We start from the raw sequence: 41,734 nt of genomic DNA, 5'->3' as shown, positions 1-41,734 counted from the left end.
CACTATTAAAGCGTTTTGATTTTTCCCTGCTTTTTTCCTGAGGAAACTCCAAACTGTTTAGGAATAGAATAATTCTCAGTTGGCAATTCACAACGAATGAATCCGCCGCAGACGTATAATGACAATGAATGACTACAAATGACCATTAACCAATTTTAAATTCTGCATTCTGATTTCTCTTGTTAACTTATCAACTTGTCATCTTGTCTACTTGTCACCTTGTCTACTAAAACTCTGTAATACTAAACTTCAAAGGGTATAATGGTATAGGGTATAAGGAAATATTTCATTAATAATTGAACATTAAATATTGAACATTTAATGTTCATCTTTCCTTGTAAGTAAAAAACTATTATATTTGTCTTCCATTAAAAAAATTAAGCTAATTATAATTTATGGCTAATGTACTTTTAACACAGCAATGTGTTCGTTCCTGTCCTTATTGTTTCGCAAAAAAACATATGGCCGATTCCGAACCCGATGATATTCTTACGTGGGACAATATGATTTATATTGCCGACCTTATGGAAAGTTCTAATGAAATGGGGCTTTCGTTGCTTGGCGGAGAACCCACGCTGCATCCGCAGTTTGTCGATTTTGTGATGTATCTGCTCGAACGCAGGTTCCATGTAAATGTATTTACCAGCGGCATACTTTCTGAGAAAATGTTCAACGAAGCCGAGCGTGCACTCAGCGCTGTTTCGCCCGACAGGTTCTCATTTGTATGTAACGTGAATAATCCCGATAAGTCGCCTTTTTCCGAACTGGAAAATGTACGCAGGTTTCTGAAAGCATTCGGGCATTTGACCACTCCCGGTTTCAACATTTACAAACCCGATTTCAACTTAGATTTTATTTTACAGTATATTAATGAATATGGACTGCACAGGCACATCCGTCTGGGTATTGCATCGCCTATACCGGGACAGCATAATGTTTATGTTCCTATCAATAAAATGAAAGATATGGCCAAGCAGATAGTATCGTATTTGCCTATTCTGGAACGCCTGAAAATTAAAGCCGGTTTCGACTGTGGTTTCCCGATGTGTATTTTTAACGAAGAGGAAATAGGAAAGCTTTACAAGCATAACAGCGGCAGGCTTAGCTTTGGCTGCGGGCCGGCTATCGATATTGGTCCCGATATGACCGTGTGGGGATGTTTCCCATTATCGAACATTCATAAAAAATCACTTTACGAATTTAATTCGGTTCATGAAATACGCGACTATTACCGCAACCTGCACCAGAAGGTGAGAACCGAAGTTGCCGGAATTTTTGATGAATGCGACGATTGTGTTTATCGCGAGGAAATGCTTTGCATGGGGGGTTGTTTAGCTCATTCATACAATCATTTTTTGAAAGAAGCTAATGTACGATTTAAAGAAATTTATCAATGAGAGAACATATTTTAGTTTGTCCGTTTGACGAGAGTTTACTCAGTCGTTTGCATGATGAAAGTTTAGTTGTTATTGCTCCAAATTTTGAGCAGATACCGCATGTATATCATACAGCTATGCAAAGAAGCAACAGGGTGATTTGTGTAGTGGTTTATTCAAAAGGCTCACTGGCAGCAGTTCCGTTTCACGAAAGCTGGAAAGGAATTCCTATTGCTATTTATGCCGGCGAAATGGGGCCATTCAAGGAATTTATGATGCGTCTGCCGCTGATACGCGACTTGAACATCCGTATTTTCCTGAATTCTGATAAGAAAGAAAATTTTACAGCGCTGCATATTATTTCGTCGCTGCATATCAACTGCGGACTTGAATTTGGTGAAAGTGATTTCGACTGGGAAGCTTTGAACGACCTGATGACTTATGCCTTGTATGGAAAAGTTCATCACGGGGTCATGGAGCCCTTCCAGTTTATTGCAAGCCGCTATAACCCGGAAAGACTGACTGATTTTGGTACAGTTTATTTCAACAATCCTAATATTTATCTTCATATTGATAAAGATGAGAATATAGCTATATCGCGTAAAGATCTGCAAAAAGGAAATTTTATTGCCAAAGGACTTAATGAATTAAATGATATTAAGAAGAATAAAAAGTTTGAAGAAGCTTTACATGAATGGCAGAACTTTTTCCTGCAAAATAACACTTGTGCTTTTTGCCCGTCGTGGCGTGTATGCATGGGGAAATTTACTGATACCATTGAACGAAACCCGGGTTGTCAGAAATTCTTTGCCGACCTGATGGAAGCCACCGACCATTTCCTGGCTTCGGAACATAAGAAAAGAGAGAGGGAAGTATGGCAACTATAATTTTCAAGCCTACTGAAAAGTGCAACTCCAATTGTATTTATTGTGATGTGGTAGTACGCAAGAAGCCCAAAACCATGTCGTATGAGTTGTTGGAATTGATATTTAAGAATATTGACGAATACCTGAAATCAATTCCGCAGGAAAGAATACAGTTAATATGGCATGGTGGCGAACCGTTATTACTGGGTGAGGAATATTTTCAGAAAGCCATTGAATTACAGGAAAAACATTGCAGGGATACCAAACACCGCATCGACCATGCTATTCAATCGAACCTTACTTTGATGAATGAAAAATTCCTTGGGTTGTTTCGTCAGTTAGGAATAAACCAGGTAGGCACCAGTTTCGACCCTATTGCAGGAGTTCGCGGTCCCGGAGCGGAAAGAGATTCTGTATCATACAACAGTCGATTTTTTAAAGGATTAAACTTATTAGAGAAGCATAATTTCGGTTGGGGTTTTATTTATGTGGTTACAAAAAAATCATTAGCCCGACCGCTTGATATTTTTTATTATCTCACCAATATGAAATTAAGCGGTGGATTTATGCTGAACCCTGTTTTAATTTATGGTGAAGACAGGGAGAACATAGGTATTACCACCGAAGAATATGCCGATTTTCTGGGCGCTATTTTCCCGGAATGGTGGAAACACCGCAATCGTTTTCCGCAGGTAAATCCTTTCAAAATGTTTGTTGAAAATATTATTGAAAAGAAAAAAACGGTAGGGTGCGAAGATACCGGCAGATGTGCTTACGGGCATGTTTATATCGGTCCCAGCGGTGAAGCTTCGCAGTGCGGACGTGCCGGCGACTGGGAAATTATTTCGTACGGAAATATCAATGAACGCTCATTGATAGACATAATGAAAGACAAACAGCGCGAACAATTTATTGAACGCAACGATATTTTAATGAATGGAGAATGTAAAGGGTGCCCGTGGTGGGAATTCTGTCATGGCGGTTGCCCTCTCGATTCTTATATTAAATACAAAGATTTTAAACATCGCACTAACAGATGTGAAGGGAAAAAGTTATTTTTGGAAAAATATTTTTTCCCCATAACAGGAATACGATTTTAATTTATGGCAAAAACTGAGAAAAAAACAATCGAAAAAAAGATAAAACCTGAAGTTGAAGAAACAAAGGTTATTGAACCGGGGAACGATGAACTTTGGATAAATCCGCTGGGTGGTTATGGCGATATTCTTATGCTTTCGGGAGTGCTGAAACTGGCACACGATTCAGATCCTCAAAAAAAATACAATCTTGTAAGGCGCACGAAATATACAAATATTTTACGCGGTCATCCGGCAATAAAAGAAGTTGGTTATCCACCGAAAGATGCAAAATTTATTGAATTGAATTATTGGGATGCGGAAGGATATACTTCAGGCAAATTCAGGGCTTTTCAGTTACTTGCCGAAAAATTCGGATTAAAAACACCTGTTGAGGAAAAATTATTTATCCCCGGTGAACTGGAAGACGACCCATTGTTAAATAATATCATTCCCTGGAAAAAGAAAAATATTATTATTTCACCTTCAACCGATTCACCCCGCAAAATGATGCATCCTATGGCGTGGCACAATATTGTGGAAAGGCTCAATGCGGAAGGAGTTTTGGTAATCCAGGTAGGAAAGATGCAGGATATGCATATTAAAGGAGCTTATTCTCTTTTAAATTTAACTTCACCACGGCAGTTGATTTCTTTGTTAAAAAGATGTAACTTTGTAGTAACATCGGATAATTTTATCATGCATGCCGCACACCTGGTAGAGAAACCGGCGGTTGTTTTGTGGGGTCCGACAAAATCAAGTGTGTACGGGTATGCAGAGCATATACATGTTGAAGCTCCATTAGATCATTGTCATCTGCGCAATGAATGTTTGGGACCCGGATTATCGAATAACTATCCAACCCCTTGTCCATTGAAGCAAGAACATTGTATGGATAAAATTCCTTTGGATAAAATAATAAATGCTATATTTACACTTTTATAATTTAATTTATAAATAAAGTATTAATTAAAAATTAAAAAATGAGCAACTCCTCCAATGACTCGGAAATCATGAACAGCCAGAACCCTGAGCAAAATCAGGATAAAGATTCTAAGCTGTCAAGAAGAGATGCGTTAAAACGTGCTGCCAAGCAAACTCTTGGGCTAGCCGGGCTTTTTGCAGCTCTTCCGGCATTTTCATCAATAACCCGCAGTGGTAACGAACAACCTGAACGTACCACAGAAGGTAACTATTACGATTATTATAACTATTATAGTTATTATTATTCCAACTATTCAGATTACTATAGTTATTACTATTACTACAACTATTACAGCTACTATTATTACTACAATTATTACAGTTATTATTACTATTATAACTACTATAGCTACTATTACTATTACAACTACTACAGCTACTATTATTACTACAATTATTACAGCTATTACTATTATTACAATTATTATAGCTATGCTAGTTACTATAATTATTATAGTTATTATTACTATTATAACTACTATAGCTACTATTATTACTACAATTATTACAGCTATTACTATTATTATAACTACTACAGCTACTATTATTACTACAATTATTACAGCTATTACTATTATTATAACTACTACAGCTACTATTATTACTACAATTATTACAGCTATTACTATTATTACAATCAGAATCAAAATCAGAATCAAATCCAATAATAGTAAGCTATATATAAATAAAAAGAATGATTTAAATAAAACACTTTTTGTAATGCCTGAACCGGTTAAAGGAGGAGTTAGCCGGTTCAGCATTATAATAAAAGGAGAAAAAAAATTATATTATGGGTAGAATAGGACCATTAGAAATAATACTAATCTTAGTAATTGTTCTTCTATTATTCGGAGGGAAAAAAATTCCTGAATTAATGAGAGGCCTTGGACGAGGAGTAAAGGAATTCAAAGATGCTTCTAAAGCAGATGACAAGCCTGATGATAAAGGAAATAACAAACCGGAAGAAACCAAAGAATAATATCAGTTAATGTTTCAATTTTATTAATAAAATATTTCTATTGTTTATATCAGGAATATTTTAAAATGATGAAATCATCATCTTCATTATCTGAATATTAAATTCAAAAAAATATTGCATTTCATATAGGTATGTGATAAAATATCTCTCATACGATTCAAATATATATTTACTTTTCTTTTTGTTTAGTGTGGAATTATAAATGTTATTAACAACAACCTGTTGTTGAAAACTTGTTAACAGAAATAAATTTTTTAAAAAAATTTATTATCTTGCAAAACTAAAACTGAAATAAAACAACCATTTCAGACGTTAATTAGTTTATAAAGCACAAACACCTAAATAACTATCATATGAAGCACGCAAAAATATTGTTATTATTGGTTTTCATTACTTATATTTTCATAAGCGGAAAGCTTACAGGCCAAAATATCAGTAATGCAAAGGATACTGGTTTTGTTCCGGTAGTGATAAAAAAAGATAACCCTATTGTTGCCGCATTAGATAGTTTAGCATTATTAAATTGTTTTGAAAAAGCTGTCAGTACAGAAAAAAAACCAAGTAATAAATACAATTATGCAGCCGGATATGTTCCTTCATTTTCTGATTCTGTATATGCACAAAGAATAGCAAAATTAAATTCTGAATCTCCTTTTGGGTTGACTTATAATATTGATGTTAAAAATTTTATTGATCTGTATGCAGTTAAAAAGCGCGCTTTAACCCAACGGATTCTTGGTTTATCAAAATATTATTTTCCTTTATTTGAAGAATACCTGGACAAATATCATATTCCTCTTGAACTAAAATATCTGGCAGTTGTTGAATCGGCTCTTAACCCTATTGCAAAATCTCCGGCAGCAGCCAATGGTTTATGGCAATTTATTTATGGTACAGGAAAAATGTATAATTTAACAGTTACTTCATATATAGATGATCGTTTCGATCCTTTAAAATCAACCATTGCTGCCTGCAGGCACTTTAAAGATCTCTATGCTATTTATAAAGATTGGTCACTGGTTTTGGCTGCATATAATTCAGGTCCGGGTAATGTGAATAAAGCGATCAGAAAAGCAAACGGGGAAATGGATTTCTGGAAAATAAAAAAATACCTTCCCCGTGAAACACAGGGTTATGTTCCTGCTTTTATTGCTGTTGTATATGTAATGAATTATGCAGAAGAACATAATTTATATGCGATAGAACCTACTTTTAAAAGCTATGAAATTGATACGGTTACAGTAAAAAATAAACTTACATTCGATCAAATATCGGAAGCACTGAATATTCCTATTGAAGACGTAACTTACCTGAATCCGATGTATAAACAAAGTATAATTCCGGCATTTGGAAACGATTATTATATATTAAGATTACCAAAATCCTATATTGGTGATTATATAGCAAATGAAGATTCATTATACCTGTATAAAACCAAAGCCATGATTGCCGAAGAAAAACTTCTTGCAGAAAAATTAAAACAACAAAAGATAAAGGATTCCATTCAAAATGCTAAATATTATGCATATAAAAACATAAGTAAAACTACCACAACAACTTTAAATACAATTGATACATCATTAAAAAGCAATTCAAATGTTTCTGATAAAACATATACTGTTAAAGCAGGTGATGGTTTGGGGCTTATTGCTGAAAAATACAAAACTACTATTAATCAAATTCAACAGTGGAATAAATTAAATTCATATAATATTTATCCGGGACAAGTTTTGTATGTTCAGGATCCTACAGTCAAAGACACCAGTAAAACTTCTGTTACACCTACTGTTGCTGCTAATAATACTAAAACAGAAACCAAAACACAGGTTTCTCCCACTACAAAAATCGTATACCATACTGTTCAAAAAGGTGATACGCTTTGGGGAATAGCTAACCAATATAAAGGCGTTTCGGTTGAGGAAATTAAAAAATGGAATAACCTTACCGCTAAAAGCCAGTTATACGTTGGACAAAAATTGAAGATAGCTATTGCCAGTTAATTATAGTCAATGGTTGAAGGTTTGGGCAGCTTGTTAAGTCAATGGTTATAGTCCTATAGTATAAACTCTATTATACCGATACGGAAATGATTTATTCATAACTTATTTTATTTTAAAGGTATTCATGAGCTCACAAGTTCGGTTGCAAAATTTCCTATCGGCATAACAGAATCTAAGCACATTTTGCTTTACAAATCTGCTAAGATTCTGTATAACAAAAAACATTTACCCAAACCAGTTGCCACCAACCTAAAACTATCATACTTTATTTCTGTTTAGTTTCTCATCGAAGCTACAACAACTTCAGCAATATCTTTAACTCCGGTTTCAGGATTTTTTGCAAAAGTTTTCTTACACAAAGGGCAGGATGTAACAATAAGTTCGGGTTTATATTTAAGTAATGCAGCAGTTGCATCCATAGTAATTGCTTCGCGTTGTACATGATTTACATGAAGTCCACCAATACTGTTACCGCAACACATACTGCTTTCTTTTTCATTCTTAATTCGTTGAAGTGATAACGTTTTTTGGAGCAACTGACGGGGTTCTTCGTACACACCACATCCACGGCCAAGTTCACATGGGTCGTGATAAACGGCTTTTATTTCGGATTTATTGAGGCTGATTTTTCTTTCATTAACTAATCGTAATAAAAATTGACTATGATGAATTATCTCAATATTCAGCTTATAGTCTTCTTTGAACGATTTCAGGCAGATAGGGCAGGAGGTAACTAAAGTTTTAGCGCCTGATTCTTTAATAAGATTATGATTTTTTTCAATCAGTTTATGAGCTTTCATAATCTCTCCCGAAACCATTAATGGACGGCCACAGCAGATTCCTCCATCTTTGTCAATAAAAGTATAATCAGTTCCTGCTTTTTTAAAAATTTCTTCCATGGCAATTTTAATAGTAGGAGTAAGATGAGTCATACACCCTGCAAAATAAGCCACCGTAGCTTTTTCTTTTTGTTGAGGATTAATAAAATTAAAATTCTGTAATCCGGGTGCGAAATCAAGTCGCTGAGAAACACGAATGTTGTTTAATCCTATTCCAACCGGGCAGAATTCCTGGCATCGTCCGCAAAGCAAGCAATCAAATGCTTTTTCTTCTTTGACATTTTTATTCCGTACAGATTGAAGGAAATATACAGCCTGGGTATCTTTTATTCGGGAAGAAGTTAACAATGGACATTTATCAATACACAGTCCGCAACGCGAACAAGAATAAACTTCTACTTTTGAATAAGCATTAAAAACTTTACAGCTTTTTATTCCGAAATTTCTTAGGAAAATTAAAACAGCTTCGGTAAAGATATGCATATATCGCGAGTAAGGCAGGGCAAGGAAAAATACACAAAGAACAGATGAATAAGCCCACCATGTTGGATAATAAAGCGTTTCGAGAGGTAATGTGTAAGCGAAAACTTTTCCAGCATTTCCGGTTAAAAAGCCACCATTATTGTACAATCCTGATGTGATGCTTTCGGCAAAAAAACGCAAGGGAAAAATCAGCCATAATGAAATTAATGCAAAACGGTCACCAATTCTTAGTTTCGTGGTTTTCTTCATTCCGAATAATCGCGACCAAACTCTTTTTATTAAAGCCAGTACAACACCTGAAAGTACCAGTAACAAAAGGAAGTCCATGATAAATTTGAATTCATCAGCCCACGGATAAATATTGATATTGTGATTAAAAAATTTGAAGAAAATGGGTTCATAAGGCATATTGAAAGGTCGGTGCGAATGAATTTTTGATTCAAGCGAACCGCCTATTATCAATAGAAACCAACCGAAGGCAAGGCTCATGTGCATATAACCAAGCAATGCGTTTTCTTTAAAAATTTTACGGTGAATCAAACTTTCCAGGAATACTTCACGAATACCTTTAAATAATTTTATACTGAAAAATCCTCGAACTATTTTTATTTTTTCATCTTTATCGAGTTTGTAAATCCAGTATCCATACTTAAGAATAAGAGTAAGTATAAGGATTGAAGCCCCTATGGAAAAAGGTAATATAAACGGGTCGTAATTCATATATTATATTTTTCTAGAGCCTGACTAATTTTAATAATTACATTTCGGGTATTTACACCACGCGGGCAAGCCAAAAAACATTTTCCACAAAGCATACATTTTGAAATTTCGGCTTGTATTCCTTTTGTGTCGCCACGTTTGACAAGGGTGATTATTTTTCGCAGGCTTAACTCAGTAAAATTTCCTGAACTACATGTAGCAGTACAGGTTCCGCAGGCAATACAAATATTAAAAGAAGGTTCGTGTTCGCGAACATATTCGGAAATTCGTTTATCGGTTTTATCGAAATCGATTTGCCTGTCTTTATTTATAGTATATCCGAAATTTTTCATTATTTTAACTCTGCAATTCTTTTTTCAATGGGATAACCTTCTATATAGCTGGCAGTCATAATTGCAGCAGAGCGCGAATCGGCAAATACATTGTTGATGGTACGTGGCGAAACACAACAGCCAGTAAAAAACACACCGGGAACATTTGATACTACAGATAAACTATGCTGATCCTGGCTTTTCAGGAAACCGTTTGCGCCAAAATTCAACCCAAGCATATTACCAATTTTTTTTGTTCCTTCTGAAGGAACCATTCCTACCATAAGAACAAGCAAGTCAATACTCATTCTTAGTGGCTTTCCGGCAAGTGTGTCTTCAACTTTTACAAGTATTGAGCCATCCATGTTTTCGCAGGCCTCCGATAGTCGGCCACGAATAAAATTCACTCCTGATTTTTCCTGTGCCTGTTTATACAGCGATTCGAAATGCATTCCGAACATTCGCATATCCATGTAAAAACAGAACACTTCTGCATCAGGATTTTTTTCTTTTATTTCGATAGATTGTTTAACTGCTGTAACACAACAAACTTTTGAACAATAAACATTTCCTACTTTTTCGTCGCGCGAACCTACACAATGAACAAAACCCACTCTTTTAGGAACTTTTCCGGTAGGGGTAAGAACATGTTTTTCTTTTGTTAAAAGAATTTCAAGTTCGGCTGAAGTAATTACGTTATCATAAATTCCGTAACCGTATTCCTCTTTTTTTCTTGCATCGAATAAATCGTAACCGGTAGCAACAACAACTGCATCCGATTCAAATGTTCTTCCATCAGAAAGTTTTACTGAAAAAATATTTCCGGCTTTTTTAGCATCTATAATATCCGCATTTTTAATCACATTGGTTTTTGAAAGTTCAATACCTCTATCGATAAAATTTACAACATCTTTACCTAAGCGCATTGTTGGAAAAAGTTTTTCCCAGTTCAGCAGATGACCACCTATTTCATTACTTTTTTCAAGCAAAGTTGTTTCATATCCCATGGAAGCCAGGTAGGTAGCAGTCTCCATGCCCGCGATACCTCCGCCTATTATTGTTACTCGTTTTTTCATTTTTTAAAATATGGTATATGGTATAAGGGTATACGGTATATTAATTCTCCATTATACCATTATTTTTTCATTTTAACTTTTTTTGAGATTCAACAAATTTGATATATCCGTTTAATGTAATTTTTGCATCTTCTATTAATTTAATTCCTTCTTCAAATACTTGTTTATTGATATAACATAAATCATAACAAGAAATCAGATGATCTTTTAATTCGTAAAGAGACCCTCTTGAAATACGATAAAACTGAATTCCTTCCTGATAATGATAACGGCCATAACCTTCAGAAATATTTGCTGTTCCGCTAATACAAGCTTTACGAATTTGAAAATCCAGATTATGTTTTTCTTCAGGCGGAAGACAAGGAATAACTTTTTGATAGAAAAATAATTTTATTAATCTTACTTTTTTCCATGCTTCGAGAGTGGTGAAATCCTTTTGTTCATTATATTTTTCAAGAACCTCTTCAACTCTTGAAGTATCTTCAATAATAGAATTATATTTTTTTATCTCAATCATTTTTAATCTATGATAATTTATACCCTTATACCCCCTATACCCTATACCTTTAATATGTCTTCAGATTTACTGGTTTTTCTGGAATTCCAAGGAATGTTCCACTTTTATCAGAATATTTTTTTGAAGGGTCATAAGGTATTCCTATTTTATCAAGAATAGGCTCGCATGAAACCTGGTGAACCTGTAATCCTATATCCCATGGGTCGTAGCCCAGAACCATTCCTGCAACTTCTTCAAAAGTAAACACTGGAATTCCCTGTCCATCCTGACCATAAGTTTTTCCTTCCATTTCGGCAATGGTATATTGCCATTTATCAAGGAACATAGGGCAACCCGGGCAATTGGTAATGATCATATCGGGTTTATACGGTTCCATTGATTCAAATTTCTTATGAGAACAAGCTACAGAATAACCCCTGTTAGCCTGAACCAGATACTGCCTGAATCCAAACCCGCAGCAATGGCGACGTTCAGGATAATCAACAATTTGTCCGCCCCAGTCTTCAATCATTCCAACTAAAACATAAGGATATTCAGCACCACCAACACCTACATGTGGAAACATTTTGGCATAGTGGCATCCAATGTGTTCAACTACCTTTAAAGGTTCACCGGTATTTTTATTGATCAATTTGTATTTTGCTTTCTGTGCAATTTCTTTGCGGAATTTAAAAATCACATCGCTCGCATGAGCCAGATTCTTTGGAATCTTAAACTCTCGTCCAGTAGCTTTTTTCAGGTAGCCTCTTACTCTTTCTTCTGTTTCGGGTGAGTGATGCCATGTTTCGAGAATTTCGGTATAAAGCCCGAAAGAAGTAATACATGAAGGAACCAGGTTTTCATAACCCGATTCGGTCATCAAAGCAAACTGTCGTGCAACAACGGTCATTGCAGTGTCGAAAGGAACTACATCGGCATGATAGCCAATGCCTGTACAGGTTGTATGGCATGGATGTTCGTAAACATCTTTACCAAGCTCATCACGCATGATGCGAAGAAACGTTTGTTCAGCTCCAGGGAAAAAATTCTGGCGAACACAGCTTCTTACATAAAAATATTTGTCATCAGCAATTTCTTTCTGATAGTCTTTCCAGATAGCACTTTTTCCTTCTGTTTTCATCGTTCAATAATTTTAATCTTCACGAAAGTGTTTATTGCTGTTGTGTGAAAAAACATGATTAAAATATTCGTTTTCATTTGTTTCGTCAAACTTCATGTTAAGTTCTTCGGCTTTCTTTTTTGAGAATTCTTCAATTTTCCGGAAACGTTCATTACCACCACTCACTTCGAATATCTTACGAAGTTCATCGAGTGCTTCTTCTGGTATTTTACGAAGAATGCCGGGACCTTCGCCTTTATAATTAGCGCCAAGTCTGTCGAAAACTTTTCTCCAGTTTTTTTGTTTCCAGTCCCATATTGGTCCTTGTTCCGGATGGTTGCTTGTAGTTACTCCTTCAAGATAAAGACAATATCCATAGTCAAGGGTCCATTGACCGACAGTTCTTTTTATTGCCAATTGTTGACGTCCTTTTTCCGATTCGGTGAAATATCCTAAGTCTTGTGAAAGCGAACGAAGTGCGCAAATAATCAGTCCGGGCGTATTGCCACGCGGACAGCGGGTTTTGCACGACATACATTCGCCGCAATACCAAATTTGTTCACCTTTTAGCAAAGCAAGAATTTCATCATCGTCTTTGCTTTGAACGGTATCAGCGATCATTCTGGGGTCGTAATTGTAAAATTCTGCAGCCGGACAAATTGCAGTACATGTGCCGCAATTGATACAAGCTTTTATCCCTTCCTGAAACCGGATATCTTCCTGTAATTTATTATATAATTCTCCCATTTTTCCTTGTATATCAATAGGCTAAGCAAAGGTAAAACTTTTTATTTTTAGAAAAGCTAATGAAATATTAAATTTTGAATGTTTTATTATAAAAGTCTGAAGATTTTATAGATAAGCCAATTTTTACCATTGTGTTTTAACAAAACGATTGAATCGACATTAAATGTTGCATTGAATTTTTTATTTTGAAATTCATCCCATGCTTTGAAGAAATATTCTTTCTGTAAGTCGCGTGTGGCAATGGTCATATGAGGATGATAAGGGCGTTCGTTTTGTGAATCGTAAAGATTTATTTTTTCTTTTAAATGAATTATGAGTTTTTGGTGTAATAAATTCAATTCTTTACTTGGTTCGGGATTGATAAAAATGACTCTTGGTTTAAAACATCCGAAACTCTTCAAATTAAAAGAAAAGAGAACTTTCCCTTTAACAAAATCAGTCAATGTATTAATAAGTTCGTTTTCTTTAATTGAATCCATTTTAAATGGTGGATACAAAGTAATGTGTGGAGGCGAAGTAAGCGCAGCCTTAGAAGAATAGGTTGAAGCCATATGATTTTTCAATGCAACAACTTCTTTAGAAACTACGTCATCAGGGGTTATGGCTATGAAATAAAGGGAGTTCATAAAGCAAGAATGATTTATAGTAAAAAATCAAGGTAATTTTCACTATTAACAACATGATAATTTACATCTGTATATATTTTTGTAAATGCTTGTTTTTGTCTAGATTTTTCTGCTTTCCATTTGAATTCATAAGCAGTCATTTTACCGTCAATTATTTCTATCCAATCGGTTTCTTTTCCACTATAATTTCGCCAGAAATGGTATTGAACAGGGAGAAGTTCATCGTATGTTATTTTCTTAATTCGTTCTGAAACCATAAAATTTTCCCATAACTGCCCGATATCATTTCGGTCTTCTATTTTATTGAAAAGACTTATAACACCATTTCTTATTCCGTTATCCAGAAAATAATATTTACACTTTGAAGTAACTTCATCCCTTAAGTTATTACTATATCCATTTATTTTTTTAATTACAAATGATTTTTCAAGTAAGTCAAGATAACGACCTACAGTCTTTATATCAATATGTAATTTTGTTGAAAGCTCATTTAATGATACAGGACTCCCAATCTGAAAAGCCAGTAATTTTAATAGATTTGATAAAGTAACAGGTGATTTTATTTTATCCAAAGTAAGAATATCTTTTAAGAGATATGAATTGACCAACTCCTCAATACAGGATATTTTTTCTTGTCGGCTTTTTGAAAGAACAACTTCCGGATAACATCCATAAATTAAAAAATCTTCAATTTGTTGACGTAAATCATATTTTGAAAAATAATTTGAAAGCTCTGAATGCGAGAATGAAAATAATAAAAGTGTATTTTTTCTGCCTGTTAGTGGTTCTCCAATCATTCCTGAAAGTTCAAAAGAAGACGAACCTGTTGCAATTATTTTTAATCCAGGAATGTTATCAATAAGCAATTTTAGTGAATTTCCTACCTTGGGTATTTGTTGGGCCTCATCGATAAAGATAAGTTCATAACCTTCAGCATATTCTTTCAGTAATTTCAAATCAAGAGATTCAAACAATCTTCTAATTCTCATATCATCACCAACATCAGCTTTGAATTTAAGATTACTTTGCTCGAGATAATTGCGTACAATTGTAGTTTTTCCTACGCGGCGTGCACCATATATTACCAGAACTTTACCTTCTTTTAGGTGTTCCGAAAGATTATAAGCTCTTTTTATCATACCAAGTCCATAAATTAATATAAAAATAAAGACTATAATTCCACAAATTTAATAAAAAGATTTAAATAGGAAAAGTTTTTTAATAAAACACTTGACAAATCATTTTTATTTGTTAATTTTACCAAATGGTTAAACTATATAATTAAACCGTATAGTTAAAAATAATAACCATAATTTAAAACAATGAATACCAGCGATAAAAGTACGGAAAAAATAATTCTTGAAGCAGCAAAGAAAGTTTTTTTATTGAAAGGTTTTGATGGGGCACGCATGCAGGAGATAGCCGATGAAGCCAAAATGAACAAAGCGTTGCTTCATTATTATTTCAGGAGCAAGGACAAGTTATTCGATGCAATATCAAAAGAGGCATTTGAGCAGTTCTTCCCGCGTGTTGCCGAAATTGTGAATAACGAAAAAACAATTTTTGAAAAGATAGAATCATTCGTTGATATTTATATTACAATGCTTTTACAGAATCCTCATTTGCCGGTATTTGTGCTTCATGAAGTAAACCGTAATCCGGAACGGTTTATAAAGATTATTAAACATTCTGGAGTTAATCCGGAGTATTTTGGAATGATGATTCAAAAAGAAGTTGAGAAAGGCAACATTCGTCCTGTAAATCCTATTCATTTACTTATTAATATTCTTGGGATGTGTATATTTCCATTTATTGGAAAGCCTATACTTCAGGGATTTATTTTTAATAACGATAGCAATGCATATCAACAATTTATTTCGGAAAGAAAAGAAGAAGTGAAAAGATTTGTAATTAATTCCATTAAAAAATGAAAAAATATATTTTGCTTTTGTTTTTATTAATGATAATGCTGGTTTCGACTGCGCTCAACCAGCAGGTGTTTTCACAAACTGATACGCTGACTCTTGATTTTTGTCAGCAGAAAGCGCTGGAAAATTATCCGTTATTAAAACAAAAAAATTTATTAAATAATGCAAGCGAAATAAATCTTTCGGATAATGCGAAAGCATATCTTCCGCAAATTGCATTGAACGGACAAGCTACTTATCAATCGGAAACCACCGAGCTACCTATAAAAATTCCGAATGTTGAGATTCCATCATTGTACAAAGATGCTTATAAAGCAACACTTGATGTTACTCAGGTTATTTATGACGGCGGACTGGTTTCGGCAAAGAATAAACTCGAAAAAGCCAGTATTCAGGCCGATTTGCAAAGTGTTGAATCGGAATTGTACAAACTGAAAGATAAAGTAAACACTATTTATTTTTCAATAATTACACTTCAGGAAAATAAGAAGTTGTTGAAAATTTCAAAAAAAGATGTTCAGAATAAACTTGCTAAAATTGAATCTGGAGTGAAGAACGGTGTTGTTCTTGAGAGCAATGCACTTGTTCTGAAAGCTGAAATTATTAAAATCGATCAGCAAATTTCTGAAATTGATTATAGCATTTCTTCCGGTTATAAAATGCTTGGGGATTATCTGAACATCACCATTCCGGATAGTGCAAAATTAAAACTTCCTGAAGCATCTGTTATTTCTACAAATTATGATAATAAGAGACCCGAAGTAAAAGTTTTTGAATTGCAAGAACAAAAACTTGATATTTCAAAATCGTTACTCGATTGCAAACTTATGCCGAAAGTTGCGGCATTTGGGCAATTAGGATATGGTCGTCCGGGATTGAATATGCTTTCAAATACATTTGATGCTTTTTATATGCTTGGTGCAAAAGTATCGTGGACACTTTGGGATTGGAACGAAACGAAGAATGATAAAAAAATAATAGATATTCAAAAGCAAGTCCTCGAAACACAGAAGGAAACTTTTAACCAGGGGATAAAAATTCTTCTGGAAAAATATATTGCAGACATTGCAAAATATGAAAACATGATAGAGAGTGATAATGACATCATCAGCATTCGCGAAAAAGTTGTGAAAACTGCCGAATCGCAACTTGAAAACGGAACAATAACATCAACGGAATATCTTACAGAAATGAACAATCTATTACAATCGAAAATAAATTTACAGTCACATAAAATTCTATTAGCTAAAACAAAAGTTGATTATTTGACATTGAAAGGAAACTTTTAAAATAAATGAGTAGCAAGATGCAAGTAGCGAGTCGAAAGAAATGGCGAAATGGTGAATGGGAGAAATTGATTTTTTTTCTTTGCTTTCTTTGCGATAAACTCTGCGAATCTTTGCGGTTAAAAATTTAAATGAACAATAAATATTTCTTTATGAAAACACATATAATTCTTTTTTCGGCAATTATTTTACTGGCAGCATGTAACGGCGGCAGCGATAAGTCGGATGCTTACGGAACGTTCGAATCGACTGAAGTTACCATATCTTCAGAAAGTGCGGGAAAAATTCTTTGGCTAAAAGTTGATGAAGGACAGGCGCTGAAATCGGGCGATACTGTGGCTTTGATAGATACCGTTCAACTAGCACTAAAGCGCGAAGCATTGATTGCTCAACGTAAGGCAGCTTCAAATAAAGCTGATTATATTACTGCTCAGATAAAAGTTATTGAAGAACAGAAAAAAACTTCTGAAGTTGAAAAAAACAGATTGGAGAAATTGTTTAAAGATGGCGCTGCTACTCAGCAACAGATTGACAACATTAATGGAGTGATTGCTGTTTATGAAAAACAAATGTCATCAATTGAAACGCAGAACGAGCCTGTACTTAATGAACTTGAGGCATATGATAAACAAATAGCCCAACTGACCGATCAAATTAAACGTTCATATATTATTAATCCTATTGAAGGAACTGTTCTTACAAAATATTCTGAAGCTAACGAGGTTGTAATTCAGGGAAAAGCATTATATAAAATAGCCGATCTGGATTATATTTATTTGCGGGTTTATGTAAGCGGTGCACAATTACCGAATTTGAAACTGGAACAAAAAGTTAAAGTGCTGGTTGATAAAAATGAAAAAGATCTAAAAGAATATGAAGGCATAGTCAGTTGGATTTCTTCATCAGCTGAGTTCACACCGAAAATCATCCAAACAAAAGAAGAACGTGTAAATCTGGTTTATGCCGTAAAAGTGAAAGTTAAGAATGACGGTACTTTGAAGATTGGAATGCCGGGAGAGGTGAAATTTTAATTAAAGAATGATTAAATGATTGAATAAGAAAAAGTGGTCTCAGTTGAAGTAAAAAATATAACCAAATCTTACGAAAAAGTTCAGGCTTTGCATGAAACATCTTTTTCTGTTTCAAAAGGTGAATTGTTTGGAATCATTGGTCCTGATGGTGCCGGCAAAACCACGCTATTCCGCATTCTTACAACATTACTTAAACCAGATAATGGTTCGGCAACTGTTGAAGGTTTTGATGTTGTTAAGGAATATAAACAAATAAGGAATATTGTTGGCTATATGCCCGGTAAATTCTCGTTGTACCAGGATTTGTCGGTAAAAGAAAATCTTGAATTCTTTGCAACTATTTTCGGAACAACTATTGAAGAAAACTATCACCTGGTAAAAGATATTTACAGTCAGATTGAGCCTTTTAAGGACAGGCTTGCAGGAAAATTATCCGGTGGTATGAAACAAAAACTGGCATTGTCGTGCGCCATGATTCACAAGCCCGACGTGCTTTTCCTTGATGAACCTACAACCGGCGTTGATGCTGTTTCACGAAAAGAATTTTGGGAAATGCTGATGCGACTAAAGAATGTGGGGATCACCATTTTGGTTTCAACTCCTTATATGGATGAGGCAAGCTTGTGTGACCGTGTTGCTCTTATTCAGGATGGACGTATACTTTCAATTGAAAAACCAGATAATATCATAAAATCATTTAATAAGAAATTGTTTTCGGTTAAAGCGGATAATATTTATAAGCTCCTTAAAACACTGGAAAAATCAAGTGATTTAGAAACTGTTTATCCGTTTGGAGAATTTTTACATGCAATTTTTAATGATGGATTGAACGAAAATGAATTCGCAAAACAATTGATTTCAGAAGGATTTCAAAATGTTGTTGTTCAAAAAACCGAACCTACTATTGAAGATTGTTTTATGGATTTGATGAGGAAGAAAGAAGAAAAAAATAATTAATTTTTTTAGTATGCAGTTTGCAATTAGCAGTAGGCAAGAAAAATGAAATTAATATTTCTTAGTGAAACTTAGTGTCCTTTGTGTCTTAGTGGTAAAGAAAAATGAATGAAATTGAAAAAATAATAGAAGTCAAAAATCTGGTAAAAAAGTTTGGAAGCTTCGTTGCCAACGACAATCTGACTTTTGATGTTTTCAAAGGAGAGATATTTGGTTTTCTTGGTGCGAATGGAGCGGGCAAAACAACAGCAATGAAGATACTTTGCGGATTATCGAAACCAACATCGGGTGAAGTAAAAGTTGCAGGATTTGATGTTTACAAACAAACAGAAGAGATAAAGAAAAATATTGGTTATATGAGTCAGCGGTTTTCGCTTTATGAAGACCTGAGTGTTTTTGAAAATATTCGTTTCTATGCCGGTATTTACGGGCTTTCCAGGAAAGAGATCATGGAGCGTTCGGAAAAGTTATTGTCGAAATTAGAACTGAGTGAAGCGAAGAATGAAGTTATTAAGTCATTGCCATTAGGATGGAAGCAGAAGCTTGCTTTTTCAGTGGCATTAATTCATGAACCTAAAATTATTTTTCTTGATGAGCCTACAAGTGGCGTAGATCCTATAACACGCAGGCAGTTCTGGAAAATGATTTATGAAGCAGCAAGTGAAGGAGTAACAGTTTTCATAACCACGCATTACATGGATGAAGCTGAGTACTGCGACCGTGTTTCGATAATGGTTGATGGCCGTATTGAAGCGCTGGATACTCCCGGAAAATTAAAAGAAAAATTTAATACAAATACGATGAATGAAGTATTTCTGAAATTGGCAAGAAATTAAATAAAATTATCAAAATGAATTTTTTTGAAAAATATAAACCATCGGTAAACAAGAGAGCATTGCTTTTCGCAGCAGGCTGTGTATGGTGTTTTGCGGGATGTATACTAATAGCAAGAGGATTATTGATACTAGTTCCAATACATCATTATCTTTTTCCTGAATTGTTAGTTGCACTGATTTTTGGAATATGTTTTTATATTTTTCTTTTTACAAAAATCTCAAAGAAACATATACAACGTATATCACTTTTAAAAATTGATTATCCCTGTTTTTTCTCATTTTTTAATTTCAAGAGTTACATTCTAATGGCTGTAATGATAACAACAGGTATAATACTTCGAAAGATTGATATTATTAACCACGAAGTACTTTATACGTTTTATGTTGCAATGGGAATTCCTTTATCACTTTCAGCCGTCAGGTTTTTTATTTCAGGAATAAAAAATACAATCAATGTATAAATAGTAGTAAGTAACAAGTAGTAAGACACAAGATAGTAGTAAGACACAAGATAAAAAATGAAATAAAATATAAACACAAAAAATAATCAATATGAACAATTTTAAACAACTTAAAGTTTGGCAAAAAGCTGTTGAACTTACTACAAATATTTATAAAGAAACGAAAACATTTCCTTCTCAGGAACAGTTCGGAATTATTTCTCAAATAACAAGAAGCGTAGTTTCTATACCTTCTAATATTGCTGAAGGCTCCGGAAGAACTACATCAAAAGATTTTAACCATTTTTTAAGTATTGCCTTAGGTTCATCTTTTGAAACAGAAACATTATTAATTATTTCAAATAATTTAGGTTATCTGAACAAAAACAATTTTGAGAAACTAGTAAGCGAGGTAACCGAAATACAAAAAATGTTGCGTGGATTACAGAAATCTAATCTTTCATAATATGCACAACTTACGACTCCGCCGCGGCGGACTACTTACGACTTGTTACTTATTGTAAATTACTAAAGGTTTATGAAGCGATTCCTTGGTTTTATAAAAAAAGAATTCTTCCATATTTTCCGCGATTACCGCTCGGTGATTGTGTTGTTTGGTATGCCTATAGCACTGATTATGTTATTTGGTTATGCCATTAACACCGACCTTAAAGACGCACACATAGCCATTCTCGACCAATCGAAAGATGAAATCACAACCAAGCTTACACAGAAAATTCTTTCTTCCGGTTACTTTAAACTCAATGCAAATTTGAATTCGGTAAATGATATCGAACCCAATTTCAGAACGGGAAAAATTAAAGAGGTAATTATTTTTCAGGAAAATTTTTCAAAGAAATTAAAAAAAGATGGAACCGCCGGAATACAGCTTATAGCCGATGCTTCCGATCCCAACAATGCAAACCTTATTGTTAATTATACAAATGCAATCATTAATAATTTTCAGGTTGAATTGATGGGTGAACAAGCAATTCCGTTCAGGATAAATCCACAAGTGCGGATGTATTACAATCCCGAAATGAAAAGTGTTTTCATGTTTATCCCCGGAATCATAACAATATTGCTGATGCTGGTTTCAGCAATGATGACATCAATTTCCATTGCGCGCGAAAAAGAATTGGGAACTATGGAAGTGCTGCTGGTTTCGCCATTAAAACCCGGATTGATTATTTTAGGGAAAGTGATTCCTTATGTTCTTCTTGCATCGGTAAACTCAGTAACCATAATACTTTTAGGGAAATTTGTTTTTGGAATGCATATCGCCGGAAGTTACTTTTTATTGTTTGCCGTGTGTTTACTTTTTATCTTAACAGCATTATCACTTGGAATATTTATCTCAACGGTTACCAACAGCCAGATGACAGCCATGCTGATTTCTTTTGCAGGACTACTATTGCCCGTTATTCTGTTATCGGGATTTATTTTCCCGGTCGAAAATATGCCGCAGATTTTGCAATGGTTGAGTTATATTATTCCGGCAAAATGGTTTTTGATAATCATTAAAGCCATTGTCCTGAAAGGACTTGGTGTAAGTTATATATGGAAAGAATTATTAATCCTGACCGGAATGACGTTGTTTTTAATTATTGTAAGTGCGAAGAAATTTAAAATTCGTTTAGAATAAATGAAAAGTAAAATGAGGTATAAGGGTATATGGTATAAAGGTATAAGGGTAAAGGTTTTATTTTAAAATATTTCCTTATACCCCTATACCTTTCATATATTGGTAAAAATGAGAACGATTTTATTTTTAATACAAAAGGAATTCATTCAGATAAAACGCAACAAAGCCATGTTGCCTATCATGTTTATCATGCCTCTTTTACAAATGATAATACTGGTAAGCGCAGCAACTTTCGAAATGAAAAATATTCGCGTTACGATTGTTGATAAAGATATGAGCAGCGTGTCGCGCAGTATTATAAGCAAGTTCAGCGGTTCGCCGTTTTATAAGATAACTTCGTATTCATTTAATGTTGATGATGGTGAAGAAAATCTGAAGAAAGGAAATGCTGATATGGTGCTGGTGATTCCTGAACATTTTGAACGAAAATTACGAAACGAAAACAAATGTGATATTCAGTTGTTAGTTAACGCTATTAACGCGGCTTCTGCGGGTTTAGTCAATGCTTACACCGTTTCCATTTTAATTGATTATAACGCGGAACTTGTTGCAAAATGGGCAAATATTCCCGGGAATATTCAGACACAATCTATCAATACACGATATTCGTATTGGTATAATCCTGAACTGAATTATAAAAACTATATGGTGCCGGGGATACTGGTAATGCTGGTAACCATTATAGGTTTGTTTCTTGCCGGGCTGAATATTGTTCGTGAAAAAGAAATAGGAACCATTGAACAAATAAATATAACACCGATAAAAAAATATCAATTCATCATCGGGAAATTATTTCCGTTCTGGCTGATTGCCTTGTTTGAGTTGGGTTTCGGACTGTTACTCGGAAAACTTATTTTCGGAATTCCGATTGTGGGAAATGTATTTTTACTTTTTTTATTTGCTGCCATTTATCTTGTTGTGGTATTAAGTCTCGGACTTTTTGTTTCAACTGTAAATAATACACAGCAGCAGGCCATGTTCATCACCTGGTTCTTTATGGTGATATTTATTTTGATGAGTGGCCTGTTCACGCCCGTAGAAAGCATGCCTGTGTGGGCGCAGAAAATAAATATTATAAACCCGGTTGCATATTTTATTGAAGTTACGCGCATGGTGCTACTCAAAGGCTCCGGTTTAATTGATATAAAACGACAACTGATAAGCATCTCTATTTATGCTGTAACAGCGATAACCATTGCCGTCCGCAGATATCGGAAGGTTGGTTGATGTATTAGTAAGGATTTTAGACAATTGTTTGTAGAAATTATTTTATTTTTCTTCCAATATCGTTTTCAATTTTATAAATCTCTATATTTTTTTCATTTTTTGTTCAATGGTATTTGCTCCTACTACGTAGGCATACATTGCTGAAGAATAAAAATTTAAATCAATATTTTTATATTTAACAATCCCTTCTTTGTCAATACTTGTAACCAGCGCTGACTTTAAGTTATTCTTATCGCAAAACTGTAATAAGCTTTTAAGCTCTTCGGGTTTATCGAAATATCGGTTACTCCATTTTATTTCTATAGCCCATATGGGTTTTAGTTTTTTATCATCAAGTCCTACCATATCAACTTCACCTTGGAATTTGCCAACACTCCAACGAGCATACCATGGAGTAAACCAATCTCTGTGCATCCATTGGGCATAAATAGCTGTTTCAACCATATTGCCAATAGCTTCATCAGTTGCTTGTAATGGTGAGAATAATGCACTACGTAAACTGGGGTTGGTCAAAAAGATCTTATAAAATGTTGCCCGTTGAAAACGTTTGGCTGTATCATCAATTCTGTGTACAACCTTTATCAGGAAAGCAGCTTCAAGGTATTCCAAATATTTTTTAAGTAAGTTTTTATCTACGCCACTGCTTTTTGAAAGCGTATCTAATGAAACTTCATTACCGCTATAATAAACCAGGGTTGTGAAGAAGGCATTTAATTCTTGCACATCCTGTATTCCGTATAAACTGGGTAAATCTCTCAAGAGTACTTTGTCTACTATATCACTTTTAATGTATCTACCCGGATTAGCTTGTATTTTTTCTGAAAATATTACTTCAGGGTAACCACCAAAGTTTATATAATCAATAAAATGTTTATTTATTTCTTTGATATTAATCGTTGTGTAAAATTTATTCAGATTACCATTCCAGTTTGTAGTAGTAGGGCGTATCAGATGACCGTAATTTTTCAAATGGATGTATTCATGAAAAGTAAGCGGTGGCAACATAAATTCAGTGAACCTCCCGGCACCGCTTTCATTACTTTTAAATTTAAGTGCAGCTGCGGCAGAACCGGAAACAATAAATTTGGTATGTGGATAACTATCAACTAATACCTTCAGATGAACTTCCCAATCTCTTAAGTATTGAATTTCATCAAAAAATACATACCAACCTTTAGGACTATTACTGCCAACAGCATTACGTGCCAGAGTGAACAGCTCTTCCAGACCCATATGCAGATATATAGGATTGTCAATGCCAATAAAACAAATGTTATGTTTGTTCACCCCATTTTGTAAAAGTTTTTCAATGCTATGATGCATCATAACTGTTTTTCCTACTCTTCGGGGTCCCATGAGTACAACAGCTCTTTTAATATCCAGTTCCTCAACTAAGGGGAAGAACAAATCAAAATACAACCTTCGTTGCATTTCATTATAATCATTATCGATGCTTCCTGATATCCACCAAGGATTTTCGAATTTCAAACGATCAAGAATTAATTCTTGACTTATTGGTTTTAATTTTGGCTTTTTTGACATAACGACACAAATATAATAAAATAATATAGATTAATATACATTATTTTTGTTTTTTATGTAAAATTAAAGAAAAAATACATAAAAAAGAATCTTATTTTGATGTTTTCATAAAAGCTATAAAAATCTCACTCCTTAGTTTACAAATATTAATTCAATTATACATTAATTTTTATTGCATCAATTAGAATTTCTGACTTCTGCATTCTAACTTCTAAATTCCCTTGTAAACTTATCAACTTGTCATCTTGTTAACTTAAATCGTAAATCTAAAATTGTAAATCTAAAATCGTAATTCATTTATATCTTTGCAAATCAAAAACTAAAAATAATGGAACAGAAAGTTAGGGTACGTTTTGCGCCCAGTCCTACAGGACCATTGCATATTGGCGGAGTAAGAACAGCATTATATAATTTTCTTTTTGCTAAAAAAAATAATGGTGAGTTTATTCTTCGTATTGAAGATACCGACCAGGGGCGTTATGTTCCCGGAGCCGAGGATTATATTATTGAATCGCTTAGCTGGTGCGGAATTCGCTTCGATGAAGGTGTACATGTGGGCGGACAATTTGCACCTTATCGTCAATCGGAACGCAAAGAAATTTATAAACAATACGCTGATTATCTGGTTGAGAAAGGTTTTGCTTATTATGCTTTTGATGCAGCACCCGAGCTCGAAGCAAAGCGTAAAGAATACGAACAACAGAAAAAAACTTTTCAGTATGGAATAGAAACAAGGATGGCGATGAAGAATTCGCTTTCGCTTGACAAATCGGATATTCAGAAGAAACTTGAAAGCAATGAGCCGTATGTTATAAGGATGAGGATTCCTGAAAACGAAAAAATAAAAGTCAACGATTTGATTCGCGGTGAAGTTGTAGTTGATACGCTTCAGCTCGATGATAAAGTGCTTTATAAATCGGACGGAATGCCAACCTATCATCTTGCCAATGTTGTTGACGATTACCTGATGAAGATCACACATGTTATTCGTGGCGAAGAATGGCTTCCTTCGGCGCCGCTGCATGTTTTGCTTTACAAATGTTTAGGATGGGAAAATGCCATGCCGCAATTTGCGCATCTTCCATTGTTGTTAAAACCCGATGGCAATGGTAAACTGAGCAAACGTGATGGCGATAAGCTTGGATTCCCTGTATTTCCTTTGCGATGGACTGACCCATTCAATGGTGAAGTTTCTTCGGGTTATCGCGAATCGGGATATTTTCCCGAAGCTGTAGTAAACATGCTTGCCTTGCTGGGATGGAATCCCGGAACCGAACAGGAATTATTTTCAATGGATGAACTGATAAATTCTTTTTCATTGGAAAGAGTAGGGAAGTCGGGTTCTAAATTTGATTTTGAAAAAGCAAAATGGTTTAATCATCAATATTTGATGAAACAAGCGGATGAAGATTTATTGAAAATTTATAAAACAATTTTGAAAGAAAATGATGTGGAATGCAGCGATGATCATGCTTTGAAAGTGATGAATGCCGTAAAAGAGCGCGTGAATTTCCCAAAAGAATTATGGAATCAATCTTCATTCTTTTTCAAAGCGCCCGAATCGTATGATGAAAAATCGGTGAAAGATAAATGGAAAGAAAATTCATCACAAATTTTGGAACAAATTATTCCATTGATCAATGAAGCAACATCGTTTGAAGCAAATTTATTGAAAGAAAAAGTTTCATTGCTGATTAATGAAAAACAATGGGGCATGGGACATGTGATGAATGCCTTACGTATTTGCCTTGTTGGCGCATCGGCCGGTCCCGATTTATTTTTGATTATTGAAATGCTTGGAAAAGAAGAAACTGTTTCAAGAATAAAAAGAGCGATAGAAAAAATTAAAAAATGATATTAATTGAAAATTAAGTCCGCCTTTGTCGGATCAGTCAGCAGTCTACAATCTGCAAGAAATGATCATGAATGACAAAAAATGACAGCGAAGCAAAATGACAATGAATGACTCCGCCGCAGGCGGATAATGACAATTTAATTTCTGTTTTATATATTATTTAATGAATTCTTTCCGTGGCGATACAAGGGTTTACGAAGTTTTAAACAAACTTGAAATTCCTTTTGAATATTACGAACATCCGCCAGTGCCTACAGTTAAGGAAGCGGCAATATATTGGAAAGATCTGAAAGCAACGCATTGTAAAAATTTATTTTTCCGCAATCATAAAGGCAACAAGCATTATCTTGTAATATTTGAATACTCGCATAATATTCAGATTCATGATTTGGAACAACGATTGAAACAAGGAAAACTTACATTTGCTTCGAATGAACGCCTGATGAAATATTTGGGATTAACGCCCGGTTCTGTTTCTCCATTCGGTTTGCTAAATGATATTTCAAAACATGTTCATCTTTTTCTGGATGAGAATTTTAAATGTTCCGAAAAAATAAGTTTTCATCCCAATTTAAATACCGCATCTTTGGTAATTCCTTTCAGTGGATTTGAAAAATTTTTAATGTATTCGGGAAATTGTTTTGAGTATGTGAAATTGTATGATTAATATTTTTTTGAAAAATTTATTTTAAAAAAAATCTTACATTTGCCTTACGTAACCAATCAAATTATTAATTAAAATAAAATTATCATGAGAAAAAGTGTACTCTTTTTTATTGCAGTTTTTATCAGCCTTGGGCTGAATGCACAGTACTGGTCGCAACAAAACACTAATATGACAGGTGCTACCTATGTTGGTGTTGACCAGGTTTCGGTTGTTGACAGCAACATCGTATGGGTAAACGGAATGAATGGCGCCGGTGGTGCATTTATTAAAGCACATGCCAGAACCAATGATGGTGGTGCTACCTGGGAAGCCGGGACATATAATGGTTTTGATACATACACTAAAGCATGTGTTCTTGCAGCTTCTGATTATAATAACGCATTCTGTGTTGCTATTGATACTGCTGCAAGTACAGCATCATTCTGGCAGACTACTGATGGCGGCGCAAACTGGACAATGCCTGCAATATTAAACGGTGGTTCAACATTTGCCGATGGTGTTTATTTCTGGGATTCAAACAAAGGCTTTGCTTATGGCGACCCTGTTAGCAGCGAATTTGATATTTATACTACTACCAACGGTGGAGCAAGCTGGGATGATGTTCCTGGTGCTAATATTCCTGATGCTGCTTCATCTTCAGAATATGGTTATGATGGAAGCAACTGCGGTTGTGTTGTTCCTGGCGGAATTGGATTTTTCTTAACAAATGCTGGAAATATTTATAAAACTATTGATTATGGTGCAACTTGGAGTAAGACTCCAGCAAAACCATTTACAGCTATAGCATCAAGCGGTGTTGTTTATGCATCAAGTGAAAACTATATTATTGTTGGAAGTTATAATTCAACTTCTCAGGGTTGGGAATGGCAGTATACAACCGATGGTGGAACTACCTGGGCATTATGTGCAGCTGCTTCAGGAGCTTTCTATGAATACCAGATGTGTTATGTTCCTGGAACTACTAATACATTTGTTGCAACTTCTCCTTTTTCATCAACTATTGTGGGAGTTGGATATAGTGAAGATGGTGGTTTAAACTGGACCGATTTTCAGGATGCTACATATTTGCAACCGGGTGGTTCAAATATTCAATGTCTTGGTGTAGATTTTTATGATATTACTATGGGTTGGGTTGGTAATTATGACCAGGCAGGTTCTATTAATTCTTCAATATTAAAATATGATAATCCTAATGCTGGTGCAGGTATCAATACTTACAGCGTTAATGGAAACGATTTCAGAGTATATCCTAATCCTTCAAATGGACAAGTATACTTTGCAGTGAACGGTCCAAATAATGATAATGTTGTTCTTAATGTTTATGATGTTACTGGAAATTTAATTTTTACAATAACATTAAATGCGTTAAATAGTTCTGTTTATTCATACGACTTTTCAGGTTTATCAAAAGGCGTTTATGTTGCTAAGATCTCAGGAAAAAACACAAGTGTTGTACATAAGCTGACGATTCAGTAAAAAAATATTAATCAATAGAAAAAGAGGCTGTCTCAAGAATCGCGAGACAGCCTCTTTTTTTATGTTAAAAAATTAACTAAAAGTTTAGTTTTTTAGAAGAAAAAACATTAAATTTGGAAAATATTACTTGTTCTAAAACGGTTTAGAAAAAAATTTATATATTTGTAAACTAAATTTTATGAGTACGAAAAAAATATCATTAAACGATATCGCAACCAGTCTTGGAGTTTCTAAAACGCTTGTTTCAATGGTTCTGAATAACAAAGCTGATGAAAAAGGTATTAGCAAAGAAACTCAGAAAAAAGTATGGGCAAAAATAAAAGAGCTAAACTATAAGCCAAATATGATGGCACGTGGTTTACGTTTAGGTCGTTCAAACACTATCGGTTTAATTGTTTCTGATATTGCTAACCCGTTTTATGCGAAGATTGCACGCTATATTGAAAACTTCCTTGAGCCTAAAGGATATCATATAATGATATGCAGTACCGATGAGGATATAGAAAAGGAATTGAAGATTATTCGTATGCTTAAAGACAGGCAGGTTGACGGGCTCATCATTTCTTCATCACAAAAAAATGGTAAGGAATTAAAAACATTGAATGAGGAAAAATATCCTTTTGTTTTAATCGACCGTACCATTCCCGATTTAAAAGCAAACACTGTTGGTGTTGACAATTTTAAAGGATCATATGAAGCAATAACTCATCTTATTAAACAGGGTTATAAAAATATTGCAGCATTTTCGGTATCACCCGTGCATGTGTCTACAATCAATGACCGTATTAATGGGTATTTACGCTGTCTGAAAGATAATAATCTCAGTTACGGAAAAAAATTATTGGTTGAGATTCCTTTTAATGATGTGAAGAATTCTGTGAAGTTTCAATTATCTAATATTCTTTATGGTAAGGAAAAAGTGGGAGCTATTTTTGCGATCAATAACAATATTGGTATAACTTGCCTTGAAGCGCTGAATGAAATGCGTGTTCAGGTTCCTGAAGATATTGGTTTTGTTTGCTTTGACGACCTTGAAATATTCCGTTTTGGTCGTCCTACCATTACAGCAGTTTCTCAGCCTATTGAGGATATTTGCAAAAATGCAGTTGAAATTTTATTGAATGAAATAAAAAATAAAGAACATTCAACTGAAAAGCAGCAGATCAAATTGCCTACGTCGCTTATCATACGGAGATCTACTGTGAATTAATATTAATTTATGAAAGAAAAAAAAGACGTTAACTACACCACCGCTCTTATCGTACTGACCACATTGTTCTTCATGTGGGGATTTATAACCTGCATGAACGATATCCTGATTCCTTATTTAAGAAAAATGTTCGACCTGCAACGCTGGCAATCCATGCTGGTGCAGTTTACTTTCTTCACAGCTTACTTTGTTGGCTCATTGGTTTACTTTTTTGTTTCTGTACGAACAGGCGACCCTATTGCAAGAAAGGGATATAAAAATGGGATTATGACAGGATTATTTATGTCTGCCACAGCCTGTTTACTAATCTTTCCGGCCGCAGCATTTCAGAGTTTTGCATTATTCCTTATCGCATTATTTATATTAGGACTTGGATTTACATTGCTTCAAATAGCCGCCAATCCTTATGTTGCACTTTTAGGAGATCCTTTAACAGCATCGAGCAGGTTAAATCTTTCACAGGCATTCAATTCATTCGGAACCACAATTGCGCCTATTCTCGGGGGATTCCTGGTATTCGATTTTTTTGCAAAAATGGGAAATCCTTTAAATGATATTAATGGAAAACTTATTACTAATGATTTAGGTGCGCCTCTTTCGGCATCAAGTGTTCAGGTTCCTTATTTGATCTTTGCAGGAGTTTTCTTACTTGTTGCTGCCATAATAAAAATGACGCCATTACCGAAATTCAGCACATCGGCCAACATCGAAAAAGGTACAGGTGCTTTAAAATACAGGCAATTGAATTTAGGAATGATTGCCATATTTGTTTATGTTGGAGCCGAAGTTGCAGTTGGAAGTGCATTCATAAATTATTCAAAGGAAAGCATGAACATGCCGGAAATGCAGGCAAAAGCATTCCTTGCATTTTACTGGGGTGGGTTGATGATTGGTCGTTTTTTGGGAGCAATTTCATTAAGCAGTATTTCAAAGACAAAAAAATATTTAGGAATGTTATTGGCTTCATGCCTTACATTCTTTGTGATATTCGGCGCGAATTATGTTATTATGACATACTTCGAAGGTCGCGAAGGCCTTACGTTTTCTGATGTTTCGCCATACCTGATTTTTATTGCAATAAATTTTGTAGGATTTATTTTAGGTCGTTCTTTACCCGGACGAACATTAATGATATTTTCAATTATTGCTATCGCACTGTTATCGGTTGCATTATCATCAACAGGAATTACGGCATTCTGGACCATTATCGGCTTAGGTTTATTTAATTCCATAATGTGGTCGAATATTTTTACCCTTGCCATTGACGGACTGGGAAGACATACTTCACAAGGTTCGTCATTACTTGTAATGATGATATTAGGTGGCGCAATAGTTCCTGTTATTGTTGGCGCAGTTGCTGACGTAGTTGGCGGGTATCATTTTTCATTTTTCATTCCGATAATCTGTTATTTATATCTGGCTTATTACGGATGGAAAGGATATAAACCTTCAGGAAAAGTTTTAGAGGAGAAAGTTTAATAGCATAAATATATTATGAAGAAGGAAATTGCAATTGGGATTGATATTGGCGGGACGAATACCGAATACGGATTTGTTGACAATAAAGGAAAATTTTATTTCAAAAAAAATATTCGTACCGATGAAACAGATGATGTGGAGTCGTACCTGGATATTTTGTGCGCAAAGCTGAAACAAACCATTATTGATATCAACGGAGGCTATGAAATTAAAGGGATTGGAGTAGGTGCACCTAACGGAAATTTTTTTACAGGTAAAATAGAATTTGCTCCCAACCTGAAGTGGAAAGGTGTTATCCCGTTAGTGAAACTGATTGAAGAAAGAATGCAGATACCTACCGTGCTTACCAATGATGCCAATGCTGCGGCTTATGGTGAAATGATTTATGGTGCTGCAAAAGGGATGAAAGATTTTATTGTAATTACTTTGGGAACAGGCTTGGGTAGTGGTATTGTGGTCAACGGGCAAATGGTTTATGGTCATGATGGATTTGCAGGCGAATTAGGCCACACTGTTGTGTATCCTGATGGAAGGCAATGCGGATGTGGAAAAAAAGGATGTTTGGAAACGTATGCTTCGGCAACAGGAATTGTTCGTACAATGCTTGAAATGCTTGATAACAGGCAGGAAGAAAGTGTTCTTCGAAATATTGAGAAAACAAAATTAACATCAAAAGATATTTTTCTTGCTGCGAAAGAAGGCGATAAACTTGCCCTTGAAGCATTTGATATTACAGGAAGATATTTGGGAATCAAATTAGCTGATGCAGTTGCATTTTCAAGTCCGGAAGCAATTATTTTATTTGGCGGACTGGCACGTGCGGGAGAATATATTTTTAATCCTGCCAAAAAGTATATGGAAGAATTCTTATTACCAATTTTTAAAAATAAAGTTGCTCTTTTACCTTCAGGTCTTGATAAAGATAATGCCGCAGTTCTGGGAGCGGCTGCTATGGTGTGGAAACACATTGTTAAGTAAATTCTAATGGCAGATGTAAAATATAAAATGTCAAATGTTTGAAAAATAATATTTAATAGTTTTAATTTTAGCATTTGCAATCATCAATTTTACATATAAAATCGTATGAAATCTTTTAATCGTTTTCTGATTTTCTGTTTTTTATTTTTAATTACCGGAAATTTATTTTCACAGGAAAAAATTCAATCGTTCAACCTGATGCCTGTTCCTGAAAAGGTTTTGATGAAAACAGGAACTTTCAGAGTTGATACAAATTTTACTATTGCTATAACCGGAAATCCCGATAAAAGAATTTATCCTGCTGCAACACGCATGCTGCAACGACTTGGAAAAAGAACAACCATAGTTTTCAAACAAGGTTATCTGAATGCTTCGACAAATGCGGCAAAATCAACATTCACCATTCAGTGTGATGCGCCGGGAAAAGTAGAAATGAATATGAATGAATCGTATGAATTAAATGTTTCTGCTGATTTTATTCTTTTGAAATCGCCTACGGATATTGGTGCTTTACGTGGATTGGAAACATTGCTTCAATTTTTATCAAGCGATGAAAAAGGATATTATTTTCCTTGTGTTGAAATAAATGATAAGCCTCGTTTTCCGTGGCGTGGCTTGTTGATTGATGTGTGCCGTCATTTCTATCCGGTTGATATGATAAAAAGAAATCTCGATGCCATGGCTGCCGTAAAAATGAATGTGTTGCATTTTCATTTAAGCGAAGATCAGGGTTTCCGCATTGAATGTAAAACTTTTCCGAAGCTTCATGAATTAGGTTCAAATGGTTTATATTATACGCAGGAGCAGGTTAAAGATGTCATACAATATGCCGATGCACGCGGCATTCGTGTGGTTCCTGAATTCGATATGCCAGGCCATACTTCATCATGGTTTGTCGGATATCCGCAATTGGCAAGTCTTCCGGGGCCATATAAGATTGGAACAACTTTCGGGGCTTTTGATGCAAGCATTGACCCTACAAAAAATTATACTTATAAATTCCTTTCTTCATTTATTGAAGAAATGTCAAAGCTTTTTCCTGATGAATATTTTCATATAGGTGGTGATGAAAACAACGGTAAAAACTGGGATAGCAGCGCAACTGTTCAGGCTTTTATGAAAAAGAAAGGAATAAAAACCAATGATGAACTTCAAAAATATTTCAATAAGAATATTTTAAAAATCATCACCAAATGCGGAAAGAAAATGATGGGATGGGATGAGATATTTGTTCCGGGTTTGCCGAATGATATTGTAATTCAGTCGTGGCGGGGGTTAGCTTATACAAAGAATGCTGCAAATAAAGGCTATCAAACAATTTTATCAAGTGGTTATTATATTGATTTATCGCAAACAACCGAAAGTCATTATTTGAACGATCCTTTGCCCGATACCATGAAAATAGATGAAAGCGCTAAGAAATATATTCTTGGTGGTGAAGCAACCATGTGGAGTGAATTAACAACCGATGAGACCGTTGATTCACGCATCTGGCCTCGTACTGCGGCAATTGCTGAAAGACTCTGGTCGCCATCATCTGTAAAAAATGTTGATGATATGTACAGAAGGATTGATATTCTTAGTATTGAGCTTGAAGAACTCGGAATTACGCATATCAAAAACCGTGATATGATGATGCGCCGGATGGTTGGCAGCGATAGCATTGAAGTGTTGAAAACCTTTATTGGCGCGTTAACTCCGTTGAAAGGATATAAGCGTCATTCTGTTGGCAGAACTTATACAACAACAACTCCGCTGTCAAGAATTGTTGATATTGCCATTCCAGATGAACCGGTTGCGAGACGTTTTAATCAATGGGTAAAACAATATTTGGAAACGAATGATGATTCGCTGAAAACCATGATAACAAAGCAACTTGGCATCTGGAAAAACAATCATGTAAAAATGATTGAGCTGATAAAAAAAGTTCCGGCATTAAAAGAAGTTGATTCGGTATCATATAATATTTCGGTTGTTGCAGAAATTGGATTTGAATGTATGAAATATTTCGAAGGCAAGCAAAAGCCTGATGAAAACTGGATAAAACAGCAATCAGATATTTTAAAAGAAATAAAAAAACCAAAAGCTGAAGTTGATATTGCCATTATTCCTTCAATTGAAAAAATGCTGGAGGCTTTAAAAAAGAAGTAAATGAAAAAAAGAAAACTGATTTTTATTTTCTTTTTACTTTTCTCTTTCTGTCTGCATGCACAGGAAAAAATATTCTCATTCCAGAATTGGCAATTCCGAAGAGTCAATGACAGCAAGTGGTACAGCGCAGCTATCCCCGGAACTATCCACACCGATTTATTTGCAAACAAGTTAATTCCCGACCCGTTTTATGGTTTAAATGAATTTCAGCTTCAGTGGATTGAAAAAAATGATTGGGAATATAAATGTGAGTTTGATGTTTCAAAAGAAGTGTTAAATAAAAATCACATTAACATTGTTTTTGAGGGACTTGATACTTATGCAAAAGTTTTTCTGAACGATTCGTTGATACTTGTTACAGATAATATGTTCCGAAAATGGGAAACCGATTGCAAAAAATTTCTGAAAGAAAAAAATAACCAACTGAAAATTATTTTTGAATCGGCTGTAAATAAAGGAATTCAGGATTCGATAAAATCAAAATATATTTTACCCGGTGGAATTCGGGTATATACACGAAAAGCGCAGTATCAGTATGGCTGGGACTGGTCGCCGCGATATGTAACTTGTGGAATTTGGAAACCTATATATTTTAAAGTTTGGGACGATATTCAAATTCAAGATGTTTTTTATAATCAGAAAGTTGTTGCTTCAAATAAAGCAAATATTTCAACAGTAATTTTTGCAACATCCGATAAATTTCAGGATTGTAAAATTTTAATTAAAGAAAAAAAAAGCGGAAAAATTTTTCTTGATTCAAATATCACATTTGCCAAGGGTTTGAATAAGATTCCAGTAAATTTTTCAATTCAAAATCCAAAACTCTGGTGGTGTAATGGTTTAGGAGAACCTTTTCTGTATCATCTGGAACTTGAGATATATCAAGGGAAAGAGAAGATTTATTCAGATAGTACCGAATTAGGAATTCGTACAATTGAGCTGGTTCAACAAAAAGATTCGCTTGGAAAAACTTTTTATTTCAAACTTAATGGTGTTCCTGTTTTTATGAAGGGCGTGAATTATATTCCACCTGATAATTTTTTACCTCGCGTTTCGAAAGAGAAATATGAAAAAATAATTGACGATGCCATTTCGAGTAATATGAACATGCTGCGTGTATGGGGTGGCGGAGCTTATGAAGATGATGAATTTTACAGGCTTTGCGATGAAAAAGGAATTTTGATCTGGCAGGATTTTATGTTTGCTTGTGCTATGTATCCCGCTGATAGTGCCTTTTTGAGAAATGTTGAAGAAGAGGCAATATACCAGGTGAAACGCTTGCATAATCATCCCTGTATTGCGCTTTGGTGCGGAAACAATGAGATCAGCGAAGGTTGGTTTAACTGGGAATGGCAGAAACAATATAAATATTCAGAAAAAGATTCACTTGAAATTTGGAATAATTACACATTACTTTTCGATACCATTTTAAAAAGTGTTGTGAAAAAGTATGATGCAGAAAAGGATTATTATCCTTCATCTCCGAAAATTGGCTGGGGGCATAATGAAAGTTTGCTCGAAGGAGATTCGCACTACTGGGGCGTTTGGTGGGGAATGGAACCTTTTGAAACGTACGAAAAAAAAGTTGGAAGGTTCATGAGCGAGTACGGTTTTCAGGCATATCCGGCAGATGAGACCATGCAAACCTATCTTGATTTTTCACAGAAAGATACTTCATCAAATCCGAATGCATTCTGGCACGACAAGCATCCACGAGGGTTTCAAACCATTGATGAATATTTGTTGCGTGATTATTATAATATTGAAAAAACAAATAAAGCATTAAAGCAATACACTTATTTAAGTCAGCTTGCACAGGCTTATGGAATAACAAAGGCAGTTGAAGCGCATCGTCGTGCAATGCCTTACTGTATGGGTACATTATACTGGCAAATGAACGACTGCTGGCCGGGTGTATCATGGTCTGGAATTGATTATTACGGGCGATGGAAAGCCTTGCAGTATTTTGTAAAAAAAGCATATTCAAATATTTTGGTTTCGGTTGTCGAAGAAAATAAAATACTTAAAACCTTTGTTGTCTCTGACGTTCAGAAGAACACAAATGCTAAACTAAAATTATTTCTTTCTGATTTCTCAGGAAAAAAACTTTGGCAGAAAGACACAACAGTAAATATTAAATCATTATCTTCCGCTTGCTATTACAGCGTATCGCTTTCATCATTAATTTCTGATTCAACGTTAAAGAAAAAAATATTTTTCGCATCCGAGTTGTATGTCAATGATAGCTTGGTTTCCCGGGCAATTCATTATTTCGTTTCTCCGAAATTTTTAAAACTTCCAAACTCACGAATAGAACGCGAAATCAATGTTTCAGGACATGATATAAAAGTTACTTTATCATCAAAAAATTTATCAAAAAATGTTTTTATAAAAACTGATGATGCTGATGATAAAATTTCGGATAACTATTTTGATTTATTGCCGGGAGAAAGAAAAACGATAGTTATAAGTTTATCAAGCAAAGAAAAAGATTTCAGGAAAAGAAAATTAATTATAGAAAAATTTAAAAACTAAAGGCCCCACCAAACACTTTAATTCAATGGGGATTTAGGGGGAAGGAAACATGAAAAAAAATATTCTTACAACAATTTTATTTTGTATTTCAATCTCTGTTTTTTCACAACAGAAAGATTACACCACTCTTGTAAATCCTTTTATTGGTACAGGTGGGCACGGGCACACATATCCGGGTGCTACCATGCCTTTCGGTATGGTGCAGCTAAGTCCCGATACTCGTTTAACAGGCTGGGATGGCTGTTCGGCTTATCATTATTCCGATAGTGTAATTTATGGTTTTTCGCATACACACCTCAATGGCACGGGTTGCAGCGATTACGGCGATGTGCTGTTAATGCCAATGAATGATAATTATAGTTTTAATAATGAAAATTATTCATGTTCTTTTTCTCATAAAAACGAATTTGCTTCTCCGGGTTATTACAAAGTAAAACTTGATAACGGAATTGATGTAGAATTAACGGCTTCGAATCGAGTTGGATTTCATAGATATATTTATCCGTCGAATAAAAATCCATATGTTATTCTTGATTTAAAACATCGCGATGAAGTTTTAGAATCGTATATTGAAGTCGTGAACGATACAATTATCAAAGGTTATAGAAGGTCGAAAGCATGGGCGGCCGACCAAAGATTATATTTTGTGATTCAATTTTCGAAACCTATTAAAGAATTTGGAATAGCTTTAAATGATACGCTACAAAAGAATTTGAAAAAAGTTGAAGGCAAAAATGTAAAAGCATATTTCTCTTTTAATAAAAAAGATAAAAATATTTTATTTGTAAAAGTTGGCATTTCTGCTGTAAGCACAGATGGCGCTTATAAAAATTTGAAAGCTGAAATTCCCGGATGGAATTTTGAAAAAATAAAAGAACTCGCTAAAAACGAGTGGAATAAAGAACTTGGAAAAGTTGAAGTAGAAGGTGGTACCAAGGACCAACAGATAGTTTTCTATTCAGCCATGTATCATGCATTCATCAATCCTAATTTATATATGGATGTTGACGGACAATATCTTGGAACGGATTTTAAAATTCATAAAGCTGAAGGATTTGATAATTACACGGTTTTTTCATTGTGGGATACTTATCGCGCAGCACATCCTTTGTATACAATTATTGACCAGAAAAGAACAAATGACTTTATAAATACATTTATCAACGAATATAAAAATGGCGGATTGCTGCCTATGTGGGAGCTTTCAGCCAATGAAACTTTTTGTATGATAGGTTATCATTCAATTCCTGTTATCGCCGATGCATACATAAAGGGAATAAAAAATTATGATACACTCGAAGCATTTAAAGCCATGAGAAGCAGCGCTGATGCTGACAGATTAGGTTTAGCATATTATAAAAAATTCGGACATATTCCCGGTGATAAAGAAAGCGAATCAGTTTCAAAAACATTGGAATACGCTTACGACGATTGGTGTATCGCCCAAATGGCAAAGGGTTTGAACAAAACCGATGATTATAAAAATTTTATTCAGCGTGCTCAATATTATAAAAATGTTTTCGATCCCGGTACAAAATTTATGCGCGCAAAATGGAATGGCGGTTGGTACAAACCTTTTACACCAACAGAAGTAAATAATAATTATACCGAAGGTAACAGTTGGCAATATTCATTTTATGTTCCGCAGGATATTTCAACAATGATGGAATTATATGGTGGAAAAGAGAAATTTTTAGAAAAACTAGATTCACTTTTTTATGGAAATTACAAATTAAGTGGTCGTGAACAGGTTGATATTACTGGGCTTATAGGGCAATACGCACAGGGGAATGAACCCAGCCATCATATGGCGTATTTGTATGATTATGCCGGAAAGCCTTGGAAGACGCAGGAATTGATTCATAAGATTGAAAAAGAAATGTATTTGAATACTACAGACGGACTTTGTGGTAATGAAGATTGCGGACAAATGTCGGCATGGTATGTTATGAGTGCAATGGGTTTTTACCATGTTTGCCCGGGTAACCTTCAATTTGCAATAGGAACACCTGTTTTCAGTAAAGTTAAGATTCATCTTGAAAACGGAAAAACATTTACGATAACTTCAAAAAATATTTCACCGGAAAACTTTTACATTCAGTCAGCTACGTTAAATGGTGTGAATTATAATAAATCATATTTCACGTATTCTGATTTGATGAAGGGTGGGAACTTAGAATTGACAATGGATAGCAAGCCAAACAAAATCTGGGCGACAAATGAAAATGATTGTCCGAAAACAAAAATTGATGATTATCCTATTGCACTTGTTCCATATTTTGTTGCCGATGGAAAAACTTTTTACGATTCAATAAAAGTTGAAATAAAAACCATAAATAATGATCAACAAATTTTTTACACACTTAATGGTGCAAACCCGGATTCAGCGGGCATTTTATATACCAAGCCTTTAGTGGTTAAAAACACAACGAAAATAAAAGCTATTTCAAAAAATAAATTGCAGGAAAAAAGTTTTATTATCGAAGCAAATTTTATAAAGATTACAAAAGGAAGAAGTGTAAAAATTATATCAAAATATGACCCACAATACACTGCCGGAGGTGATGAAGGCTTGATTGATAACATACGTGGTGAAAGCGATTTTCGTTTAGGGGGCTGGCAGGGCTACCAGGCACAGGACTTTGAAGCTGTTGTTGATTTGGGTAAAGAACAAAAAGTAAATAAAATTGCAGCCGGATTTTTACAGGATGTTCGATCATGGATTGTATTTCCTGTAGAAGTTGAATATTCCGTTTCATCTGATGGTAAGAATTTTAAGGATGTTGAAACAGTTAAAAATATTTTCCCGGATAATGACTATACCCCAACCATTAAAGATTTTTCGATAAATGTGAATTTGAATTGCCGCTATGTAAAAATCAAAGCCAAAAATTATGGAAAACTACCTTCGTGGCATTTAGGTGCTGGTGGTGATGCATACATTTTTACTGATGAAATTATTGTTGAATAAAAATTTAACATTAATAATAAAAAATAAAAACCCCTATGATTAACATGTGATTTTCAAAGTATTATAATATTCAAACGTAATAAATAATAGTATAACCTTAATTTTTGGTTAAATTTGTAAACAACTATTTATTATTATTGCGAATCTTTATAAAATATTTTTGAATTTTATTTTGAAAATTTTTACAAAACATATAGGAATTTTTATTCTTTTTTTTTCTCTTTTATTATTTAGGGTCTGCTGATTAAGTCAAGGCATATTTTAGATTAAAATAGTACAGCCTTATTGATATTTTCTTTTTTATTAAGGACATAGCCAACTTCATCAATATTGCTGAATAAGTAATCACAGAAAATATTTGACAATAGGCACTCTGCCCGATAAATTTAATCAGGTTGAGTACCAAAACTATTGTGGCTATCCACGATTCGCTGGTTTGTTGAAGTCTTGCTTTGATAAGATTCATACCATAAGCTGTTTTTGCTTGACCAAACTTGCCTTCTATTGGATTTCTTTCGCCCGGTCTTACGTGTTCCACATCCACAGCCGTTGGTCTGCCTAAAGGCTTTGCCCTAAGCTTTATCCCGAGAAGCTTGAGTGCTGCTCTGTTAGACCGATTACAGTATATCTTATCGACCAGAACTTCTTCGGGATAATATCCAAATAGTTTTTTGTATTTCTCTACTGAAGCCATTAGTCGAGTGCCTTCATTAAATGCATCCCATGATAAATCATCCAGAAAAGCAAAGCCATTCATGAGCGATACATTTATTTTTGCTCCAAATTCAACATTTGCATTCGTTTTGCCTCGCACTATTGGACGAACATGTGGCTGATGTATGCTTACAATGCGATGTTCTATGCTGTGTGTCTTTTCTTCAAACATCTTTTGTTGCTGTTCATACAGCGTGTTGATTACAAAAAGGTATTTGTGTTGTCTTGGATCCAACGGTATTTCAGTGTATGCGTCTAAAAGTTTGTTTATGCTTTTCAGGTTTCTTCTCAAATAACTCAATTGTTTTTTTATGGCATTGTGTATTTCTCTTTTTGATTTAACCTTTTTCTGTGCGGTTCTCAGATAATTCTTTCGTGCAATTTTTCTGTATGTTCGGGGCTTCTTTTCATGAAGTTTTTGTGAATACAATTCATCTATTAACTCTTCTGATTTTTCTCTGGCATCATTTAATAAATTTAAATCTGTTGGATATGCTATGTTTTGCGGGCATGCCGTGGCATCTGTTATCAGTTTGCCTTTGTGTGTTATTGCTTTTTCTGTTATCGATGTTTCATGATGCAATGGTTCTTCATCTTTTGTGTTATCACAATCATAATGTTCGGGATCATTAGTGTTATCCGTATCTTTCGATGAATCACTTTTTGATAAACCGAGTATTTTCTCGTTGATTGAATTTATTTGTTCAATGCCCATGCGCTTTCTGAATTCAACAAACAATGAGGGATCGAAAGGTTCTTCTGTACTGAAACTGCTGTAACCTATGAAGTATTGCATATACATGTTCTCTTGTATTTGCAACACGGTTTCCCTATCGCTCATATTACACATATGTTTCAGGATCATTGCGCCAATCGCTACTCGCGGATTGATACCGTCAGCACCTGTCTGACTATTGTTCATTTGAGCTTGGTATGTGCTCACTAACAAATCCCATGGTATTTGATGTGCCAATATGACCCATCGATTACGCATATCCAATGATTGCAAAAATGGACTCTCGAAGCCTTCGATTGTCATCTGTGTTGGACTTACATATGGATGTTTTGATGCACGGCTTTTTTGTGCTTTTGCCATTTTTTCTTGCATTT

35 protein-coding genes are annotated in these 41,734 nt (G+C 34.5%); 25 read left to right on the top strand and 10 right to left on the bottom strand.

The genetic code is table 11. The features are described 5' to 3' along the window. The first annotated feature begins 395 nt into the window (after positions 1 to 395). The 7 genes from PKK00_10415 to PKK00_10385 all read left to right on the top strand — a co-directional run bounded on the left by PKK00_10415 (position 396) and on the right by PKK00_10385 (position 7,281). Positions 396 to 1,397 carry a radical SAM protein gene (locus PKK00_10415; GenBank protein ID HNW98810.1) on the top strand — a complete coding sequence of 334 codons (1,002 nt, stop codon included), beginning with the start codon at positions 396 to 398 and terminating at the stop codon, positions 1,395 to 1,397. Beyond that, entirely contained in the window at positions 1,394 to 2,263 is an 870-nt protein-coding gene (locus tag PKK00_10410) for a hypothetical protein (protein ID HNW98809.1), read from the top strand. Before PKK00_10415 ends, PKK00_10410 begins: the two co-directional genes overlap by 4 nt. Beyond that, complete coding sequence (locus tag PKK00_10405; GenBank protein ID HNW98808.1) at positions 2,251 to 3,342, top strand: radical SAM protein; 1,092 nt, start codon at positions 2,251 to 2,253, stop codon at positions 3,340 to 3,342. Before PKK00_10410 ends, PKK00_10405 begins: the two co-directional genes overlap by 13 nt. 3 nt (positions 3,343 to 3,345) lie before the next feature. Next, positions 3,346 to 4,263, top strand: coding sequence for a glycosyltransferase family 9 protein (locus tag PKK00_10400; protein ID HNW98807.1), 918 nt, complete (start codon positions 3,346 to 3,348; stop codon positions 4,261 to 4,263). A 210-nt stretch (positions 4,264 to 4,473) separates the two neighbouring features. Then, positions 4,474 to 5,100 (top strand): hypothetical protein, encoded by a 627-nt coding sequence (locus PKK00_10395; protein HNW98806.1) that lies wholly within the window; start codon positions 4,474 to 4,476, stop codon positions 5,098 to 5,100. Beyond that, positions 5,093 to 5,281 (top strand): twin-arginine translocase TatA/TatE family subunit, encoded by a 189-nt coding sequence (gene tatA / locus PKK00_10390; protein HNW98805.1) that lies wholly within the window; start codon positions 5,093 to 5,095, stop codon positions 5,279 to 5,281. Before PKK00_10395 ends, tatA begins: the two co-directional genes overlap by 8 nt. 353 nt (positions 5,282 to 5,634) lie before the next feature. Beyond that, complete coding sequence (locus tag PKK00_10385) at positions 5,635 to 7,281, top strand: LysM peptidoglycan-binding domain-containing protein (protein HNW98804.1); 1,647 nt, start codon at positions 5,635 to 5,637, stop codon at positions 7,279 to 7,281. A 275-nt stretch (positions 7,282 to 7,556) separates the two neighbouring features. Here the strand turns inward: PKK00_10385 and PKK00_10380 are convergent, their stop codons facing one another. The 8 genes from PKK00_10380 to PKK00_10345 all read right to left on the bottom strand — a co-directional run bounded on the left by PKK00_10380 (position 7,557) and on the right by PKK00_10345 (position 14,838). Beyond that, on the bottom strand, positions 7,557 to 9,323 hold the full coding sequence (locus PKK00_10380; protein HNW98803.1) for a (Fe-S)-binding protein: 1,767 nt from the start codon (positions 9,321 to 9,323) through the stop codon (positions 7,557 to 7,559). Next, positions 9,320 to 9,655 carry a 4Fe-4S dicluster domain-containing protein gene (locus PKK00_10375; GenBank protein HNW98802.1) on the bottom strand — a complete coding sequence of 112 codons (336 nt, stop codon included), beginning with the start codon at positions 9,653 to 9,655 and terminating at the stop codon, positions 9,320 to 9,322. Before PKK00_10375 ends, PKK00_10380 begins: the two co-directional genes overlap by 4 nt. After that, on the bottom strand, positions 9,655 to 10,710 hold the full coding sequence (locus tag PKK00_10370) for an FAD-dependent oxidoreductase (protein ID HNW98801.1): 1,056 nt from the start codon (positions 10,708 to 10,710) through the stop codon (positions 9,655 to 9,657). The genes PKK00_10375 and PKK00_10370 overlap by 1 nt, the downstream gene beginning before the upstream one ends. A gap of 67 nt (positions 10,711 to 10,777) precedes the next feature. Further along, positions 10,778 to 11,227: a four helix bundle protein gene (locus PKK00_10365; protein HNW98800.1), complete on the bottom strand. Its 450-nt coding sequence runs from the start codon at positions 11,225 to 11,227 to the stop codon at positions 10,778 to 10,780. Between the two features lie 49 nt (positions 11,228 to 11,276). Continuing rightward, complete coding sequence (locus tag PKK00_10360) at positions 11,277 to 12,347, bottom strand: heterodisulfide reductase-related iron-sulfur binding cluster (GenBank protein ID HNW98799.1); 1,071 nt, start codon at positions 12,345 to 12,347, stop codon at positions 11,277 to 11,279. Positions 12,348 to 12,359: 12 nt separating this feature from the next. Then, positions 12,360 to 13,073 (bottom strand): 4Fe-4S dicluster domain-containing protein, encoded by a 714-nt coding sequence (locus tag PKK00_10355; protein HNW98798.1) that lies wholly within the window; start codon positions 13,071 to 13,073, stop codon positions 12,360 to 12,362. An 86-nt stretch (positions 13,074 to 13,159) separates the two neighbouring features. Further along, positions 13,160 to 13,699: a 2'-5' RNA ligase family protein gene (locus PKK00_10350; protein HNW98797.1), complete on the bottom strand. Its 540-nt coding sequence runs from the start codon at positions 13,697 to 13,699 to the stop codon at positions 13,160 to 13,162. A gap of 14 nt (positions 13,700 to 13,713) precedes the next feature. Continuing rightward, the gene (locus tag PKK00_10345) at positions 13,714 to 14,838 is read right to left on the bottom strand and encodes an AAA family ATPase (protein ID HNW98796.1); all 1,125 of its coding nucleotides are present in this window, start codon (positions 14,836 to 14,838) and stop codon (positions 13,714 to 13,716) included. A gap of 183 nt (positions 14,839 to 15,021) precedes the next feature. Here PKK00_10345 and PKK00_10340 point away from each other — a divergent pair, with 183 nt between their 5' ends. The 9 genes from PKK00_10340 (at position 15,022) to PKK00_10300 (ending at position 23,046) form a co-directional block, all read left to right on the top strand. Continuing rightward, positions 15,022 to 15,630 carry a TetR/AcrR family transcriptional regulator gene (locus PKK00_10340; GenBank protein HNW98795.1) on the top strand — a complete coding sequence of 203 codons (609 nt, stop codon included), beginning with the start codon at positions 15,022 to 15,024 and terminating at the stop codon, positions 15,628 to 15,630. Next, positions 15,627 to 16,916, top strand: a complete 1,290-nt coding sequence (locus tag PKK00_10335; protein HNW98794.1) for a TolC family protein — start codon at positions 15,627 to 15,629, stop codon at positions 16,914 to 16,916. The genes PKK00_10340 and PKK00_10335 overlap by 4 nt, the downstream gene beginning before the upstream one ends. Positions 16,917 to 17,065: 149 nt before the next feature. Continuing rightward, entirely contained in the window at positions 17,066 to 17,944 is an 879-nt protein-coding gene (locus tag PKK00_10330) for an HlyD family efflux transporter periplasmic adaptor subunit (protein ID HNW98793.1), read from the top strand. Between the two features lie 33 nt (positions 17,945 to 17,977). Beyond that, a complete protein-coding gene (locus PKK00_10325; GenBank protein ID HNW98792.1) occupies positions 17,978 to 18,901 on the top strand; it encodes an ABC transporter ATP-binding protein in 924 nt (307 codons plus the stop codon). A gap of 101 nt (positions 18,902 to 19,002) precedes the next feature. Beyond that, positions 19,003 to 19,734, top strand: a complete 732-nt coding sequence (locus PKK00_10320) for an ABC transporter ATP-binding protein (protein ID HNW98791.1) — start codon at positions 19,003 to 19,005, stop codon at positions 19,732 to 19,734. Positions 19,735 to 19,748: 14 nt separating this feature from the next. Beyond that, positions 19,749 to 20,195: a hypothetical protein gene (locus PKK00_10315; protein HNW98790.1), complete on the top strand. Its 447-nt coding sequence runs from the start codon at positions 19,749 to 19,751 to the stop codon at positions 20,193 to 20,195. A gap of 91 nt (positions 20,196 to 20,286) precedes the next feature. Next, the gene (locus PKK00_10310; GenBank protein HNW98789.1) at positions 20,287 to 20,640 is read left to right on the top strand and encodes a four helix bundle protein; all 354 of its coding nucleotides are present in this window, start codon (positions 20,287 to 20,289) and stop codon (positions 20,638 to 20,640) included. 72 nt (positions 20,641 to 20,712) lie between these two features. Beyond that, a complete protein-coding gene (locus PKK00_10305) occupies positions 20,713 to 21,819 on the top strand; it encodes an ABC transporter permease (GenBank protein ID HNW98788.1) in 1,107 nt (368 codons plus the stop codon). A gap of 108 nt (positions 21,820 to 21,927) precedes the next feature. Beyond that, positions 21,928 to 23,046: an ABC transporter permease gene (locus PKK00_10300; protein ID HNW98787.1), complete on the top strand. Its 1,119-nt coding sequence runs from the start codon at positions 21,928 to 21,930 to the stop codon at positions 23,044 to 23,046. Positions 23,047 to 23,127: 81 nt separating this feature from the next. Here PKK00_10300 and PKK00_10295 read toward each other — a convergent pair whose 3' ends face one another. Next, on the bottom strand, positions 23,128 to 24,588 hold the full coding sequence (locus PKK00_10295) for an ATP-binding protein (GenBank protein HNW98786.1): 1,461 nt from the start codon (positions 24,586 to 24,588) through the stop codon (positions 23,128 to 23,130). Between the two features lie 328 nt (positions 24,589 to 24,916). Between PKK00_10295 and gltX the strand changes: the two genes are divergently transcribed. The 9 genes from gltX to PKK00_10250 all read left to right on the top strand — a co-directional run bounded on the left by gltX (position 24,917) and on the right by PKK00_10250 (position 39,910). After that, a complete protein-coding gene (gene gltX / locus PKK00_10290) occupies positions 24,917 to 26,443 on the top strand; it encodes a glutamate--tRNA ligase (GenBank protein ID HNW98785.1) in 1,527 nt (508 codons plus the stop codon). Positions 26,444 to 26,606: 163 nt separating this feature from the next. Further along, on the top strand, positions 26,607 to 27,110 hold the full coding sequence (locus PKK00_10285) for a prolyl-tRNA synthetase associated domain-containing protein (GenBank protein ID HNW98784.1): 504 nt from the start codon (positions 26,607 to 26,609) through the stop codon (positions 27,108 to 27,110). 84 nt (positions 27,111 to 27,194) lie between these two features. After that, a complete protein-coding gene (locus PKK00_10280; protein HNW98783.1) occupies positions 27,195 to 28,586 on the top strand; it encodes a T9SS type A sorting domain-containing protein in 1,392 nt (463 codons plus the stop codon). 178 nt (positions 28,587 to 28,764) lie between these two features. Continuing rightward, on the top strand, positions 28,765 to 29,796 hold the full coding sequence (locus PKK00_10275) for a LacI family DNA-binding transcriptional regulator (GenBank protein ID HNW98782.1): 1,032 nt from the start codon (positions 28,765 to 28,767) through the stop codon (positions 29,794 to 29,796). Between the two features lie 9 nt (positions 29,797 to 29,805). Continuing rightward, complete coding sequence (locus tag PKK00_10270) at positions 29,806 to 31,275, top strand: sugar MFS transporter (protein ID HNW98781.1); 1,470 nt, start codon at positions 29,806 to 29,808, stop codon at positions 31,273 to 31,275. Between the two features lie 15 nt (positions 31,276 to 31,290). Next, complete coding sequence (locus tag PKK00_10265; GenBank protein ID HNW98780.1) at positions 31,291 to 32,253, top strand: ROK family protein; 963 nt, start codon at positions 31,291 to 31,293, stop codon at positions 32,251 to 32,253. 105 nt (positions 32,254 to 32,358) lie between these two features. Next, positions 32,359 to 34,404 (top strand): family 20 glycosylhydrolase, encoded by a 2,046-nt coding sequence (locus PKK00_10260; protein HNW98779.1) that lies wholly within the window; start codon positions 32,359 to 32,361, stop codon positions 34,402 to 34,404. Next, positions 34,405 to 36,939, top strand: a complete 2,535-nt coding sequence (locus PKK00_10255) for a glycoside hydrolase family 2 protein (GenBank protein HNW98778.1) — start codon at positions 34,405 to 34,407, stop codon at positions 36,937 to 36,939. 49 nt (positions 36,940 to 36,988) lie between these two features. After that, complete coding sequence (locus PKK00_10250) at positions 36,989 to 39,910, top strand: GH92 family glycosyl hydrolase (GenBank protein HNW98777.1); 2,922 nt, start codon at positions 36,989 to 36,991, stop codon at positions 39,908 to 39,910. 244 nt (positions 39,911 to 40,154) lie between these two features. Here the strand turns inward: PKK00_10250 and PKK00_10245 are convergent. Further along, positions 40,155 to 41,734, bottom strand: a 1,580-nt coding sequence (locus tag PKK00_10245; protein HNW98776.1) for an IS5 family transposase, incomplete at its 5' end; no start/stop codon positions are given.

This window comes from Bacteroidales bacterium, from assembly GCA_035353855.1.
Lineage (GTDB): Bacteria > Bacteroidota > Bacteroidia > Bacteroidales > CG2-30-32-10 > DAOQAK01.
Note: the sequence above shows the minus strand (reverse complement) of the source record. Positions and strands in the feature narration are given on the sequence as shown.

Bases quoted from the DNA above. Each gene is read 5' to 3' on its own strand.
- PKK00_10415 (HNW98810.1), top strand. From the start codon at position 396: ATGGCTAATGTACTTTTAACACAGCAATGTGTTCGTTCCTGTCCTTAT.
- PKK00_10410 (HNW98809.1), top strand. From the start codon at position 1,394: ATGAGAGAACATATTTTAGTTTGTCCGTTTGACGAGAGTTTACTCAGT.
- PKK00_10405 (HNW98808.1), top strand. From the start codon at position 2,251: ATGGCAACTATAATTTTCAAGCCTACTGAAAAGTGCAACTCCAATTGT.
- PKK00_10400 (HNW98807.1), top strand. From the start codon at position 3,346: ATGGCAAAAACTGAGAAAAAAACAATCGAAAAAAAGATAAAACCTGAA.
- tatA (HNW98805.1), top strand. From the start codon at position 5,093: ATGGGTAGAATAGGACCATTAGAAATAATACTAATCTTAGTAATTGTT.
- PKK00_10385 (HNW98804.1), top strand. From the start codon at position 5,635: ATGAAGCACGCAAAAATATTGTTATTATTGGTTTTCATTACTTATATT.
- PKK00_10380 (HNW98803.1), bottom strand. From the start codon at position 9,323: ATGAATTACGACCCGTTTATATTACCTTTTTCCATAGGGGCTTCAATC.
- PKK00_10375 (HNW98802.1), bottom strand. From the start codon at position 9,655: ATGAAAAATTTCGGATATACTATAAATAAAGACAGGCAAATCGATTTC.
- PKK00_10370 (HNW98801.1), bottom strand. From the start codon at position 10,710: ATGAAAAAACGAGTAACAATAATAGGCGGAGGTATCGCGGGCATGGAG.
- PKK00_10365 (HNW98800.1), bottom strand. From the start codon at position 11,227: ATGATTGAGATAAAAAAATATAATTCTATTATTGAAGATACTTCAAGA.
- PKK00_10360 (HNW98799.1), bottom strand. From the start codon at position 12,347: ATGAAAACAGAAGGAAAAAGTGCTATCTGGAAAGACTATCAGAAAGAA.
- PKK00_10355 (HNW98798.1), bottom strand. From the start codon at position 13,073: ATGGGAGAATTATATAATAAATTACAGGAAGATATCCGGTTTCAGGAA.
- PKK00_10350 (HNW98797.1), bottom strand. From the start codon at position 13,699: ATGAACTCCCTTTATTTCATAGCCATAACCCCTGATGACGTAGTTTCT.
- PKK00_10345 (HNW98796.1), bottom strand. From the start codon at position 14,838: ATGATAAAAAGAGCTTATAATCTTTCGGAACACCTAAAAGAAGGTAAA.
- PKK00_10340 (HNW98795.1), top strand. From the start codon at position 15,022: ATGAATACCAGCGATAAAAGTACGGAAAAAATAATTCTTGAAGCAGCA.
- PKK00_10335 (HNW98794.1), top strand. From the start codon at position 15,627: ATGAAAAAATATATTTTGCTTTTGTTTTTATTAATGATAATGCTGGTT.
- PKK00_10330 (HNW98793.1), top strand. From the start codon at position 17,066: ATGAAAACACATATAATTCTTTTTTCGGCAATTATTTTACTGGCAGCA.
- PKK00_10320 (HNW98791.1), top strand. From the start codon at position 19,003: ATGAATGAAATTGAAAAAATAATAGAAGTCAAAAATCTGGTAAAAAAG.
- PKK00_10315 (HNW98790.1), top strand. From the start codon at position 19,749: ATGAATTTTTTTGAAAAATATAAACCATCGGTAAACAAGAGAGCATTG.
- PKK00_10310 (HNW98789.1), top strand. From the start codon at position 20,287: ATGAACAATTTTAAACAACTTAAAGTTTGGCAAAAAGCTGTTGAACTT.
- PKK00_10305 (HNW98788.1), top strand. From the start codon at position 20,713: ATGAAGCGATTCCTTGGTTTTATAAAAAAAGAATTCTTCCATATTTTC.
- PKK00_10300 (HNW98787.1), top strand. From the start codon at position 21,928: ATGAGAACGATTTTATTTTTAATACAAAAGGAATTCATTCAGATAAAA.
- PKK00_10295 (HNW98786.1), bottom strand. From the start codon at position 24,588: ATGTCAAAAAAGCCAAAATTAAAACCAATAAGTCAAGAATTAATTCTT.
- gltX (HNW98785.1), top strand. From the start codon at position 24,917: ATGGAACAGAAAGTTAGGGTACGTTTTGCGCCCAGTCCTACAGGACCA.
- PKK00_10285 (HNW98784.1), top strand. From the start codon at position 26,607: ATGAATTCTTTCCGTGGCGATACAAGGGTTTACGAAGTTTTAAACAAA.
- PKK00_10280 (HNW98783.1), top strand. From the start codon at position 27,195: ATGAGAAAAAGTGTACTCTTTTTTATTGCAGTTTTTATCAGCCTTGGG.
- PKK00_10275 (HNW98782.1), top strand. From the start codon at position 28,765: ATGAGTACGAAAAAAATATCATTAAACGATATCGCAACCAGTCTTGGA.
- PKK00_10270 (HNW98781.1), top strand. From the start codon at position 29,806: ATGAAAGAAAAAAAAGACGTTAACTACACCACCGCTCTTATCGTACTG.
- PKK00_10265 (HNW98780.1), top strand. From the start codon at position 31,291: ATGAAGAAGGAAATTGCAATTGGGATTGATATTGGCGGGACGAATACC.
- PKK00_10260 (HNW98779.1), top strand. From the start codon at position 32,359: ATGAAATCTTTTAATCGTTTTCTGATTTTCTGTTTTTTATTTTTAATT.
- PKK00_10255 (HNW98778.1), top strand. From the start codon at position 34,405: ATGAAAAAAAGAAAACTGATTTTTATTTTCTTTTTACTTTTCTCTTTC.
- PKK00_10250 (HNW98777.1), top strand. From the start codon at position 36,989: ATGAAAAAAAATATTCTTACAACAATTTTATTTTGTATTTCAATCTCT.